At 64.4% G+C, this 56989-nt stretch carries 50 protein-coding genes and 1 tRNA gene (1 of these 51 cut by a window edge); 30 read left to right on the forward strand and 21 right to left on the reverse strand.

Features of this window, described 5'->3' with window-relative positions:
• The first annotated feature begins 56 nt into the window (after positions 1-56).
• Positions 57-133, forward strand: a tRNA-Met gene (locus tag F8R15_RS14060).
• A gap of 151 nt (positions 134-284) precedes the next feature.
• Here the strand turns inward: F8R15_RS14060 and F8R15_RS14065 are convergent.
• Together F8R15_RS14065 and F8R15_RS14070 are read right to left on the reverse strand one after the other, a co-directional pair.
• The gene (locus F8R15_RS14065) at positions 285-1304 is read right to left on the reverse strand and encodes an alpha/beta fold hydrolase (RefSeq protein WP_152845013.1); all 1020 of its coding nucleotides are present in this window, start codon (positions 1302-1304) and stop codon (positions 285-287) included.
• A 67-nt stretch (positions 1305-1371) separates the two neighbouring features.
• Positions 1372-2703 carry a cytosine permease gene (locus tag F8R15_RS14070; protein WP_078602194.1) on the reverse strand — a complete coding sequence of 444 codons (1332 nt, stop codon included), beginning with the start codon at positions 2701-2703 and terminating at the stop codon, positions 1372-1374.
• Positions 2704-3264: 561 nt separating this feature from the next.
• Here F8R15_RS14070 and F8R15_RS14075 point away from each other — a divergent pair.
• The 10 genes from F8R15_RS14075 to F8R15_RS14120 all read left to right on the forward strand — a co-directional run bounded on the left by F8R15_RS14075 (position 3265) and on the right by F8R15_RS14120 (position 14422).
• Positions 3265-4428: a transporter substrate-binding domain-containing protein gene (locus F8R15_RS14075; protein WP_152845014.1), complete on the forward strand. Its 1164-nt coding sequence runs from the start codon at positions 3265-3267 to the stop codon at positions 4426-4428.
• Complete coding sequence (locus tag F8R15_RS14080) at positions 4428-5036, forward strand: ANTAR domain-containing response regulator (protein ID WP_078522106.1); 609 nt, start codon at positions 4428-4430, stop codon at positions 5034-5036. Before F8R15_RS14075 ends, F8R15_RS14080 begins: the two co-directional genes overlap by 1 nt.
• Before the next feature lie 351 nt (positions 5037-5387).
• On the forward strand, positions 5388-6638 hold the full coding sequence (locus F8R15_RS14085) for a transporter substrate-binding protein (RefSeq protein WP_078602193.1): 1251 nt from the start codon (positions 5388-5390) through the stop codon (positions 6636-6638).
• A 57-nt stretch (positions 6639-6695) separates the two neighbouring features.
• On the forward strand, positions 6696-7589 hold the full coding sequence (gene urtB, locus F8R15_RS14090) for an urea ABC transporter permease subunit UrtB (RefSeq protein WP_078522104.1): 894 nt from the start codon (positions 6696-6698) through the stop codon (positions 7587-7589).
• Positions 7590-7592: 3 nt separating this feature from the next.
• On the forward strand, positions 7593-8765 hold the full coding sequence (urtC, locus tag F8R15_RS14095) for an urea ABC transporter permease subunit UrtC (protein ID WP_152845015.1): 1173 nt from the start codon (positions 7593-7595) through the stop codon (positions 8763-8765).
• Positions 8766-8776: 11 nt separating this feature from the next.
• Positions 8777-9523, forward strand: a complete 747-nt coding sequence (gene urtD, locus F8R15_RS14100) for an urea ABC transporter ATP-binding protein UrtD (RefSeq protein ID WP_078522102.1) — start codon at positions 8777-8779, stop codon at positions 9521-9523.
• On the forward strand, positions 9523-10215 hold the full coding sequence (gene urtE, locus F8R15_RS14105; protein WP_152845016.1) for an urea ABC transporter ATP-binding subunit UrtE: 693 nt from the start codon (positions 9523-9525) through the stop codon (positions 10213-10215). Before urtD ends, urtE begins: the two co-directional genes overlap by 1 nt.
• A gap of 71 nt (positions 10216-10286) precedes the next feature.
• Positions 10287-11330 (forward strand): aliphatic amidase, encoded by a 1044-nt coding sequence (locus tag F8R15_RS14110; RefSeq protein ID WP_078522100.1) that lies wholly within the window; start codon positions 10287-10289, stop codon positions 11328-11330.
• 58 nt (positions 11331-11388) lie between these two features.
• A complete protein-coding gene (locus F8R15_RS14115) occupies positions 11389-12186 on the forward strand; it encodes a CbbQ/NirQ/NorQ/GpvN family protein (RefSeq protein WP_152845017.1) in 798 nt (265 codons plus the stop codon).
• Entirely contained in the window at positions 12173-14422 is a 2250-nt protein-coding gene (locus F8R15_RS14120; RefSeq protein ID WP_253732637.1) for a nitric oxide reductase activation protein NorD, read from the forward strand. Before F8R15_RS14115 ends, F8R15_RS14120 begins: the two co-directional genes overlap by 14 nt.
• 79 nt (positions 14423-14501) lie before the next feature.
• Here F8R15_RS14120 and F8R15_RS14125 read toward each other — a convergent pair whose 3' ends face one another.
• The gene (locus F8R15_RS14125; RefSeq protein ID WP_152845018.1) at positions 14502-16424 is read right to left on the reverse strand and encodes a DEAD/DEAH box helicase; all 1923 of its coding nucleotides are present in this window, start codon (positions 16422-16424) and stop codon (positions 14502-14504) included.
• A gap of 142 nt (positions 16425-16566) precedes the next feature.
• The gene (locus F8R15_RS14130) at positions 16567-17595 is read right to left on the reverse strand and encodes a sodium:calcium antiporter (protein WP_152845019.1); all 1029 of its coding nucleotides are present in this window, start codon (positions 17593-17595) and stop codon (positions 16567-16569) included.
• Between the two features lie 156 nt (positions 17596-17751).
• On the opposite strand from F8R15_RS14130, the gene xylB reads away from it, so the two are divergent.
• Positions 17752-19188 (forward strand): xylulokinase, encoded by a 1437-nt coding sequence (gene xylB, locus F8R15_RS14135; RefSeq protein WP_152845020.1) that lies wholly within the window; start codon positions 17752-17754, stop codon positions 19186-19188.
• A 45-nt stretch (positions 19189-19233) separates the two neighbouring features.
• On the opposite strand, the gene F8R15_RS14140 is transcribed toward xylB, so the two are convergent.
• Complete coding sequence (locus F8R15_RS14140) at positions 19234-20157, reverse strand: aldose epimerase family protein (protein WP_152845021.1); 924 nt, start codon at positions 20155-20157, stop codon at positions 19234-19236.
• 314 nt (positions 20158-20471) lie between these two features.
• Between F8R15_RS14140 and glpD the strand changes: the two genes are divergently transcribed.
• Both glpD and glpK read left to right on the forward strand, forming a co-directional pair.
• Positions 20472-22031 carry a glycerol-3-phosphate dehydrogenase gene (gene glpD, locus F8R15_RS14145; protein WP_152845022.1) on the forward strand — a complete coding sequence of 520 codons (1560 nt, stop codon included), beginning with the start codon at positions 20472-20474 and terminating at the stop codon, positions 22029-22031.
• A gap of 21 nt (positions 22032-22052) precedes the next feature.
• Positions 22053-23543, forward strand: coding sequence for a glycerol kinase GlpK (gene glpK, locus F8R15_RS14150; RefSeq protein ID WP_152845023.1), 1491 nt, complete (start codon positions 22053-22055; stop codon positions 23541-23543).
• Here glpK and F8R15_RS14155 read toward each other — a convergent pair.
• Positions 23537-23965 (reverse strand): hypothetical protein, encoded by a 429-nt coding sequence (locus tag F8R15_RS14155; RefSeq protein WP_152845024.1) that lies wholly within the window; start codon positions 23963-23965, stop codon positions 23537-23539. The genes glpK and F8R15_RS14155 overlap by 7 nt on opposite strands.
• A gap of 196 nt (positions 23966-24161) precedes the next feature.
• Here F8R15_RS14155 and puuE point away from each other — a divergent pair, with 196 nt between their 5' ends.
• The 4 genes from puuE to F8R15_RS14175 all read left to right on the forward strand — a co-directional run bounded on the left by puuE (position 24162) and on the right by F8R15_RS14175 (position 28183).
• Entirely contained in the window at positions 24162-25577 is a 1416-nt protein-coding gene (puuE, locus tag F8R15_RS14160; RefSeq protein WP_152845025.1) for an allantoinase PuuE, read from the forward strand.
• On the forward strand, positions 25577-26410 hold the full coding sequence (locus F8R15_RS14165; protein ID WP_078540358.1) for a bifunctional allantoicase/(S)-ureidoglycine aminohydrolase: 834 nt from the start codon (positions 25577-25579) through the stop codon (positions 26408-26410). The genes puuE and F8R15_RS14165 overlap by 1 nt, the downstream gene beginning before the upstream one ends.
• 80 nt (positions 26411-26490) lie before the next feature.
• Complete coding sequence (locus tag F8R15_RS14170) at positions 26491-26979, forward strand: ureidoglycolate lyase (RefSeq protein WP_152845026.1); 489 nt, start codon at positions 26491-26493, stop codon at positions 26977-26979.
• A gap of 76 nt (positions 26980-27055) precedes the next feature.
• Complete coding sequence (locus F8R15_RS14175; RefSeq protein ID WP_152845027.1) at positions 27056-28183, forward strand: zinc-dependent alcohol dehydrogenase family protein; 1128 nt, start codon at positions 27056-27058, stop codon at positions 28181-28183.
• On the opposite strand, the gene F8R15_RS14180 is transcribed toward F8R15_RS14175, so the two are convergent.
• Positions 28180-29070 (reverse strand): LysR substrate-binding domain-containing protein, encoded by an 891-nt coding sequence (locus F8R15_RS14180; RefSeq protein WP_152845028.1) that lies wholly within the window; start codon positions 29068-29070, stop codon positions 28180-28182. The two genes, F8R15_RS14175 and F8R15_RS14180, sit on opposite strands and share 4 nt — an antisense overlap.
• Positions 29071-29204: 134 nt before the next feature.
• Between F8R15_RS14180 and F8R15_RS14185 the strand changes: the two genes are divergently transcribed.
• Complete coding sequence (locus F8R15_RS14185) at positions 29205-30425, forward strand: acyl-CoA dehydrogenase (RefSeq protein ID WP_152845029.1); 1221 nt, start codon at positions 29205-29207, stop codon at positions 30423-30425.
• Positions 30425-31540, forward strand: a complete 1116-nt coding sequence (locus F8R15_RS14190; RefSeq protein WP_152845030.1) for a CaiB/BaiF CoA-transferase family protein — start codon at positions 30425-30427, stop codon at positions 31538-31540. The genes F8R15_RS14185 and F8R15_RS14190 overlap by 1 nt, the downstream gene beginning before the upstream one ends.
• Positions 31541-31636: 96 nt before the next feature.
• Here the strand turns inward: F8R15_RS14190 and F8R15_RS21495 are convergent, their stop codons facing one another.
• The 9 genes from F8R15_RS21495 to F8R15_RS14230 all read right to left on the reverse strand — a co-directional run bounded on the left by F8R15_RS21495 (position 31637) and on the right by F8R15_RS14230 (position 43605).
• Positions 31637-32242, reverse strand: coding sequence for a DUF1007 family protein (locus F8R15_RS21495; protein WP_172976231.1), 606 nt, complete (start codon positions 32240-32242; stop codon positions 31637-31639).
• Positions 32239-33039, reverse strand: a complete 801-nt coding sequence (locus F8R15_RS21500; protein ID WP_172976232.1) for a hypothetical protein — start codon at positions 33037-33039, stop codon at positions 32239-32241. Before F8R15_RS21500 ends, F8R15_RS21495 begins: the two co-directional genes overlap by 4 nt.
• Positions 33029-33676 (reverse strand): HupE/UreJ family protein, encoded by a 648-nt coding sequence (locus tag F8R15_RS14200; protein ID WP_152845032.1) that lies wholly within the window; start codon positions 33674-33676, stop codon positions 33029-33031. The genes F8R15_RS21500 and F8R15_RS14200 overlap by 11 nt, the downstream gene beginning before the upstream one ends.
• A 116-nt stretch (positions 33677-33792) precedes the next feature.
• Complete coding sequence (locus F8R15_RS14205; protein ID WP_078540349.1) at positions 33793-35700, reverse strand: ferrous iron transporter B; 1908 nt, start codon at positions 35698-35700, stop codon at positions 33793-33795.
• On the reverse strand, positions 35697-35984 hold the full coding sequence (locus F8R15_RS14210) for a FeoA family protein (protein ID WP_078522079.1): 288 nt from the start codon (positions 35982-35984) through the stop codon (positions 35697-35699). The genes F8R15_RS14205 and F8R15_RS14210 overlap by 4 nt, the downstream gene beginning before the upstream one ends.
• A 244-nt stretch (positions 35985-36228) precedes the next feature.
• On the reverse strand, positions 36229-37581 hold the full coding sequence (locus F8R15_RS14215; protein ID WP_152845033.1) for an HlyD family type I secretion periplasmic adaptor subunit: 1353 nt from the start codon (positions 37579-37581) through the stop codon (positions 36229-36231).
• On the reverse strand, positions 37578-39656 hold the full coding sequence (locus F8R15_RS14220) for a type I secretion system permease/ATPase (protein WP_152845034.1): 2079 nt from the start codon (positions 39654-39656) through the stop codon (positions 37578-37580). Before F8R15_RS14220 ends, F8R15_RS14215 begins: the two co-directional genes overlap by 4 nt.
• Positions 39657-39692: 36 nt before the next feature.
• Positions 39693-41987, reverse strand: coding sequence for a hypothetical protein (locus tag F8R15_RS14225; RefSeq protein WP_152845035.1), 2295 nt, complete (start codon positions 41985-41987; stop codon positions 39693-39695).
• Positions 41988-42162: 175 nt separating this feature from the next.
• Positions 42163-43605: a hypothetical protein gene (locus tag F8R15_RS14230; RefSeq protein ID WP_152845036.1), complete on the reverse strand. Its 1443-nt coding sequence runs from the start codon at positions 43603-43605 to the stop codon at positions 42163-42165.
• Positions 43606-44285: 680 nt separating this feature from the next.
• Between F8R15_RS14230 and F8R15_RS21805 the strand changes: the two genes are divergently transcribed.
• Entirely contained in the window at positions 44286-44999 is a 714-nt protein-coding gene (locus F8R15_RS21805) for a response regulator transcription factor (protein WP_253732639.1), read from the forward strand.
• Positions 44992-45516, forward strand: a complete 525-nt coding sequence (locus F8R15_RS14240; RefSeq protein ID WP_368731053.1) for a hypothetical protein — start codon at positions 44992-44994, stop codon at positions 45514-45516. Before F8R15_RS21805 ends, F8R15_RS14240 begins: the two co-directional genes overlap by 8 nt.
• 38 nt (positions 45517-45554) lie before the next feature.
• On the opposite strand, the gene F8R15_RS14245 is transcribed toward F8R15_RS14240, so the two are convergent.
• The 3 genes from F8R15_RS14245 to F8R15_RS14255 form a co-directional block, all read right to left on the reverse strand.
• Entirely contained in the window at positions 45555-45941 is a 387-nt protein-coding gene (locus F8R15_RS14245) for a response regulator (protein ID WP_152845037.1), read from the reverse strand.
• An 8-nt stretch (positions 45942-45949) separates the two neighbouring features.
• Positions 45950-47830, reverse strand: a complete 1881-nt coding sequence (locus F8R15_RS14250) for a GAF domain-containing protein (RefSeq protein ID WP_152845038.1) — start codon at positions 47828-47830, stop codon at positions 45950-45952.
• 288 nt (positions 47831-48118) lie between these two features.
• Positions 48119-49183 (reverse strand): YeeE/YedE family protein, encoded by a 1065-nt coding sequence (locus tag F8R15_RS14255; RefSeq protein WP_152845039.1) that lies wholly within the window; start codon positions 49181-49183, stop codon positions 48119-48121.
• 123 nt (positions 49184-49306) lie between these two features.
• On the opposite strand from F8R15_RS14255, the gene F8R15_RS14260 reads away from it, so the two are divergent.
• From F8R15_RS14260 to F8R15_RS14275, 4 genes are all read left to right on the forward strand, one after another.
• Positions 49307-50539 carry an MFS transporter gene (locus F8R15_RS14260; RefSeq protein ID WP_078602167.1) on the forward strand — a complete coding sequence of 411 codons (1233 nt, stop codon included), beginning with the start codon at positions 49307-49309 and terminating at the stop codon, positions 50537-50539.
• A 68-nt stretch (positions 50540-50607) separates the two neighbouring features.
• Positions 50608-51252: a peptide-methionine (S)-S-oxide reductase MsrA gene (gene msrA, locus F8R15_RS14265; protein WP_152845040.1), complete on the forward strand. Its 645-nt coding sequence runs from the start codon at positions 50608-50610 to the stop codon at positions 51250-51252.
• A gap of 79 nt (positions 51253-51331) precedes the next feature.
• Entirely contained in the window at positions 51332-52201 is an 870-nt protein-coding gene (locus F8R15_RS14270; RefSeq protein WP_152845041.1) for a 50S ribosomal protein L11 methyltransferase, read from the forward strand.
• A 62-nt stretch (positions 52202-52263) separates the two neighbouring features.
• A complete protein-coding gene (locus F8R15_RS14275; protein ID WP_152845042.1) occupies positions 52264-52641 on the forward strand; it encodes a hypothetical protein in 378 nt (125 codons plus the stop codon).
• Positions 52642-52719: 78 nt separating this feature from the next.
• Here the strand turns inward: F8R15_RS14275 and F8R15_RS14280 are convergent, their stop codons facing one another.
• Positions 52720-52905 (reverse strand): DUF1127 domain-containing protein, encoded by a 186-nt coding sequence (locus F8R15_RS14280; protein ID WP_078522067.1) that lies wholly within the window; start codon positions 52903-52905, stop codon positions 52720-52722.
• A 216-nt stretch (positions 52906-53121) separates the two neighbouring features.
• Between F8R15_RS14280 and ruvC the strand changes: the two genes are divergently transcribed.
• The 4 genes from ruvC to F8R15_RS14300 all read left to right on the forward strand — a co-directional run bounded on the left by ruvC (position 53122) and on the right by F8R15_RS14300 (position 55840).
• The gene (gene ruvC / locus F8R15_RS14285; protein ID WP_078522066.1) at positions 53122-53655 is read left to right on the forward strand and encodes a crossover junction endodeoxyribonuclease RuvC; all 534 of its coding nucleotides are present in this window, start codon (positions 53122-53124) and stop codon (positions 53653-53655) included.
• The gene (gene ruvA / locus F8R15_RS14290; RefSeq protein ID WP_152845043.1) at positions 53652-54320 is read left to right on the forward strand and encodes a Holliday junction branch migration protein RuvA; all 669 of its coding nucleotides are present in this window, start codon (positions 53652-53654) and stop codon (positions 54318-54320) included. Before ruvC ends, ruvA begins: the two co-directional genes overlap by 4 nt.
• A gap of 85 nt (positions 54321-54405) precedes the next feature.
• Complete coding sequence (gene ruvB, locus F8R15_RS14295; protein WP_078522132.1) at positions 54406-55440, forward strand: Holliday junction branch migration DNA helicase RuvB; 1035 nt, start codon at positions 54406-54408, stop codon at positions 55438-55440.
• A complete protein-coding gene (locus tag F8R15_RS14300) occupies positions 55433-55840 on the forward strand; it encodes a group III truncated hemoglobin (RefSeq protein WP_152845044.1) in 408 nt (135 codons plus the stop codon). The genes ruvB and F8R15_RS14300 overlap by 8 nt, the downstream gene beginning before the upstream one ends.
• Positions 55841-55999: 159 nt before the next feature.
• Here the strand turns inward: F8R15_RS14300 and F8R15_RS14305 are convergent, their stop codons facing one another.
• Positions 56000-56989, reverse strand: partial view of a YcjF family protein gene (locus F8R15_RS14305; protein WP_216644131.1) — the 3' portion only. The gene runs 9 nt beyond the window's last position; the window shows 990 of its 999 coding nt (coding positions 10-999); its start codon lies off the right edge, out of view — the gene reads right to left on this strand; the stop codon is at positions 56000-56002.

The raw sequence follows: 56989 nt of genomic DNA on the forward strand, positions 1-56989 counted from the left end.
TAACGCGATCGCCTCGTCAGGCTCATAACCTGACATAAAGGCAAACGCTCAACGGACGCGGGATGGAGCAGCCCGGTAGCTCGTCAGGCTCATAACCTGAAGGTCGTAGGTTCAAATCCTACTCCCGCAACCAATGTCTTATGAAGAAATTACAGTCTGATCACGCCCAAAAAGGGCGGCTGATCGCGTGCGCAGATCGTCATCAGTGATGCACGGCAGGCGTTCCAATGAAAAAGGCGGCCATGGGGCCGCCCTTTCCGATATCCGCAAAGCTTCGGCTCGGTTCATGAGGCCAGAAGCTCTTTCAGCTTGTCGTCGATGAATTTGACGTCGTCGGGGTTGGTCCCGGGGCCGCCGGCGAAATGGCCCCAGATCGACGGCACCGGGACGAACTCGGCGTTAGGCATGTTGGCGACCTCGATCACGCTGTCTTCGGGCGGGAAATAGAGGTCGGTCTGGCCGGGCATGACATAGGCTTTCGCCTTGATCGCGCCGAGCGCGGCTTTGTAGTCGCCGTTATACAGCTCGTTCGCGCTGATATCGCCATTCTGCCAGGTCCAGGCCATCGTCAGCAGGTTGTTGGCGTCTTTCGGCAGGAAGAACCCTTCCCAGAACCCGATCAGGAAATCCTCGAGCGAGGCATAGCCGAGGGTCTTCAGGTCGAGCTCTTCCCGATAGAAGCTCTGTGAGAAGCCCCAGCCTGCATAGACACGGCCAACCGCGCGGAGACCTTTTTCGGGTTTCGAGGTGTAGCGCCCGTTTTCCCACGCGGCGTCGGCCCGCAGTGCCGCCTTCACCCCTTCGAGGAAGACGTAGTTGTGGCGCGAACACTTCGCCGACCCGCAGAACGGGGCGATCAGATCCATCATCTCGGGATACATCGCCCCCCAGTGGAAGGTCTGCAGCGCGCCCATCGACCAGCCTGTCACCATGCGGATCTTCTCGATGCCGAACTTCTCGGTCACCAGACGATGCTGCGCCTTGACGTTGTCATAGGCGGTCACGTTCGGGAAACGGTCTGCGTTATAGGGCTCCGGCGTGTTCGAGGGCGAGGTGGAGAGCCCGTTGCCGAACATGTTCGGGATGATGATGAAGTATTTCTCGGGGTCGAGCGCCATGCCGGGCCCGATCAGCCATTCATTGTCGTAATGCTGCCCGGAATACCACGTCGGGTAGACGATCACGTTGTCCTTGGCCGCGTTCAGCTTGCCGAAGGTCTTGTAGGCGAGACGGGCGTTGGGCACGGCGAGGCCGCATTGGAACTCGAAGGTGCCAAGCTCGAAGATTTCATAATCAAGGGTCATGGTTTTTCCTCATGTCAAAATGGAGCGACGCCCTATCTCAGGCGACGCTCCGGAAGATCGTTACGGATCAGGCAGTCGCGGTTTTCCCGCTCAGCGTGGAGATCAGATAGTAAGCAACGCCGCCGACAAGTCCGGCCGAGATGGCGGTCGACAGGTGGGGCAGGTACCACTCGACGACGAAGGCCACCGCGGAGCCACAGGCCCAGGCGATGAAGGCCGTCCAGCGCCAGTCGCGGTCGATCTCGGAGTTCTTGCGCACGAGGAACTGGTCCACGAGGATGATCGCGCCGATCGGCGGCACGAGGATGCCCAGCAGGGACAGCCACTCGATGAAGAAGGCCCAGACATTGGTGGCCGCGATGACGATGCCGATAGCGCCGAGGATCACCGCGAAAAGACGCATGTGGCTGCGCAGGATGCGCGACCAGCCGGTGGCGGCGTTATAGAGGCAGTGGGCACAGACCGAGCCGAGGTTCACGTAGAGGAACAGGAAGGCGAGGACGCTCAGCCAGGTCATCTGCATGTTGTTCATGTAGCCGAACATGTTGTCGGTGCCGAAGGGGTTGGCATCCGGAACGGCCAGGGCTGCGGTCATGATGCCGCCGACCAGCATCGCGGCGAGGTTGGCGAAGGGGAAGGCGCTGAAGGTCGCGACCCAGGAGCTTTTCGTGTCCTTGGCCCAGCGGTTGAAGTCGGCGCTCACGGTGCCCGCGTCGATGAAGAGCGCGATGACCACGGTCAGGCCGACGCCCATCGACATCGTCGCGACGCCATTATTGCCCGGGTAGGACATGATCGCGTCCCAGCTGGTCGTTGAAGCCGCATCGCCGACGACGAAAAGGCCCAGAATGACGAAAAGCGGCACCGAGATCATGCCGATCAGGTGCAGGCCTTTCACGCCGACGAAGGTGACGCCGATATAAAGCGCACCGGCGATGAGCGTCATGACGACGTAGTTCAGGTCATAGGTGGAGCTGACGAGCGCGCCGGTGATCCCGGTTTGCACCGCGTACCAGCCAAGTAGAAGCGTCGAGAGCAGACCGGAGGCGAAGACATAGCCCTTGCGACCAAAGACGATGCTGGCGAGCAGGGCGAAGTTCATCCCTTTCGTCGCGCCGAGCTGCCCGAGCAGGCCGACATAGACCAGCATGATCAGGTTGCCGATGATCATCGCGGTCAGCGCGGAGCTGAACCCCATGCCGAGCACGAGGATCGAGCCGGTCATCGCGCCGGTGATGATCATCGGGAAACCCATCCAGACCATCGTGACGGAGAACATGCTCCGCCGGGCTTTTGCCGGGACCGGTTCATGTTCGTATTCATCGCCGAGCGCGTGATCGATCTCTTCTTCGATATGTTCGAGCGCCTCTGGCTCGAGATGCTTTTCCGTCGTGGTCATGATGTACCTCGTTGTTGGACTGTTTCTGATGTTCTTGTTTTTGCAGGCATGCGAAGGCTGGGCGCTTGCCGTGGGCAAACGCTGACGAAAGTCTCGCCGGGGTGGAGTGGATAAGGGGTCGATCAGTTCGGCAGCTTGATCCTGCCGTCGTTTGTGACCGGTTATACTGATCTCAGAGTTATTGGGCGCGTGCGCCGATCGGGTTAGGGCTCTGTGGTCTCTCCATTTGGGGCGACAAATCGCCGGGCCGTAAACGCAAAAGCCCCTCACGAATCCATTCACATGGTTCGTAAGGGGCTTTCATTGCCAGATGCGGCGCTCTTCGTTGAACGCTACGTCAACACGATGGAGTGATTCGTTTCAATATGCAAATGTTTTGATGTAACGATGTAAGGCGCTGAAAATAATGCCGAAAAATGAATGAATCATGAGTTCAGATGCGTTTTGCAATGCGTCGCGCTTGCCGCTACGTCAGTCATTTGCTATTCGATTCGTATGTGACCGTTCCCCCCGGACTCCGCATTCGCGGGAGTTCTCGTTGAAAGATATGGAACCGTATTAATGGCTTTTGACAACGAGCCGGTCGCAGTTGGCCTCCTTTTTTCCCAAACCGGTGTGACGTCGGTGATCGAGCGCACACAGCGTCAGGCTGCGCTGCTGGCGATCGAAGAAATCAACAATGCAGGCGGTATCGATGGTCGTGAGCTTCTGATCGAAGACAGCGACCCGGCTTCCGATCCGTTGCGCTTCAAGAGCGAGGCGGAGCGCCTCATCGATGTCGGCGCAAAGACCATCTTCGGCTGCTACATGTCCTCCGCGCGCAAGGCCGTCTTGCCCGTGGTCGAGCAACGCCGCGCGCTGCTGTTCTACCCCACGCTTTACGAAGGGTTCGAGTTTTCGAGCAGCTGCGTCTATTCGGGCGCAGCCCCGAACCAGAACTCGCGCTGGTTGGCGGATTATCTCACCCAGACCTATGGCGACCGGTTTGTCTTCGTCGGGTCGAACTACGTTTTCCCCTATGAATCCAATCGGATCATGCGGGATCTGCTGATGCATCGCGGGGCGAAGGTCGTCGATGAAATCTACATCCCCCTGCGCCATAACGAGGAATATATCGAGCGGGCGATCTCGCGCATCAAGGCTGCGGGGCCTGCGGTCGTATTCTCCACGGTCGTGGGCGAAGGGTCGGTCCGCTTCTACCAGGCCTACGACCGCGCGGGCTTCGATCGCAGCAAACAGCCCATCGCCAGCCTGACCTCGGGCGAGCCCGAACTGCTGGCGGTCGGCAAGGATGCCTCGATCGGCAACGTGACGGCCGCGCCCTATTTCAGCGTGCTCGATACCGAGGCGAACCGTCGCTTCGTCACGGCTTATGCGCGCCGGTTCGGACCGGATCAGCCGATTTCGGCGGGGACGGAAGCCGCGTATTTCCAAGTCTATCTCTTCGCGGAAGCCGTGCGACGGTCCGGCTCGACCGATCGCGACAGCGTCTTGCGCACCTTGCCGAATTTCAGCTTCGAGGCGCCGCAGGGCCCCGTGCAGGTCGAAGGCGATACCCATCACACGAGCCTCTGGCCCCGGGTTGCCGTCGTCGGCGAAAGCGGGGCTTTCGAGATCGTGCGCGAAGCGCAGGCGCCGGTGCGACCCGACCCTTATCTCGTTGAATATGATGAAGACTTGCAGATGACGTCTCCGCAATTCGGAGCCGGAGGGGGCGGAAGCTGATGCCCCGGCTGCGTCTCAAGGATTTGCGCGACCTCTCGGTCATCGTCGTCCACCCGCCGGACGCAGATGGCAAGGCGCTCATGGATCAGCTCAAACGCATCGGCTGCCGCGCGGAACTGATGTGGCCCCCCGCCAAGGCGCTGCCGAGCGGGACGGATGTCGTTTTCGCAGGCGTCTTCTTCGAGAGCCAGAGCGCCCTGAGCAGCATGCTGCGGAAGTCCGAGAAACCCGGCCCGACGGTGATCGGCATCGTGAATTACGAGAACCCGGCGATGATCGAACTGGTGCTCGACATCAACGCATTCGCGGTGATTTCGAAGCCGGTCCGGACTTTCGGCATGCTGACAAATCTTGTCGTCGCACGCTCCAACTGGATGCAGGCGGCGGATTTCCACGACAAGATCGGCAAGCTCGAAAAGAAGATTTCCGGTCAGAAGAAAATCTCGAAGGCGAAGTCTATCCTCATGGAAATGCACAAGATTTCCGAGAGAGAAGCCTATGGCACCATTCGCGCGCAAGCGATGGGTAAGCGGATTTCCGTAGAGGAAATGGCGGTCGCGATCATCAACGCAAACGAATTGTTGTCATCAAGACCGGATGATGTATAGTCGAATCAGATCGATGGCCAATGATGTCCATCGGTTCGGCACAGAAAGCCCGCTGAAGACACTGTAGTGTCTTAGCGGGCTTTTTTGGTTTTCAGGATGGTGCAAAGGCCGCGCCATCGCTGCGGGCGTACCAGAGCGCACGCAACCCCGCCCTCGTGGCGGCGCTGAATGGCAACGATGCCAATCGCTCCGAACACCCGGAGCCCCCTTCGCCAAAATGATCCGGACCCCCGCGGTCCGGTCACGGCACCTCACACAATCGGTCACATACCAAACGCTCGTGCACGGGAGTCCTCCCTGCGCATCTACGGCCTGAAAAATCAAAATAAAACCTCGACACGGGAGACAGAAATGAAAACGAACCGGAGAAACTTCCTAAAACACACGACCGCTTTCGGCGCCGCAGCCGCCCTCGGCCCGTCGATGATCGCGAGCCCCGCCCGCGCCTCGGGTGAAATCGAGGTGGGTGTCCTGTTCTCGCTGACTGGCGGCCTTTCGATCATCGAGAAATCGCTCGCCGACGCCACGATGATGGCGATCGACGAGATCAACGCCGCGGGTGGCGTGAACGGGATGATGATCAAGCCGATCCTCGAAGACGGCGCATCCGACCCGAAGACCTATAACGAGAAGGCCTCGAAGCTGGTGATCCGCGATCGCCTGCAGACCGTGTTCGGCTCCTACACCTCGGCGAGCCGCAAGGCCGTCCTGCCGGTCTTCGAAAAGCGCAACAGCCTCTACTTCTACCCGACCTATTACGAAGGCTTCGAGTGCTCCAAGAACGTGGTCTACACGGGCGCGGTGCCGAACCAGCAGCTGTCGAACTTCATCCCGTGGATCACCAACACGCTCGGCAAGAAGAAGTTCTTCATCGTCGGCTCAAACTACATCTACCCGCGCGAGATGGCGAAGGTGTCGAAGATCCTCATCGAGCAGAATGGCGGCGAGTGGGTCGCGGACGAATATCTCGAGCTCGGCCATTCCGAATGGGGCGCGATGGTCTCCAAGATCAAGGAAAGCGGCTGCGACGTGGTTCTGTCGAATGTCGTGGGCGACTCGGTCGTGGCCTTCTACCGCGAGTTCAAGAACCAGGGCCTCACCCACGACAAACTGCCGATCTGCGCGACCGTCACCTCGGAAATCGAGATCGCCGCGATGGGTCCGGAATTCGCCGAAGGCAGCTACACTTCCTTCCCGTATTTCCAGGCAATCGACACCGATCGCAACCGCGATTTCATCGAGCGCTACCGCAAATATGTCAACGATCCCAAAGCTGTGACGCACCACGCGCTCGAGAGCAGCTACTTCCAGGTCTATCTGTGGAAACAGGCGGTCGAGAAGGCTGGCGACATCTCGGCGGATGCGGTGCGCGAAGGCATCAAGGGTCAGGTCTTCGAGGCCCCGAACGGCACCGTCACCGTCGATCCGGAAAACCTGCACACCTATCTCACGCCGCGCATCGCGCAGTGGGGCGCCGATGGTCAGGGCACGATCGTCAACGCCTATGACGCGCCGACCAAGCCGCTGCCCTACGTCGCTTACGGCGAGACGGCAGAGAACCTGTTCTGCACCGGCGCCGGTCTCGACACCACCAAGCTGTGACGCAAACCGGGCACCGGGCTGATGTCCGGTGCCCATCCGAGCGAGGCGGAATTCCCTATGTCTGACATCATCTTCATCGGCCTGTCCCTGTCTTCGATCCTGCTGCTGATCGCGCTTGGCCTGTCGATCACCTACGGCGCTATGGGCGTCATCAACATGGCGCATGGCGAGCTCGTCATGATCGGGGCCTATACGGCGGTGCTCGCCGGGCTCCATCTCGGGCTCAACCTGTTCTTCGCGCTGCCTCTGGCCTTCGTGACCTCCGGGCTCGTGGGGCTCGTGATCGAGCGATTGGTGATCCGAAGGCTCTACGGACGGATCATCGACACGCTGCTCGCGACATGGGGCGTGGCGATCCTTCTGCAACAGCTGATCCGCCTCGAATTCGGCCTGAGCTTCTTCGGTATCCATATCGACGGTCTCGGTCCGGGGTTGCAGAACATGACGGTTCCGGCCTTCCTCACCCAGCCGATCGACGTGGCGGGCATGACGATCCAGCCCTATCGCACCTTCATCATCGTCGTGACGCTGATGCTCGCGGGTCTGACCTGGTGGCTGATGTATCGTACCCCGATGGGCGTGCAGGTGCGCGCGATCATGCGCAATCCGCAGATCGCGGCCGCCTGCGGTATCGACGTGCGCCGCGTCTCGGCGCTGACCTTCGCCTATGGCTCGGGCCTTGCCGGGATCGCCGGTGTGCTGCTCGCAGGCTTCAAGACGGTCATGCCCGAGATGGGCGCGTCCGTCGTGGTCGATGGCTTCCTCGTCGTCGTGGTCGGAGGGGTCGGCAGCCTTCTCGGAACGATCCTCGCTGCGGGCATTCTCGGACAGATCAACGGCATCGTCGCCTTGGCGTCCAACGACATCATCGCCCGCGCCGTCGTCTTCGCGGTGGTCATCGCCCTGATCCTGTGGCGCCCGCGCGGCCTGTTCTCCTTCAAGTCGAGGTAAGCGATGTCCAGCGAAACGTCCTCCACACTTCCCAGCTCCACGAGCCGCCTTCAGCGTCATGCCGACTGGGCCGTCTATGCCCTCTTCATCGTGATGGTTCTCGGCGCGCCCCTGGTGATCGACGATGTGTTCTGGCTCAACCGCATCGCCAAATATCTCGTCTTCGGCATGCTCGGCATCGCGATCGCGCTGTCCTGGGGCTATGCCGGGATCCTCAATCTGGGGCAGGGGCTCTTTTTCGGCCTCGGCGCCTATATGACGGCGATGTCGCTCAAGCTGATGAGCGCCACCAGCCTGCAGCAGGGCTCGGACAAACCGGTGCCGGACTTCATGCTCTGGAACGCAGAGCCCGGGGCCGTCACCGATCTGTGCTGCATCAACAAGGGCTCGTTCCTCTGGATCCCGTTCCAGTCGCAATGGTTCGGCATGGCGATGTCGATCGTGATCCCGCTGATCGTCGCCTTCGTGCTGTCCTCGTCGATTTTCCGGCTGCGCGTCTCGGGCGTCTATGTCGCGATCATCACGCTGGCGCTCGTGCTCCTGGTGCGGCTGCTGCTCATCGACGCGCAGCCGATCACCAACGGGTTCAACGGGCTGACCGATCTGGGCTGGCTGACCATCGGCGGGTTCGAATTCGACCCCTATATGGTCGAGACCTATTACGTCGTCGCCGTCTCGCTCACGGTGGTCTTGCTGTTGGGCCGCTGGCTGGTCTCGACACGGGCCGGGCTGATCCTGCAGTCGACGCGCGATGACCCGACCCGGGCGCGCTATCTCGGCTACGACGTCGCGGCCTATCAGATCTTCTTCTTCACGATCTCCGCCGGGATCGCGGGCTTCGCGGGGCTCCTCTATGTGGTCGCCGCCGAATTCGCCTCGCCGAGCTTCATGGATATCGGCTTCTCGATCTCGATGGTCGTCTGGGCCGCGGTGGGCGGGCGCAACTCGCTGCTCGGCGCCTGTATCGGGGCGATCCTGATCAACACGGTCGAGGCCACGGTCAGCGAGACCGAAATCTTCAAGGAAGCGTGGAAGCTGATCATCGGGGGCATCTTCGTCCTCGTCGTTCTCTACCTGCCGAACGGGCTTGCGGGCATCGCGCGCGATCTTCTGGGGCGGTTCGAACGCCGCCGGAAGGGCACGCCCGCAGAGACGGCCCCGAAAGCCGCGGAATAGGAGGGACGGACATGAATGAAGCACTCACGATCGACGGGCTGACGGTGGATTTCGGCGGGTTCAAGGCCGTGGACGGGTTCACCACCGTGGTTCAGAAAGGCGAGTTGCGGGTCATCCTCGGCCCCAACGGCGCCGGGAAGACCACGCTGATGGATCTCGTCAGCGGCAAGACCGCCTCGACCCAAGGCAGCGTCCATCTCTTTGGCGAGAACATCACCAACCGCCCCGAGCACATCATCGCGCGGCACGGGATCGGGCGGAAATTCCAGATCCCGAGCGTCTTCCGCGATCTGACCGTTCGGCAGAACCTCGAAGTCGCGGCCTCGGGAGAGCCCGGCGTGTTCCGCAACCTTCGTCTGCACATGGTGGCGGAGGACCGGGCGCGGGTCGAGGACGTGATCGCGATGACGCGGCTCGAGCCGGTGCTCGATACGGTCGCGGGCGAGTTGTCCCACGGCCAGATGCAGTGGCTGGAACTGGGGATGCTGATCACGCAGCAGGCGAAGGTCATCCTTCTCGATGAACCCACCGCGGGCATGACCCATGCGGAGACCTTCCGCACCGCCGAAATCATCAATGAAATGAAGGGCAGCCACACGATCCTCGTGGTCGAGCATGACATGGCTTTCGTGCGCAAGATCGCCGAGCGGATCACGGTCATGCACATGGGCAAGCTGCTCGCGGAGGGCCCGATGGAAAAGATCGAGACCGATCCAAAGGTGCGCGAAGCCTATCTCGGTTCGGGAGGGATTCACTGATGCTTTCTCTGAGCAACCTCGACAGCTTCTACGGCCGCAGCCAGGCGTTGCACGACGTCTCGATGAGCGCGCCGAGCGGCACGATCCTCGCCGTTCTGGGCCGCAACGGCGTGGGCAAGACCACGCTTCTGCGCTCCATCCTCGGGCTGACCGACCGCCAGAGCGGCGGCGTCGTGCTCGACGGGCAGAACATCTCCGCCGACGCGACCTTCCGGCGCGCGCGGGCGGGAATCGCCTATGTGCCGCAGGGCCGGATGATCATCCCCGATTTCACGATCCGCGAGAACATCCTGATGGGCGGCTTCGCGGCCCAGGGCCCGCGCGCCATTCCCGAAATCGTCCCGAAGATCTTTCCCTATCTGATGGAAAATCTCGACCGGCCCGGGGGCGTGCTCTCGGGCGGTCAGCAACAGCAGCTTGCCATCGCCCGCGCGCTCGCAAGCGGCCCCAAGGTCCTCCTGATGGACGAGCCGACCGAGGGCATCCAGCCCAATATCGTCGAGCAGATCGAGGACATCATCATCCGCCTCAATGCCGAACTCGGACTGACGATCCTCCTTGTCGAGCAGAACGTGAAATTCGCGCGCCGTGCCGCGCAGAACTTCACGATGCTCGAGAACGGTCGCGTCGTGGCCGATGGCGCGATCGCGGATCTCACCGAGGAAACGGTCACCAAGCACATGGCGATCTGACCCCATAAACCCGCCTTCCCGGATCAACCGGAAAGGCATTCGACAACTCCACCAACAGCAGAGGTAACAACATGTATCATGGAGATATTTCGAGCAGCGCCGATACCGTGGGCGTCGCCGTCGTTAACTACAAGATGCCGCGTCTTCACACGAAGGCCGAGGTTCTCGAGAACTGCCACAAGATCGCCGACATGGTGAAAGGCATGAAGAAGGGCCTGCCGGGCATGGATCTGGTGATCTTCCCCGAATACTCGACCCACGGCATCATGTATGACGAGACCGAGATGTACGAGACCGCCTCGTCGGTCCCGGGCGAAGAGACCGAAATCTTCGCCGCCGCCTGCCGCGAGGCCAATGTCTGGGGCGTGTTCTCGCTGACCGGCGAGCGCCACGAAGAGCACCCGAAGAAAGCGCCCTACAACACGCTCATCTTGATGAACAACGAGGGCGAGATCGTTCAGAAATACCGCAAGATCATGCCTTGGGTTCCGATCGAGGGCTGGTATCCGGGCAACTGCACCTATGTCTCGGAAGGCCCTAAGGGCATGAAGATGAGCCTGATCATCTGTGATGACGGCAACTACCCCGAGATCTGGCGCGACTGCGCGATGAAGGGCGCCGAACTGATCATCCGCTGTCAGGGCTACATGTATCCGGCCAAGGACCAGCAGGTGATCATGGCCAAGGCGATGGCCTGGGCGAACAACTCCTATGTCGCGGTCGCCAATGCGGCAGGCTTCGACGGCGTCTATTCCTATTTCGGCCACTCGGCCATCGTCGGCTTCGACGGCCGTACGCTGGGCGAATGCGGCGAAGAGGAATACGGCATCCAGTACGGCCAGCTCTCGGTCTCGGCGATCCGCGATGCGCGCAAGAACATGCAGAGCCAGAACCACCTCTTCAAGCTCGTGCACCGTGGCTATACCGGCATGATCAACTCGGGTGACGACACCAACGGTCTCGCCGAGTGCCCCTATGACTTCTACACCAAATGGGCGGAAGATCCGGAAGGCACGCGCGAGATGGTCGAGGCGATGACCCGCTCGACCGTCGGCACCGAGGAATGTCCGATCGACGGTATCCCCAACGAAAAGTCCGACCCCACTCACCGGTGAGGCAGGCGAGCAGGGCCGGCGGAGACATCCGCCGGCCAATCAAACGCGAGGATCTTCTATGACGATCGATCAGTACCGGCTTGAGGAAGAGCCGACCTACCACCCAAGCGGCGACGAGGTGGTCTTCTACGAATCCGCCTATGCAGCGCGGTTGCCGGTGATGCTCAAGGGGCCGACCGGCTGTGGCAAGACCCGCTTTGTCGAGCATATGGCCTGGCGTCTGGGCAAGCCGCTCATCACGGTGTCCTGCCACGAGGACATGACCGCCTCGGATCTCGTCGGGCGCTTCCTGCTTGGCCCCGAGGGCACGCATTGGCAGGACGGGCCCCTCACGATGGCGGTGCGCCACGGCGCGATCTGCTATCTCGACGAGGTGGTCGAGGCGCGTCAGGACACGACGGTCGTGATCCATTCGCTGACCGATGATCGCCGGATTCTGCCGCTCGAGAAGAAGGGCGAACTGGTCCATGCGCATCCCGATTTCCAGCTCGTGATCTCTTACAACCCTGGCTACCAGAGCGTTCTCAAGGACCTCAAGGAATCCACGAAGCAGCGCTTCAGTGCGGTCGATTTCACCTATCCGATGGCCTCGGTCGAGGCTTCCATCGTGGCGTCCGAGGCGGATATCGCCGCCGACATCGCCGACAAGCTGGTGAAGATCGCCGAGAAGTCGCGGCATCTGCGCGGGCAGGGGCTCGAGGAAGGGGCGTCCACGCGGATGCTCATCCATGCCGGTCGCCTCATCAAGACGGGCATGACGCTGACCGACGCCTGCAAACATGCGATCATCGTTCCCATCACGGATGACCCGGATATGCGCGGTGCGCTCGACGCGGTCGTCGATGCCTGTGCCTGACAGCATGAATGTCGAAGCCACCCCTGACCTGCCGGGCGCGATCCGCAGCGCCTTCTCGGCGCCCGAGATAGCCGACTGGCTGCGGGCGCGCGAACGGCTTCGGGGCGCGGGATACGGGCGGACGGTTCCGCGCGCTTATGAGCGCAGTTCGCTGGCTCTTGCGCCGAAACTCGGGGCGGCACCGACGATCGCCTTTGCAAAGCTCGTGTCCCATGTCGCGATCCGGGTCTCACCCCGCGCGGCGGAGCGCGTCTGCACTGCGGCGGACACGGTCGCGCAGAGATACGAGCCGCAGGCGTTCACCGCGTGGGTCGCGCTGATGACGCGGATTACCACGCAAGCGCCGGAGTCCGTTTACCCCTTTCTCGAGAATATGGAGCGGCTTGTCGGGCGGCTCTCCGAACAGGCGCTCGAGGACTGGGTCGCGACCGGATTGCGTCTGGCGGGGCGCGATGCCGACAAGCGAAGCGCCTATTTATCCTTGCAGACCGCCGAGGCGCAGCGCGCGCTTGAACACGAAAGCGGAGAGCAAAGCTTCTACGATCATGAGCGCCGGTTGCGGGCCTATCTCACGGCGATTTCCGGCGCGACCCCGCCGCTGCGTGTCGCGCCCACGGGCATGGGAGAGAAAGCCGCGCGGCGGGTGTCCTTCGCGGGCAATGTCATTCTCGTGCCGCCCAGCTTGCCCGGCTATCGCGGCGAGACGGAGCCCCTGTTTCGCGCCGCGCTCGCCCATATCGGGGCGCATATCAACTTCACCAAAACCCGTTTCGAAATCGGGCAGCTCAAACCGCTTCAGATGGCGGTCGTGTCTCTGATCGAGGATGCACGGGTCGAGGAACTGGCGGCGCAGGAAATGCCCGGGTTGCGCAGGCTCTGGCAAGGCTGTCACGTCGCCCAACCCGGCGGACTACCGACCGCGCCCAGCCTGTTCGCACGGCTGGCGCGGGCGCTGATCGATCCCGATTTCGACGATCCCGACGGGTGGGTTCAGAAAGGCCGCCGGATGTTCATGGAGGCGCGCGAGCGCTGGGCCGATCCGGCGATCAGCCGCGAGATCGGCAATCTTCTGGGCAACGATCTCGGGCAGCTTCGCGTGCAGTTCAATGCGAAGGACTATGTGGTCCAGCCCGCCTATCGCGACGACAACCTCGGTCTGTGGGCGCTCGACGAGCCGCCCCCGGAGGAGGCGCAGACCCTAGAGGTTCAGGTCGACACCGTGCAGCTGCGTCGCTCCGAGCCGACCCCGGGCGCGGGCAAGCAATCGCAACAGCAGGAGCAGACCGAAAGCGACAGGGTCGAGAAAGTCGCCCCCGTCACCGAGGCGGCCGAAGAGGGGCGGGCGGTCGCCTCCTACCCCGAATACGATTACGAGATCGGTCGGGAGCGTGCGAACTGGACGGTGGTCAAGGAATACCCCGCGACGCCGGGCAATCGCCGCTTCTGGCTGGAGTTGCAGGATACGCAGGGGCCGCTTCTGTCGCGCATCACCGGTCTCGTGCGTTCGGCGCAGATCGGGCGCGCGCGCCGGGAGAAACGGCAGGCGGAGGGAGAAGTTCTCGATCTCGACGCCTGTATCGAGGCGGCGACGGCCCTGCGGGCAGGCGAGTTTCCCGATCATCGCCTCTACGAGCGGCAGGCCCCGCCGACGCGCGATCTCGCGGTCAGCCTGCTGCTCGATATCTCGCAATCGACGGCCGATCTCGTCCCCGGAACGCAGCACCGCATTCTGGACATGGAGCGCGATGCGACGGCGGTTCTTGCCCATGCGATGAACGAAATCGGCGACCCTTTCGCGATCAACGCCTTCTGCTCGGCCGGGCGCGAAGACGTGCGCGTCGTTGCAGTGAAGCGGTTCTCCGACGCGTTGGATGAAGAGACGGGCTCGGCGCTCTCGGGCCTGAAGCCGGGCTATTCGACGCGGCTCGGGGCCGCCCTGCGCCATGCCGGGAAGGACCTCGCGCAGGTGCCGCGGCATCGTCGCCTGCTGCTGTTGATCACCGACGGGGAGCCCTCGGATATCGACTCGCCCGATCCCGACTATCTTGTCTGCGACGCGCAGCGCGCCGTTCGCAGCCTGAGCGCGCTGGGGATCGATGTCTTCTGCGTGGGGCTCGGTCCGCGAAACAAGGAGCAGGAGGCTGCGATTTCCGGGCGCAACGGGTTCATCCAGATCGACGAGCTGAGCACACTGCCGGACAAGCTTTTGTCGCTCTATCTCCGGCTGACCCGGTAACGGGGCGCTAACCCCGGCGCTTCTGAGAGCATATGAAAAAAGGCCCGCATCGCTGCGGGCCTTTTGCAAAATCATACCATCACTTGCGCGGCTTCTTCGGGCCGCCGGGCTTGGGCTTCCCGCCTTTGCCCGGATGCGGCCCTTTGCCGGGGCCTGCATATTTCGCGCGGGGCTTTTTGCCCTTCGGGGCGGCGCCGCCTTCGGGCTTGGGCTTGCGCTTCTTCGGCGGGATGTCCGCGAGGGCTGCGAACACGGCCTCGTCGTCGGGGCTCCAACCGCTGGTCTTCGCACTCTCCTCCGGGGCGTCGTCGCGTGGAGCCTTGGGCGGCCCCTTGCGATGGGGCGCCTTGGCCGGACGCTCGCCGCGATCACCGCGATCCGGTTTGCCATGCGGCTTGTCGGCGCGGCGCTTTTTCGGGGGCGGTCCGAAATCAGGTTCACCGTTCAGGGCACGGGCCTTGATCTCGTCGGAGAGCTCGCCATCGGGACCAAGCGAGGCCGCAAATTTCGCGACGCTCTTCTCGGCGATCTCGACGAAGGTCTCGTCATCGCGCACGCGGATCGCACCGATCGACGATTTGTCGAGATCGGCATGGCGGCGCAGCAGTGGCAGCAGCCAGCGCGGCTCGGCCCGGTCATTGCGCCCGACCGACAGCGTGAACCAACGGCTCGGGCCGAATTCCTGACGCTCGGACTGCCCCTTGGTGTCCGGCGGCAGAAGGTCTTCGGGCGGGGCATTGCGCGATTGCTGCAGCCGCAGGAAGGCGGCGGCGACAGCCTCGGCCCCGTGCCGGTCGAGCAGCTTGCGCGCAAACGCCGCCTGATCCTCGCTGACCGGCTCGCGCCAATCGGGATCGGTCAGCAGGCGCTCTTCATCGCGCGCGATGATCGACTCGGCCGAGGGCGGCACGCTCCATTCGGCGTTGATCTTCGCGAATTTCAGCAGACGTTCGGCACGTTTGACCATGCGCGGCGGCACGATCAGCGCGGACATCCCCTTGCGCCCGGCGCGGCCCGTCCGGCCCGAACGGTGCAGCAGGCTCTCGGGGTTCTGCGGCAGATCGGCATGGATCACGAGGCTCAGGTTCGGCAGGTCGATCCCGCGCGCGGCCACATCGGTCGCCACGCAGACGCGCGCGCGCCCGTCACGCATCGCCTGCAGCGCGTGGCTGCGTTCGGCCTGTGACAGTTCACCCGACAGCGTCACGACCGAGAGGCCGCGATTGCCGAGACGCGCGCTGAGATGGTTCACCGCCGCGCGGGTGTTGGCGAAAACGATGGCGCTTTCGTCATGGTGATAGCGCAGCAGGTTAAAGATCGCATGATCGCTATCCGAGGCCGCAACCTTCAGCGCCTTGTAGGCGATATCGGAGTGTTGCTGCGCGGTGTTGATCGTCGAAATGCGCTGCGCGTCGTTCTGAAACTGCTCGGCCAGCTTCGCGATCATCGGCGAGACGGTGGCGGAGAACAGCAGCGTGCGGCGCTCTTCCGTGGCGGAGCCGAGGATGAATTCGAGGTCTTCGCGGAAGCCCAGATCGAGCATCTCGTCGGCCTCGTCGAGCACGACCGCGCGGATGTCGCTCAGATCGAGCGCGCCGCGGCGGATATGGTCGCTCAGACGACCGGGCGTGCCGACCACGATATGGGTGCCGCGTTCGAGGGCGCGGCGTTCCTGACGCGGGTCCATGCCGCCGACGCAGGAGCTGACGATGGCGCCGGTCTTGGCGTAGAGCCAGCGCAATTCCTGCATGACCTGAAAGGCGAGTTCCCGCGTGGGGGCCACGACGAGTGCAAGCGGCGTGCCAGCCGGGCCGAAGCTTTCGGCCTCGCCCAGGAGGGTCGGGGCGATCGCGAGACCGAAGCCGACCGTTTTACCCGAGCCGGTCTGGGCAGAGACCAGCAGGTCCTTGCCCTCCAGCGCGGGATCGGTCACCGCGTCCTGCACGGGAGTGAGAGTGTCGTAGCCGCGCTCGGCGAGCGCTGCGGAAAGGGAGGGGATCATCGGAAAGTCGTCCAAGCAATGACGTAAGGGACGGGCCGCTCTGCTCTGGCAGCCCGTGCGGAAGGCGCCTGCATAACGGTCCCTGCGGCAAATGTATATTGCCTATTTGGGGAATCCGCCCGCAATGGGCAATAATTCTTGGTCAGGCGAGGACTTGCAGCACCACCGCCGAGGCGTAGATCGCGACCAGCAGAAGGCTCTCGATCCCGATCCGGGCCGGCCCGTCCTTCTGGCGCAGGATCAACCCGCCGAGCAGCACGCCCGTCATCATCAGTCCCGTCGCCAGCCAGTAGAGGTCCGACATCGAGACCGCGTGATACAGCGAGCCGTCACGATATGCCCCATCGGAGAAGACGAGGAACAGCGTGTCGAAAGTGTTGCCGCCGATGATCCCGCCGATGGCCAGTTGCAACGCACCGCGACGGACAGCCGTCAGCGTCGTCACCAGTTCGGGCAGCGAGGTCACGACCGCCGTCAGCAGCGCGCCCACCAGCGAGGAGCTGAGACTGAAGCGGGTGACGAATTCCTGCCCGGCCTGCGAAATGACCCAACCGCTGAGGCCCATGATGACGACGAGGCCCATGAAGACGATGATCGGGCCGCGCGGCGAGCGGTTCGCCTCCTCTTCGTCTTCGGGTTCGTCACGGCGCGTCTCGCGGGTTTCGACCGGCTTCCACATCGGCGTCTCCGACACCTGGGTCGCGAGTTTCGTGCCGCCGAGATAGGCGAGAAACAGCACTACGGAGGCCGGGCTGATCCCCCAGATCGCGAAGTCGGGCGCGGCGGTCGCGGCGAGCGGGATCGACAGCAGCACGATTAGCATCACCGCCTGAAAAAGGTTCGCGGGCTCTGCTGCGGAGTGTTCGAGATTGGCGCGTCGGTGCAGCATGTCGGCCAGCGCCAAGAAGAAGGTCTGCGCGGCGATCCCGCCCACGGCGTTGGAGAAGGCGAAGCTCGCATCGCCCTGTGCGGCGACCGACACGGAAACGACGATCCCCGACAGCGAAGTCGCGGCCCCAAGCACGATCCCGCCCGCAAGTGCTTCGCCCATTCGCGTGCGATCCGCGATCACATCGGCCAGCCCGGTCGCCTTGATGGAAGAGATGACGACGATCAGCCCGGCGAGGGTGAAGACGCCGAGCAGAAGCGGGGTCGAAAGTGAGGCGATCATGAAGGCTCCGGGGTCGCTGTTCGAAAGGCAACCGCGCTGCGCGCTCACGGTTCCGTTAAGGGCGTGATGGCCGAGCGCCTCTGCAGAGGGCTGGGGAGTCGACATGCCCAACAGAGACGTTAGTGTCGGCGCCAATCAGCGCGCGGGAGGACAAGCATGTTTATCGGATTGGATCTGGGCACATCGGGGCTGAAGGGGCTCTTGATCGACGAGGCGCAGCGCGTGGTCGCCGAGGCGACGCATCCGCTCACCGTCTCGCGCCCGCAGGAGGGCTGGTCGGAACAGGATCCCGCCGAATGGATCGCGGCGATGGAGGCAGTGCTCGGCGCGCTCGCGCAGCACGATCTGTCGGCGGTGCGCGGGATCGGGCTGTCGGGGCATATGCATGGCGCGACGCTGCTCGACGCGCAGGACGAGGTGTTGCGGCCCTGCATCCTGTGGAACGACACCCGCGCCTATCGCGAGGCGGCGGCGCTCGATGCGGAGCCGCAATTCCGCGAGATCAGCGGCAATATCGTCTTCCCCGGCTTCACCGCGCCGAAGCTGGTCTGGCTCGCCAAGCACGAGCCGGAGCGGTTCGCGAAAGTGGCGAAGGTGCTGTTGCCGAAGGACTACCTGCGGCTCTGGCTGACTGGAGAGCATGTCTCGGAGATGTCCGACGCTGCCGGGACGAGCTGGCTCGATACCGGCGCGCGAGACTGGTCTGATGCGCTGCTTGCGGCCACCGGGATGCGGCGCGAGCAGATGCCGCGCCTCGTCGAGGGCTCGGACGTCTCCGGCACGCTGCGCCCGCAGATCGCGGCGCGCTTCGGTCTGCCGGACAGCGTCGTCGTCGCGGGCGGCGGGGGCGACAACGCGGCCTCGGGCGTGGGCGTCGGCGTCGTGGCGGCCGGACAGGCCTTTGTCTCGCTCGGCACCTCGGGCGTGCTGTTCGCCGCCGATGACGGCTATCGCCCCGATGCGGCGAGCGCGGTGCATAGCTTCTGTCACGCCCTGCCGCAGACATGGCACCAGATGGGCGTGGTGCTGGCCGCGACCGATGCGCTGAACTGGTATGCGCGGCTTCTGGAGAGCGACGCCAAGCAACTGACCGAGGGCCTCGGCCCGCTGCAGGCGCCGGGCAAGGCGCGGTTCCTGCCCTATCTCGGCGGAGAGCGTACGCCGCTCAACGATGCGGCGATCCGCGGCGCGTTCATCGGGCTTGAACACGCGACCGATCGCGCCGCGACCACGCGCGCCGTGCTGGAAGGGGTGAGCTTCGCGCTGCGCGATTGCCGCGACGCGCTGGCCGGCACCGGCACCCGGATCGAGACGCTGCTCGGCGTAGGTGGCGGCACGCGCTCGCGCTATTGGTGCGAGGCGATCGCAACCGCGCTCGACACGCCGGTGGCCCTGCCGGTGGCGGGCGATTATGGCGGCGCGTTCGGGGCGGCGAGGCTTGGGATGATGGCCGCGACGGGCGGCGGGCTGGACATCGCGGCCCCGCCCGAGATCGCCGCGACGATCGAGCCGGTCTCCGCGTTGCGCGAGGCGTTCGACGAAGGCTACGACCGCTACCGTCAGGCCGGTGCTGCGCTGCGGGGTTTGACCTGACCGATCCCGCGCCGCGCGGTAGCGACCGGCGCGGCGTCGCGGAGATCAGCTCGAGAATTGCAGACGGATCCGGTTCACATATTCCACGCCCGGTCGCAGGATCGTCGAGGGGAACTCAGGGTGATTGGGCGCATCGGGCCAGGCTTGCGGCTCCAGGCAGATCGCGTTGAAGCTGTCGCCGGACGGTGCGGTGTAGACCTGCAATCCGGGCTGGTTGCTCAGCATCGTCATGCTGCGTCCGGAGGCCGGATCGCTCAGCACCGCCACCTCGCGCATCCCGCCGGAGCCGACGCAGAAATTGTGATCGAAGCCCGCGCCATCGGGCCCCAGCGCCGGGGCCGGTTCGCGGAAATCGAAGCGTGTGCCAGCCACGTCGCGCGGCCCGCCTACGGGGAGTTTCTCGGCATCTACCTCGAGAACCTGTTTGGCATTGAGCTTCAGTCGGTGATCGGCGATCGAGCCGCCGCCCGCGAGATTGAAATACCCATGCGAGGTCAGAGACACCGGGCAAGCGCGATCACAGCATGCGCGGTAAGTGATGCTCAGAGTTTCTGGGTCCGATACCGCAAAGCTCACCTCCGCGACGAGATTTCCGGGGAAGCCCTGATCGCCATCCGGGCTTTCGAGCCGCAGTGTCGCCGCGTTGATCCAATGCGCGACAACGGTCCAGTCGCATTGGTCGAACCCCTTGCCACCGCCGTGAAGGCAGTTCCCGCCTTCGTTCGCATCTAGCTGGAACTGCTCGCCATCGAGCGTGAATTGCGCTCCGGCGATGCGGTTGGCATAGCGCCCGATCGTCGCCCCGTGGAAATCGCGTGTCTTCTGTTTCGGATCGGGGCCGATGAGAAGCTCGACCGGACCGTCGTCGCTTGGCAGCACAACGCTTGTCAGTCGCGCGCCCTTTGGATCGATGCGCACCAGCATCCCTGATGCAAGCCCGATCTCTAGTTCTGATTCGTGATCGAACATGCTGTGTCCTGTCCGTTTCTCGACGAGGCTAACCTAGCGTAACCCTCTCTTCACGTTATGACTTTAATCTCGATCAATACCTGAGGCGAGTTAGCTACATCGCCACTTTCAGCGCTTTGGGCGCGGGCCGCACATCCCGAGCCACATCATACCCAACGCAATTGTTCCTTAAAAGTTTCGTGATGAGCACGCGGAATCTTGTGTGCAGAGGTATTCATGCTCGATTTTGCGCGAAAATTCATTATATTTGACAATAACGAAAGTTAACGCGCCTTTTAGTGCACAAGCGACAGGCGCTAGCGGGAGTACGCAAAATGCCACAAGCAGTAGATCTCTTCGTGATCGGCGGCGGGGTGAACGGCTGCGGGATCGCGCGCGACGCGGCCGGACGGGGCCTGCGGGTGCGTCTGGCCGAGATGGGCGATCTTGCGCAGGCGACCTCTTCGGCCTCCACCAAGCTGTTCCACGGCGGGCTGCGCTACCTCGAATATCTCGAGATCAAACTGGTCCGCGAGGCGCTGTCCGAGCGCGAGGTGCTGATCCGCGCAATGCCGCATATCTCATGGCCGATGCGCTTCGTGCTGCCCTACAGCGCCGATATGCGTTTCGAGAGCGATACGCCCGTCTCGAAAATGCTCTCCACCGTGATGCCGTGGATGAAGGGCAAGCGCCCGTCTTGGATGATCCGCTCGGGGCTGTTCCTCTACGACCATCTGGGCGGGCAGGGGCTTCTGCCGGGCACCAAGCGTCTCGACCTGCGCAACGCCCCGGAGGGTGCGCCGCTGAAGGACAGCTTCACCCACGCGTTCGAATACTCCGATGGCTGGGTGCAGGATGCGCGGCTCGTCGTGCTCAACGCCCGCGACGCCGAGGCGCATGGCGCCGACATTCGCGTGCAGACCAAGGTGGTCGAGGCGCATCGCGACGGCGGTCACTGGGTGATCACCACCGAAGGGCCGAATGGGCGCGAAGAGCATATGGCCCGAGCCGTGGTCAATGCCGGTGGCCCGTGGGTCGAACAAATCCTGAAAGGCACGATGGGCAGCGCCAGCCGCGAGCACATCCGCCTCGTGCGCGGCAGCCATATCGTGACGCGCAAGCTCTACGATCACGACAAATGCTACTTCTTCCAAGGCGCGGACGGGCGGATCATCTTCGCGATCCCCTATGAACAGGACTTCACCTTGATCGGCACGACCGAGGCCGCCCATGAGGACTCGCCGCTCGCCGCCGAATGCACCGAGGCTGAGCGCGATTACCTGTGCGATTTCGCGTCCGAGTATTTCAAGGAAGAGGTCACGCCCGACGACGTCGTCTGGACCTATTCCGGCGTGCGCCCGCTCTACGAGGACGGGGCCAGTTCAGCCACGGCTGCGACGCGCGAATATGTGCTCTCGCTCGATGCACCCGCGGGCCAACCCGCGGCGCTGCATGTCTTTGGCGGCAAGATCACCACCTATCGCCGTTTGGCCGAGGATGCGCTCGCCAAGCTGCGCCCGCATCTGCCCGGCATGGGTGGCCCGTGGACGAAAGGCGCCCGCCTTCCGGGCGGCGATTTCGCCCCCGAAGAGGTCGGCGCCAAGATCGCCAAGCTCTCGCAGGATTACCCCTTCGTGGATCGCAAATGGGCCGAGCGGATGATCCGCCATTACGGCACCGAGTCCTGGGACATCTTCGGCGATGCCAAGGCGCTGGACGATCTGGGCCGCGATTTCGGCGGCACGCTGACTGAGGCCGAGCTGCGCTGGCTCGTCGAAAAGGAATGGGCGCGCAAGGTCGAGGACGTGATCTGGCGGCGCACCAAGCTGGGCTTGCGGCTCGATGCCGATCAGGTCAACTCTGTCGCCGCGTGGCTGGAGGAGCACGCAGGCTGACGCGCGAAACGGGAGGAAACCATGACCTATATTCTGGCAATCGACCAAGGCACCACGTCGTCGCGCGCGATCGTCTTTGACGATGCGCTGCGCCCCGTGGCGAGCGCGCAGCAGGAATTCACGCAGCACTTCCCGCATTCCGGCTGGGTCGAGCATGATGCCGAGGAGATCTGGGAGAGCGTGCTGGCGACCGTGCGCGGTGCGATCGAGAAGGCCGGGGTCGCGGCCTCCGACATCTCCGGCATAGGCATCACCAACCAGCGCGAGACGACGCTGGTCTGGGATCGCGAGAGCGGCAAGCCGATCCACAACGCCATCGTCTGGCAGGACCGCCGCACCGCCGAATTCTGCCGCGAGCTACGCGAGGACGGGTTCGAAGAGACCGTCACCGCGCGCACCGGGTTGATCGTAGACCCGTATTTCTCGGCGACGAAACTGCGCTGGCTTCTGGAAAATGTCGACGGCGCGCGCGAGAAGGCCGAGGCGGGCAAGCTCGCGTTCGGGACCATCGACAGCTGGTTGATCTGGAAACTGACGGGCGGCGCCTCGCATGTCACCGATGCGACCAATGCTGCGCGCACGATGCTCTACGATATCGCCAAGGGCCGCTGGTCGACGACCATCGCTGCCAAGCTCGGCGTGCCGATGGAGATGCTGCCCGAGGTCAAGGATTGCGCCGCCGAGTTCGGCGTCACGCACTCCGATCTCTTCGGTGCGGAAATCCCGATCTTCGGCGTCGCGGGCGATCAGCAGGCCGCCACGGTGGGGCAGGCCTGCTTCAAGCCGGGCATGCTGAAATCGACCTATGGGACCGGGTGCTTTGCGCTGCTCAATACCGGCGATCAGATGGTGCGCTCGGAGAACCGCCTGCTGACGACCATCGCCTACCAGCTCGATGGCAAGGTGACCTACGCGCTCGAAGGCTCGATCTTCGTCGCGGGGGCCGTGGTGCAATGGCTGCGCGACGGGCTGAAGATCATCGAAGCCGCCGATCAAACCCAGGCGCTGGCCGAGCGGTCCGACCCCGAGCAGGACGTCATCATCGTGCCCGCCTTCACCGGTCTCGGCGCGCCTTACTGGAACCCCGATTGCCGTGGTGCGGTCTTCGGCCTGACCCGCAGCTCCGGCCCCGCCGAGTTCGCCCGCGCGGCGCTGGAATCGGTGGGGTTCCAGACCCGCGACCTCTTGGAGGCAATGCAGGCGGACTGGTCCGACGACGCCCGCCCGACCCTGCGCGTCGATGGTGGCATGACGGCCTCCGATTGGGCGATGCAGTTCCTGTCGGACATCCTCGGGGCGCCTGTCGACCGGCCCGAAGTGCTGGAGACGACCGCGCTCGGCGCAGCATGGCTCGCGGGCTACAAGGCGGGGATTTATCCCGAGCCGGAAGAGTTCGCGAAGGGCTGGGCGCTCGATCGCAACTTCGCCCCCGCGATGGACGAGGCCAAACGCGAAGCCCGCTACGCCGAGTGGAAAAAGGCGGTCGCCGCGGCGATCTCGATCACTCAGTAGCAGCCCGAGTGATCTTCGCCCCAGCCGGCGATATAGATCGCAGACGGGGTGCGCCCGTAGCCGCAGACGAAGACATAGACGCCGAAGGGCTGCCCCGCGCGCACCATTTGCGTGAAGCTGCCCCGCGTATCGCCGCCCGCCTCGACCATCGCGGGGATACGCGCCCGCGTGGCGCGATCCGCGAAGACCGGATCAGACTCGTCGCGCGCATCCCTTAGCCCGAAGCGATGATAATTCGCCCGATCCTGCTGCAAGGCCGCGCCGAGAGAGCTCAGGGCCGCGCCCTTCGAATTCCGCATATCCTGCGGGCCGATAAAGGCGGAGTAGGCCGCAATCTGGGTCCAGTCCTGTGCGGCTGACAGGCCGGGAAATCCAATGAACGGCAGGGGGACGATGGCGATAAGACGAAGCAATTGGCGCATGGGAGGGCCTCCGGGCAGAGCGGAAAGGGCAGGGTACGCAATGTCTTGATGCCCGAAATCATGCCAAGGGCTCTCAAATCGCGCAACGATTCTGTGCCCCGCCTGCCAAGCCCTCTCCGACGCCGAGAGAGGGCTTTCCCTTTCGCGCGTTTTGCTCTTTCTTGTCCCGATCCGACCCGAAGACAGGAGCCACCTAATGACCCGCTACCCCCGCGACCTGCGCGGCTATGGCCGCACGACCCCCGATCCGCATTGGCCGGGCGAGGCGCGCGTGGCGATCTCGATGGTGCTGAACTTCGAAGAGGGCGGCGAGAACAACGTCCTGCATGGCGACGCGGCCTCCGAGGCGTTCCTGTCCGATATCGCGGGCGCCGCGCAATGGCCCGGTCAGCGGCACTGGAACATGGAGTCTATCTACGAATACGGCGCGCGCGCAGGCTTCTGGCGGCTGCACCGGCTGTTCACGGGGCTGAACGTGCCGCTGACGATCTATGGCGTCGCGACCGCGCTGGCCCGCGCCCCCGAACAGGTCGCCGCGATGAAAGAGGCGGGCTGGGAAATCGCCTCGCACGGCCTCAAATGGGTCGAGCACAAGGACATGGCGGAAGACGAAGAGCGCCGCCAGATCGTCGAGGCGATCCGCCTGCATACGGAAGTCGTCGGAGAGCGTCCGCGCGGCTGGTATACCGGGCGCTGCTCGCCCAACACGGTGCGGCTGACTGCCGAAGAAGGCGGTTTCGACTGGATTTCCGACACTTATGACGACGACCTGCCCTATTGGCTGGAGGTCGGCACCCGAGATCAGCTCGTGATCCCCTATACGTTGGAGGCCAACGATATGCGCTTCGCCACCGCGCCGGGCTATATCGAAGGCGAGCAGTTCTTCACCTATCTCAAGGATAGCTTCGATACGCTTTATTCCGAAGGGCTGGACGGCGCGCCGAAGATGTTCTCGGTCGGCCTGCATAACCGCCTGATCGGACGGCCTGGCAAGGTGGCGGGGCTGAAGCGCTTCCTCGATTACGCGCTTTCGCATGAGGGCGTCTGGTTTGCGACCCGGGGAGAGATCGCCGCGCATTGGGCTGCGACCCACCCGCATACCCGCCGCGAGCGCCCAAGCCAGATGAGCCGGGAGCGCTTCGTCGAAGCCTTCGGCGGCATCTACGAACATTCGCCCTGGATCGCGCAGCGTGCCTTCGATCTGGAGCTCGGCCCGGCGCATGATTGCCTCGAGGGCGTGGCCTCGGCACTGGCCCGTATGTTCCGCTCGGCGTCGGAGGCCGAACGCCTCGGCGTGCTGACCGCGCACCCCGATCTCGCGGGCAAACTCGCCCAGGCCAAGCGCCTCACCGCCGAGAGCACCTCCGAGCAGGCCAGCGCCGGGCTCGATGCGCTGACCGATGAAGAGCGCGCCACATTCGAAGGGCTCAACACCGCCTATACCGAAAAATTCGGTTTCCCCTTCATCATTGCGGTAAAAGACAATACGAAGGCGTCAATCCTCCACGCCTTCCGCCGCCGGCTTGACCAAGACCGCGAGACGGAATTCCGTGAGGCCTGCAAGCAGGTCGAGCGGATCGCGTGGCATCGCATGAACGCCATGGACCTTTGATGGAATACACCTATTACGCCCCGACGGGCGGTTTGCCCGATCAGAACCAGCGCGCCCGCGAGCGCGCGCAATTCAACACCTCCTACGCGGTGATCCCGCGCGGGGTGCTGTCCGACATCACCATCTCGCTGCTGCCCGGCTGGCAGAATACCCGCGCCTGGGTGCTCGCCCGTCCGCTCTCCGGCTTTGCCGAGACCTTCGCGGAGCTGGTCGTCGAAGTCGCGCCGGGCGGCGGCTCGGACAATCCCGAACCCGACCCCGAGGGCCAAAGCGTGATCTTCGTGCTCGCCGGTCACATCCGCCTCGTGATCGAGGGCGTCGGCCATGAGCTGGACGCGGGCGGCTACGCCTATCTCGCGCCGGGCGCGCAATGGTCGGTCGCCAACGATCAGGACACGCCCGGCACCTTCGTCTGGGTCCGCAAACGGTATGAGCGCGTGCCGGGCATCGACGCGCCGGAAAGCTTCGTCACCGCCGATCAGGACAAACCGCCGCTCGAGATGCCCAACACCTCGGGCTACTGGTCGACCTCGCGCTTCGTCGATCCGAACGACCTGCGCCACGACATGCACGTCAATATCGTGACCTTCATGCCGGGCGGCACCATCCCCTTCGCGGAAACCCATGTCATGGAGCACGGCATCTTCGTGCTGCAGGGCCGGGGCGTCTACCTGCTCAATCAGGACTGGATCGAGGTGGAAGAAGGCGATTTCATGTGGCTGCGCGCCTTCTGCCCGCAAGCCTGCTACGCCGCGGGCCGCCGCCCGTTCCGTTACCTGCTCTACAAGGACGTGAACCGCCACCCGAAGCTTGGCTCGCCCATCTCGGGCTGATCCCCTTTCGGCTTGGTTGAAATATCCCGGGGGTGAGGGGGCAGTGCCCCCTCTCTTCCGCCAGCACCCGGAGCCCCGCGATGCAAATCAAAGCCGAACCGCTGACGCCCGAGGCCTTCGCGCCCTTCGGCGACGTGCTCGACGCCGCAGGCGACCCCGACAAGATCATCAATGCCGGGATGTGCGGGCGCTATCACGACCGCGCGCAGCTCGATTTCGGGGCGGAGACGGGCGGTCGCGCCGGCATTTCGATCTTCAAGGCAGAACCGCGCGCGCTGCCTTATCTCTGCGATCTGCTGGAGCGGCACCCCGAAGGCTCGCAGGCCTTCATTCCGATGAGCGCGGACCCGTTTCTCGTGATCGTCGCCCCCGATGCGGACAGCAAACCCGGCTCGCCGCGCGCGTTTCTCTCCAATGGTGCGCAGGGGATCAACTTCCATCGCGGCACCTGGCACGGGGTGCTGACGCCGCTCGCAGCGCCCGGTCTCTTCGCCGTGGTCGACCGGATCGGCGAGAGCGCGAACCTCGAAGAGCATCCTCTGGACACCCCCTTCACCGTCATCGCCTGACCCTTCGTCAAAGGGGCATGGACACTTCCGCGGAACTTTCCCAAGCTGCGCCAAATCGTTTTGGGGAGGAGCAAGAATGAAAACGCGGATCGCACTTCTGCGCGAAATGGGCAGAGCGCGCCCTTATTCCGACAGCAAGCCGCTGGAGATCGTCGAGGCCGAGCTGGACGATCCCGGCCCGGGTGAGCTGCTCATCAAGATGTCGGCTGCGGGCCTGTGCCATTCGGACCTGTCCGTCATCAACGGCGACCGCCCGCGCGACATGCCCGTGGCGCTGGGCCATGAGGCGGCAGGCGTGGTCGAGGCTGTCGGCCCGTATGTCACCCGCTTCGCGCCCGGCGATCACGTCGTTCTCGTCTTCGCCCCCTCCTGCGGCCATTGCGTGCCCTGCGCCGAGGGGCGGCCTGCGCTTTGCGAGCCTGCAGCGGTCGCGGCGGGCAAGGGTAGCCTGATCACCGGATCGAAACGCATCTCGGTCGCGGGCGAGCATGTGAACCACCATATCGGCGTCTCGGCCTTCTCGGATTACGCAGTCGTCTCCGAGGCGTCCTGCGTGAAGATCGACGAGTCTATCCCGCTCGACCAGGCGGCCCTTCTGGGCTGCGCGGTGCTGACCGGCGTCGGCGCGGTGCTGAACTCGGGCGGGCTGAAGACCGGGCAAAGCTGCGCGATCATCGGGCTTGGCGGCGTCGGCCTCGCGGGGCTTCTGGGCGCGGTCGCGGCGGGCGCGCGCACCATCGTCGCCGTCGATCTTGCAGAGGATAAGCGCGACCTCGCGCTGAAGCTTGGTGCGACCCATGCCATCGACCCGACCGAGGAAGGGGCGGTACAAAAGCTGCGCGACCTCACTGGCGGCGGCGTCGATCTGGCCGTCGAGCTGGCCGGCGCGGCCCCGGCGCTGCAATTCGCCTACTCCATCACCCGGCGCGGCGGCACGACCGTCACGGCGGGCCTGCCCAATCCGCAGGCGGAGTTCAAAATCCCCGCCGTGTCGCTGACCGCGAATGAGCACGCGCTGAAGGGCTCTTACATGGGCTCCTGCGTGCCGGTCCGCGACATTCCGCGCTTCGCGCAGATGATGGTGCAGGGGCAACTGCCGATCCCGGACCTGATGACCCATCGCCTCAAGCTCGAAGACATCAACGAAGGGTTCGAGCGGCTCGCGGCGGGCGAGGCGATCCGGCAGGTCATCGTATTCGACTAAGCGCCGATCTCGGCGCGCAACCAATCGCGGAAGGCGCTGACATGCGGCGCCTCCCGCGCGCGCTCGGGCAGGATCAGCGCGTAATTCTCGCCCGTCGCAAACCGGCGCGGCGTCGCCTGCACCAGCCGCCCCGAGGCCAGCGTCCCTTCCGCGATGATCGCGGGCACCAGCCCCAGCCCCATCCCCGCGCTCGCCGCATCGAGGATCATGTCGAAATGATCGAACCGCGCGCCGCGCAGGATATGCCGCGCATCGCGCCCGCTCTCGCGAAACCAGTCGAGCCAGAGCGTCGGGCGCGTGGATTGCTGCAATAGCGGCAGGGCTAGTAGCGCGTCGTCCTCCAACGCCGCACGCCCCGCCATCAGGTTCGGCGCGGCCACGACGATCAATTCCTCCGCCACCAGATTTTCGACCTCCGCGCCTGCCGGTTCATGCCTTGAGCGCATGATCGCCAGATCGAAGGGCTCATGCTCGAACTCCACCGGCAGCAGCCGCGCGCTCAGATCGAGGCTCACCTCCGGCTGCGCGGCCTCGAACCCCGCCAGCCGCGGGATCAGCCACGAGCGCGCGAAGCTCGGCAGCACAGCCATGCGCAGCACCGCCCGCGCACCTCCGAAAGCCATCGCCCCCATCGCGGCGCGGTCGATCTGGCGCAGAATTTCCTCTGCCTGCGCCAGAAAAACCTGACCCGCAGGGGATAGAGACAGCCGCTTGCGCACCCGGTCGAACAGTGCCACGCCCAGCCGTTCTTCCAACGTCCCGAGGGAGCGCGACACCGCCGATTGCGTCAGGTTCAACTCCGCCGCCGCCCGTGTCGTCGTGCCCAAGCGCGCACAGGCGGCGAAGGCCTGCAGCTCGTTGATCGTCGGGGTATAGCTCTTGCGCATGGTCGCGAGGGTGCTCCGCTGTGGTTCGCTGGATCATGCGCAAAACTCATCATCTTCGCAAATTTAATCGTTTGCGCCGCGCGCCCCGATGCCTAGAGTCCGACGCAACCAAAGATAGCCTCCGAGGACCCGCCATGACCGACCGCCCCACGCTCAAAGCCAAGGACGCCCCCGATCTGGGCAAGTTCACCTGGGACGACGCGCTGCGTCTGGAAACCCAGCTGAGCGAAGATGAACGGATGCTGCGCGATGCGGCCCGTGCTTATGCGCAGGACAAGCTGCAGCCGCGCGTGATCGAGGCCTTCGAGAATGAGACCACCGACCCCGCGATCTTCCGCGAGATGGGCGAGATGGGCCTCTTGGGCGCGACCATCCCCGAGGAATATGGCGGGATCGGCGCGGGCTATGTCTCCTACGGCCTGATCGCGCGCGAAATCGAGCGCGTCGACAGCGGCTACCGCTCGATGATGTCGGTGCAATCCAGCCTCGTGATGTATCCGATCTACGCCTATGGCTCGGAGGAGCAGCGCCAGAAATATCTGCCGAAGCTGGCCTCGGGCGAGTGGATCGGCTGTTTCGGCCTGACCGAACCCGACGCGGGCTCGGACCCGGCGGGCATGAAGACCCGCGCCGAGAAGACCGACAGCGGCTACCGCCTCACCGGCTCGAAAATGTGGATCACCAACTCGCCGATCGCGGATGTCTTCGTCGTCTGGGCGAAGTCCGAAGCCCATGGCGGAAAGATTCGCGGCTTCGTGCTGGAGAAGGGCATGAAGGGGCTGAGCGCGCCGAAGGTCGGGCAGAAGCTGTCGCTGCGCGCCTCGATCACCGGCGAGATCGTCATGGACGGCGTCGAGGTCGGCGAAGACGCGCTGCTGCCGCATGTCGAGGGACTGAAAGGTCCGTTCGGCTGCCTCAACCGCGCGCGCTACGGCATCGCCTGGGGTGTGATGGGCTCGGCCGAGTTCTGCTGGCACGCCGCGCGCCAATACGGGCTCGACCGCAAACAGTTCAACAAGCCGCTGGCGCAGACGCAGCTCTTCCAGAAGAAGCTCGCCGATATGCAGACAGAGATCACGCTGGGCCTGCAAGCCGCGCTGCAGGTGGGCCGCTTGATGGACGCAGCCGACGCCGCGCCCGAGATGATCTCGCTCATCAAGCGCAACAATTGCGGCAAGGCGCTGGATATCGCGCGGATGGCCCGCGACATGCATGGCGGCAACGGGATTTCGGGCGAGTTTCAGGTAATCCGCCACATGGTCAACCTCGAGACGGTGAACACCTACGAGGGCACCCATGACGTCCACGCGCTGATCCTGGGCCGTGCGCAGACGGGCCTGCAGGCCTTCTTCTGATGGCCCCGCTGGAAGGTGTGAAAGTCGTCGAGCTGGCGCGCATTCTGGCCGGTCCCTGGGCCGGTCAGGTGCTCGCTGACCTCGGCGCGGACGTTATAAAGGTCGAGGCGCCCGAAGGCGACGATACGCGTCGTTGGGGCCCGCCCTTCATCGCCCGCGAAGGCGACGGGCCCGAGGGCCGCTCGGCCGCCTATTTCCACGCCACCAATCGCGGGAAGATTTCGGTCGTGGCCGATTTTCGCACCGAGGAGGGCCAGAAGATCGTGCGCGATCTGGTCAAGGACGCCGATGTGGTGATCGAGAACTTCAAGCTCGGCGGCCTCAAGAAATACGGGCTCGATTACGAGAGCCTTTCGGCGATCAATCCGCGTCTCGTCTATTGCTCGATCACCGGTTTCGGGCAGGACGGCCCCTATGCCAGCCGCGCGGGCTATGACTTCCTGATCCAGGGCATGGCGGGCTGGATGGACCTGACCGGCGACCCGCAAGGCCAGCCGCAAAAGGTGGGCGTCGCCTTCGCCGACATCTTCACCGGGCTTTACGCGGTGATCGGCATTCAGGCGGCGCTGGCCGCGCGGGCGCGCACCGGACGCGGGCAGATGGTCGATATGGCGCTTTTGGATTGCGCGGTGGGCGTGCTCGCCAATCAGGGGATGAACTTCCTCGCGACCGGCAATGCGCCGCAGCGTCTGGGCAATGCGCATCCCAACATCGCGCCCTATGAGGTTGTCAGTGCCAAGGATGGCGATCTGATCCTCGCTGTCGGCAATGACGGGCAGTTCCGGCGGCTTTGCGAAGTGCTGGGCCTCGACCTTGCAACCAACCCGGACTTCGCCACGAATGAGGCCCGCGTCGCCAATCGCGCAGCGATGCGCGAAACGCTCCTGCCCGCGCTCGCGCATTGGCAGCGCGCCGATCTGCTCGCCGCGCTCGAAAAGGCGACGGTCCCCGCGGGGCCGATCAACTCCGTCGATCAGGTCTTCGCCGACCCGCAGGTTGAGGCGCGGGGGATGCGGATCGAGGCCGAGGGCATCCCAGGTATCCGCACGCCGATCCGCTTTTCGGACACGCCGCTTGCCGATCCGAAACCCGCCCCGAAACTAAAGGTCGACTAGCCTCTTCCTCTTGGTGGAAATATCCCGGGGGGCGCGTCAGCGCGGGGGGCAGCGCCCCCTCCCGACTTCAGTTTTGCACGCGAGCGCGTGCGGGCGTCACCCGTTACAAGCCAGTGTCAGCGCAATCGGGATATTGTCCGGTCCGCCATGCACATCCGGTTGATTGATCGACACGTTCGGCACGCAAGTCGCGCCGTCGGCCAACCCCCGGATCACCACCGGGTTGGATTTCACCGGCACCAGTCCGGTCAGGTTCTCGGGGTCATACATCTCGATGCGCAGATCGTTCGGGTTCTCGGCTTGGGGCAGGGCGAGCGCGAAGGCCATCGTGACGGCCCCATCCTTCACCATCGCCTGAAAACCGTAGATCTGCGGGTCGGGCAGTTGCTCGGCCCCTTTCCAGAACCGGGTGTAGAAGAACGAGCCTTCCGAATTCTGCTTCGCCGCGTCTTGCAGCGGCGCAAGCTCGTCTCCGGTGAAAGCCCCGTCGCCATTCTTGTCGAAGGTCTGGATTAGCCAGTCCGAAACGGTCGGGTCGAAAGTCCAGCTTTCGCCGATATGGGTGACCTTGCCGCTCTCCATGCCGACGAGCAGGCGGATCAGGATTTCGTCTTCCGGGTGCGCTGCGGCCAATCCCGGCGCGAGTCCGATCAGGGCGGCGAGGGCGAAAACGGCACGGCGGAGGGCGGCGCGGCGGATCATGGCTGGAAATCCGGTTTCTTGGTACCCGGCGGGGCGGCGGGCGGTGGCGCGCCAAAGCTCGGGAAGGCATCGGCCTCGGGCACGGCGGCATCTGCGGCGGGCGCGTTCTCGGAGGCCGCGGTCGAGGGATCGGCATTCTTCGGCTTCAGCTTGCCACCCATCAGCGCGACCCCGCCATAAAGGAGCCCGATCGCGACCAGCCAGCTGCCGACGATCCTGCCCGCGATCTCGAACCAGCGCGCCTGCCAGCTGCGCAGTACCAGATAGACCGCGCCGATCAGCCAGACTCCCAACCCGATCCCGGCGAGGAAGACCCACGGTTTTCCGCCATAGCTCGGGTCGGACAGCTTCACCGAGAGCGCATACATCACCCCCAGAACAAAGCCCGCAGGCGCGATCAGCGCGGGCCGCGACCACCGCCCCAATGCGAGCGTCGCGCCGATGGCGATGGCCGAGATCGGCATGGTCAGGAAGTGATGCGTAATCGCGCCGGGAAGTTGTTGCAACGCGGCCATCAGCTCGATGCGGAAGGTGAAGCCGAGCGCGATCCCGACCGCCCAAAGGAGCGCCGCGATCAGCGCCGCGCGCCGCCCGACCAAGGCCAGCGCGATCCCGAAGCCAAACAGTGGGAACAGCCGCTCGAGCGCGACCGCGTCGCGGATCAGCCATGCGCCGGTCTCGCCGCGGTCTGCGGGCGGGATCACCGCCAGAACGATCAGGGCGGTCAGCCCGGCCAGCACCCAGAGGTGACGCAGCCAGCCGAGACCGGAACGGTTATGCGATGCATCAATGGCCAAAGAGGCGTAACCCACCTTGCAGGAACCCGAGCTGAGATTGCAGGTAACCCAGCGCCAGCGCAAGGAAGCCGAGCCCGACCACCGCTATGATCGCACCCAGCCCGCGCGAAAGCTGGCCGCCCCGGATCGGCTCCAGCACGAGGCCCACGCCGACGCCGATCACGTGGATCATCCCGGTCGCCAACACGAAGCCGATCGCAAAATCGGCCGGGTCGGCGGCCAGCGGCAGTTCCGCCCCATGCGCATAGCCGTGATAGAGCGCGAAGACCGAGATGATCGCCAGCGCGACCCATTCGTAGGGTTTCCACCCGGCGGCGATGGCGAGGCCGAGCACCACGATCGACAAGGCGATCCCGATCTCGATCCCCGGCAACGGCAGGCCGAGAATGCCGATCACGCCGCCCACGACCATGATAAGCGGAAAGGTCACCGGCAATTGCCAGACCTGCCGCCCGCCCATCTGCGCGCCCCAAAGACCCACGGCGAACATCGCGAGGAAATGGTCATAGCCCGAGAGCGGATGCTCGAACCCCGCGGTGAACCCGCCCGAGCCGGTCGCGGTGATATGGGCGGCGGCCACCTGCGGCAGCATCAAGGCGACAAGGCCCGCGAAGGCGGCGAGGCGGCGATGGATCATGCGATGGTTCTCTGTCCCGTGATTGTTGGGCGGCATCTTCCGGATCGGGACGCGAAACTCAAGGCGGCAAATAGCTCACCGCGTCTCACCATCGATTGAAGGGGCCGGGCGCGCGCTCAGCCCGCGCCGAGCAGGGCGGAGATCTGATAGGTCGCGAAGGCCGCGAGATAGGCCAGCGCGAACATGTAGACCACGGCGACCCACATCCATTTCGCCGAGCCTGCCTCGCGCCGGATCACCGCCAGCGTGGAGATGCATTGCGGCGCGAAGATATACCATGCGAGGAGCGCCAGCGCGGTGCCGAGGCTCCACTGATCGGAAAGCGTGTGGATCAGCCCGTTCTCGCCGCCTACCGCGTAGACCGTCGCGAGCCCGGCCACGGCGACTTCGCGCGCGGCCATGCCCGGCACCAGCGCCACGGCGATATGCCAGTCGAAGCCCAACGGATGCAGGATCGGGGCGACGAAATGGCCGATGATCGCGGCGAAGGAATAGTTGATTGCGGGCTCTGTCGCGCCTTCTGGGGCCATCGGGAAGGTCGACAGGAACCAGATCACGACCATCGCCCAGAAGATCACCGTGCCCGCGCGGCGCAGGAAGACCCGCGCACGCTGGTAAAGCCCCAGCGCGATATTGCGCAGGATCGGCGTTTTGTAGTCGGGCAGGTCGAGCATCAGCGGGGCCGACCGCTCTTCGCGGGCGAAAAGGTAGCGCGCGACGAAAGCCACCGCGAGGACCGAGAAGACGCCCGCCGCATAAAGGCCGAACATCACCAGTCCTTGCAGGCTCAGCCCGCCGAGGACTTTCGTGTTCGGGATGAAGGCCGCGATGATCAGCGTATAGACGGGAATGCGCGCCGAGCAGGTCATCAGGGGCGCCACGAGGATCGTCGTCAGCCGGTCGCGTTTATTGTCGATCACCCGCGCGGCCATGATGCCGGGGATCGCGCAGGCGAAGCTCGATAGAAGCGGGATGAAAGCGCGCCCGTTCAGCCCCGCGCGGCCCATGATCCGGTCCATCAGGAAGGCGGCTCGCGCCATGTAGCCGAAATCTTCCAGCAGCAGGATGAAGAGGAAGGTGAACAGGATCTGCGGCAGGAAGATGATGACCGAGCCGATGCCCGCGATCAGCCCGTCCGCGATGAAGCTCTGGATCAGCCCGTCCGGCAGCAGCTGCGTCACCGCCGCGCCAACGGAGGTAAACGCCCAGTCGATCGCGTCCATGAACGGCGCGGCCCAGGAGAAGACTGCCTGGAACATCACGAAGAGAATTGCGAGCAGGATGATCGGCCCGGCGATCGGGTGCAGCACGACGCGGTCGATCTTGGCGGACACCGTGTCCGGCTCTGGCGGCTGGATCACATGGGTCTTCACCAGCCGTTCGGCCTCGCGCATCGAGACCCGCATGTCATGGGTGCTCGGCACGGCCCAGCTCGAGGGTTGCGGTGCGTCGAGACCGGCTTCCAGCATCGGATCCACGGCGGACCACAGTTCGTCCAGCCCGCCTCGGCGCACGGCGGTCGCCGGGATCACCGGGATGCCCAGTTCCTCGCTCAGCGCGACATGGTCGATCTGCAACCCGCGATGGCGCGCGATATCGATCATGTTGAGGATCATCACGATCGGCAGGCCGATTTTCTTCAGTTCCGAGACCAGACGCAGCGCGCCGCGCAGGTTGGTCGCATCGCCCACCGCGAGGATCATGTCGGGGACACGCTCGCCCGGGCGCTGGCCCAGCAGGACGTCGCGGGTCACTTCCTCATCGGGGGAGCGGGCGCGCAAGGAATGGGTACCGGGCAGGTCGATCAGGGCGAACTTGCGGCCCGCAGGCGTGGTGGCCACGCCGACTTTGCGCTCCACGGTCACGCCGGAATAGTTGCCGACCTTCTGGGTCGCGCCGGTCATCGCGTTGAACAGTGCCGTCTTGCCGCAATTGGGCGCACCGACAAGCGCCGCCTCGATCGGCTGGGCGTCGGGGTCGGTCTGGGCTGCTTTGGGCTGGTTTATGGCAGGTGCCGACGTCATTCCGCGAGGATGGCCATCGCCTCGGCACGCCGCAGAGCGACGGTGGTGTCGTTCACGCGCACCGCAATCGGATCGCGTCCGAACGGACCTTCGTGAAGGATGTGGACCGAAGCGCCCTCGATGAAGCCAAGCTCCAGCAGGCGCAGCTCCAACTCGTCCGCGTCATAGCCGTCATTCCCGGCGAGCGGGCAGACCGATACCAGAGTGCCCCGGAACCCACGACGGCACTGGCCAAGCGGCAGCGCGCATTTGCAGGTTTCGTTCTCGATAGGGCTGGCCTTCATGAGGGCACCTCCGTGATGGGTCGCGAGTTGGTCTTCGCTTCCTACAGATTGGAGATAGTCTGGAAATTGATCTCTGACAAATGAAGTCTGGTATTTTCCCGCCTTCGTGATCGATTATTTTAGTCAGGAATTTAGAAGGACTCTAAATTGTAGGATAAGTACCTGAAAAGATTGTTTTCACATGGAAAGGCGCCGCCCCCTCCGGAGCGACGCCTTCAGCCCGGTTTTCCGCCGGATCGACCCCTCAATGCTCGCGGAAAGCGCGGTTCATCGAATCCACCACCGGTTTCGCGATGTATTGGGCGAAGGTTCGCGACGCGGTCTGGATCATCACTTCGACCGGCATCCCGGGCATCGGCGCGAAGCCCGGCACCCGGCGCAGTTCCGAGGCGGGCAGGCGGATGCGCGCGATATAGACCTCGCGCGGATGCTCTCCCGAGCGCTCCACGATCGCGTCGGCGGAGATGTAATAGACCTCTCCGATCAGGATGGGCGTCGTACGCTGGTTGAGCGCCGAAAGCCGCACCGAGGCCTCCTGTCCGACCTTGATCGCGTCGATATCGGTACGTGCGATCATCGTCTCGATGATGAGCGGCGCTTCCGAGGGCAGGATCTCGGCGATCACCTTGCCCGCTTCGATGACCCCGCCCGCACCCGAATAGTTCAGACGCACCACGGTGCCGGAAACGGGGCTGTCGATCACGACGCGCTTCAGGATGGAGGTGGCCTTGCGCTCTTGTTCGCGCACGGAATCCAGCTCCGCCTGCACGGTCTCCAGCTCGTCGAGCGCGGCCTGCTTGTGGGTTTCGATCGTCTGCGTGGTCTGCGCCTGATATTTCGCGCGCATCTCCTCGCTCTCGCCGATCTCCGCCTTGAGGCGTCCGATCTGCCCTTCCGCATCTGCCAGAGCGCGCAGCAGGGCGTTCAGTTCGGTCCGCCGGATCAGGCCGCTCTCGTAGAGTTTCGCCTTGCTCTCATGGTCCTGGGCCAGCAGGTCGCGCTGAGCCTCGGTGGCGGTCAGCTGCGCGCGATAGCCTTCCGCGCGGCTTTCCATGGCGGCGATGTTGCGGGCCAGAAGGTCCAGCTCGCTTTGTACCTTCGCCCGTGTCACCTCGAAGGCGAGGCGCTGCGAGTCCATCATCGCGGCGATCTCCGCATCGCGCCGGGCCTCTTGAAGCCAATCCGGGAAGACCAATTCGCGCCAGCCGTCATATTCGGCCTGAATTCGAGCCTCCATCGAAGTCAGTCGCGCACGGCGCAGAAACAGTGCGCGTTCGTTGGCCAGAGCCGAGGTTTCGTCGAGACGCAGGAGCGGTTGCCCCGCCATGACGAAATCGCCCTCGGAGACGTTGATCTCCTTGATGATCCCGCCTTCGAGGTGCTGGATCATCTTGTTGCGGCCCGTGGCCACGAACGAGCCCGGCGCCATCACGGCGGCGGCGAGCGGTGCGCTGAAGGCCCAGACACCGAAGCCTCCGAAGGCCATCGCGAAGATCGTCAGGCCGACGATGACGAGCGTCTTGATGTTGCGCGGGACCTCGGTCGACCAGTCGCGGGTCTCGGCAGATTGAATCGGGTTGGTCAGAAGGAGTGTCATGCCGGCGCTCCTTGCATGGGTGCGTTGGCGGTCGTGGTGGGTTGGGCCGCTGCGCGCTGTTGCTGGACCTGTTGAGTCTTGGCCTGCTTGCGCCGCTCCAGTTCGGCCAGCATCTGATCGCGCCAGCCGAACATCGCTATATTGCCGTCATTGAGCAGCATGATCTTGTCGACCGCGCTGAGCAGCGAGGGTTTCTGCGTGACCACGACCACCGTGATCCCGTTCGCCTTCGCATGGCCGAGCGCGCGCACGAGAGCCGCATCGCCTTGGGTGTCGAGGTTCGAGTTCGGCTCGTCCAGCACCACGAATTTCGGATCGCCGAAGAAGGCGCGGGCCAGACCGATCCGCTGCTTCTGCCCGCCCGAGAGCGGCGAGCCGTCGGAGGCCACGACCGTCTCGTAGCCCTGCGGCAGCGAGGCGATCATCTCATGCACATCGGCGAGCGCGGCGGCGCGGTGGATCGCGGCGTCGCTCGCATCCTCGCGCATCCGGGCGATGTTTTGCTTGATCGTGCCCGGGAAGAGCTGCACGTCCTGCGGCAGATAGCCGATGCATTCCCCGAATTGCCGCGGGTCCCAGTTGCGGATGTCCATCAGATCCAGCCGCACTGCCCCCGAGGTCGGCAGAACCGATCCCACCAGCATCTTGCCGAGCGTCGTCTTGCCCGCACCCGAATTGCCGATGATCGCCAGCTGATCGCCCGGCGCGAGCGAGAAGGTCAGCGCGTTCAGCACGACATGCTTGGTGCCCTGCGGAACATAGAGGAGACGCTCGATATCGAGCCGCCCCTCGACCTTGGGCAGGCGCAGCTTGTCGTTACGGGTCTTGGCCGAGGCCAGAAGCTGGCCGACCCGGTCATAGGCGCCGCGTGCCAGCAGGAACGAGTTCCAGCCCTCGATCGCCCCTTCGATCGGCGCGAGCGCGCGGCCCGCCACGATCGAGGCGGCGATCACCATGCCACCGGTGATCTGCCCGTCGAGCGCGAGATAGGCGCCCCAGCCGAGCATTCCGATCTGGGTGAACAGGCGGAACATCCGCGAGGCGGAGGCGGTGAAGACGTTGCGGTCCTGCGCCTCGGTCTGTGCGCGCAGCGAGGCGGCGGTATCGCGGCCCCAGATCGACACGGCCTCGGGGATCATCGCCATCGCGTTGATGATCTGGCTGTTGCGCGACATCGACTCGAGATGAAGGTTCGCCTTGGTCTGCGCGATATTGGCGCGGCGGAAGCCCTCCGAGGTGATCTTCTGGTTGATCCAGGCGAAGACCATCAGGATCAGCGCGGTGATCACCACGATCGTCCCGAGATGCGGGTGGATCAGGAAGACTGCGAGCACGAAGATCGGTGTGAAGGGCACGTCCAGAAAGGACAGAAGCGTGCCAGATACGAGGAAGCTCCGCAGCGCGTTGAGATCGCCCAGAACCTGATATTCGCGCCCGTTGGAATGCAGCGAGGCCTGCGCCGCCGCCGACAGGACCGGCGCGCCGAGACGGGCTGCTACATCCACCGCCGAGCGCATCAGCACCAGCCGGCGCACCGCGTCGAGCAGCGTCTGCACCACGATCGCCCCGACGATCACGATGGTCAGCATCACCAGCGTATCGGTCGAGCGCGAGGTGAAGACCCGGTCGGAAATCTGGAACAGGTAGATCGGCACCGCGAGGATAAGGATGTTCGTGGCGCAGGTCATCAGAGCGACGAAGGCAATGTTCGCGCGCAGGCGCTTCTTCATGTCATGCAGTGTTCGGGTGAAATCCACCGGACCGAGGCGCTTGTGAAAGGTTGGAGTGGAGGGTGGCGCCGGTGGGGAGCCGGAGGCATTTTGCGCGGGGACACGACCCGCCTCCTTTTGGGTGTCAGCACCACCCTCCGTCCGGGCGGCGACTGTTTCGACAGTCCCCTCCGCGCCGGTCTCTTCGGCTTGCGTCTCCGCCTCGGGACCGTCTCCCGTGGTGGCGTCCGCCTGCCGTTTGTCTGTCGGATCGACCTCTGGCCGGTCCTCGTTCTGAGCCATCGCGTCATGACCATCTTGGCGGTGCGCCTGCCCCCCGGCGGCGTCGTCAGTCCTGTCTTTCATCGAAGTTCCCCTAGTATGTGTAGTTCCGCGCCCTCGTCAGGCCAGAACCGTGTGCAATGCATCGAGCGACCCGCTTCCCCCGTGGGACCCCGGATGCACCTGGAATTCCTCATCGTCGTAATTCGGCGTGTTCTCGATCATCCCGTCCGCGAGGAAGGCGACTGCCTCCGAGGCGAGCGCCCCTTCGCTGGAACTCGTCGGACCCAGAGGATCACCGCTGCCGTCATCCATCATGCCCGCCTGCCAGATCACCGCGTCGGAATAGACGCCATCGGCGGCCATGATCGTGCTGTCGACACCCGCGACGGTCAGCGAGGCGACATTGCCAAGCGTGTTGCCGCCAGCCTCGACGCCGAACTCGCCCGGCCCGTCGATCGAAATCAGGTCGGCGTCATCGAGAATGTTGATCTGGGTGAAGTTGTCCCGGATGACGAGGTCGCCCTCGATATAGAGCACCCGCAGCGCCATCTGGCCGCCGAGAAGCTCATCGCCCAGAAGCCCTTCGACCGCGTCGAAGGCCGCGCCCGGAGGCATCGAACCGTCTTCGCCCGCGTTAGGACCGAGGCCGCCGTAAATCTTGGCAAGCTGGTCGAGGACGCTCTGATATTGCGCGTCCATCTCCATGTACTGGTCGATGCCCACCTTGGTCAGATGCGCCTCGTTCCACAGAAGGTTATCCTCGCTCGACACATGGCCCGCGCCGCCATGCCCGACGCCGCCCGATCCGCTCATCACCAGATCGTCGTCGAGCAGCACGTTGATCTGCTCGAGCTGCGCGATCTCGTACATGTTGCCGCCGATCATGATCAGATCGAACTGCGAACCGATTTCCAGCAGCAGCTGCAGATTGACGGTCGAGTTGTCGCCCATCACGATCTCGGCGGAATAGGAGCCGAATTCGAAGCTCACCAGATCCCCGTCGGAGACCGCGTTTACCTGCGTCGTATGGTTGTCGATGATCAGGTCGCCGCGAATTGCCGTCATCGCGATCAGGCTGCTGCCAGCCGGCATAACGAGATTGAGGAAGTTCGCGGGATTGGCTTCTTGGGTGTAGACCGCGACGTTGTGAGCCTGCGAGGAGAGCGGGTCATAGCCCTCCGCGTTTCCGAGGCCGTTCCCGCCAGCGCTGTTTCCGGTGCCGTGATGGCCCAGTCCGAGCTTCATATCCACGTCGCGCAGCACGTTGACCTGCGAGATCACCGAGAGCGAGGTCATCGACCCGCCCACTGCGATGACCGGCGCATCGAGCCAGTCATGCACCGCCTGCGACTGGTTCAGCAGAAGGTTGTTGCCGGTGCTCAGGCTCTGCACGATTTCCAGCGCCAAGCCAGCCGGATCAACGGGCATGTCGGGGCTTTGGACCAGCCCGGCCGCACCGTCTTCGCCGCCGATCCCGTCGATCTCGACCTCGACCACACCTTCGCCAAACGGTGCGTCCTCATCCTCAGACGGATCGCGCGCTTCCAGCCGCAGCGTCAGCGTCTCGGGCATCTCGTCCATGAGCTGTCCGTCGAACACCACTTGGCCGGAGAAGGCGGGCGGAAGGGGGGAGGAGGCTTCCGCTTCACCGTCTTCGAGGCTTTCGTTTTCCAGCTCGGTCATGCTTTCAGGATCGGAAGCGCCCGCTCCTGCTTCGTCTTCCACATCGGTGTCGGTGGGCGCGGCGAAGATCGTCTCGCTGCGGAACATCGCAGCCGTTGCGCCGCCGGGCACGGCCTCGGGATCGAGCGCGTCGATCTGGGCCATCAGTGTCTCTGTCTGCGCTTCGATGGTCGTGCCCACAGGCGCGGTGTTCACCGTCAGCGCATCGGCATAATCGGCCAGCGCCATCAGCTTCGACGCGGAGGCCTCCGGGCCGTATTCGTCCATCAGCTCCGCCGGCATCATGAAGGGCTTGTCGTAGAGCACGTCATGATCGTTCAGCGTGTTGATCTGCGAGGTGATGTGGAGCACCGAGGAGGGCGGGGCCATTCCGAGAAACACCTGAAACGGCACCGGAACTGGCGGAAAATCATAGGGCGGGATCGCGAACTGGCCGGGCGGCAACCCGGGCGGTGCGATGTCGCGCAACTGATAATCGTCGACGAAGGGCAGCCAGGGCGCGCCGGGCGGCGGCGCCAGTGGCAGTCTCAGCTGCAGCGACGGATCGAAATCTCCGAGCAGGTAATTTGAATCGACGTTTACAGTGACGGAGAGCAGAACCCCCGGTGCAGGCGTGGAGGCCTGCAGCGCGCGGAAAGCGTCGTATTCCTGTCGGGCGACATAGGTCTCGGTCGTCTGATTGAAGGCACCGATGAAATGGGCGATGATTTCGGTCTGCCGGTCAAGCATCTTACTTCCCCCCTTCATGACGCTGGAGACCCGCGCTTGGATGCGGGTCGTCAGACTGTCGGTTCATCGCATCGGGCGGGCGAATGCCGCCGAGGTCAGGTCCGGGCGTGATGCGATGTGAAACGCCGGGAACGAGATGCGGCGCGCCTCCGGGAGAGGCGCGCCGCGCAGGAGCTTATGCCCCGGTGGTGTCGTCGTCGCCGATATAGGTCGAGGACAGCGAGCCACCGACCACGGTGGTATCCACGGCGTTGCCGAGGATGTTGGCACCCATCACGATCGACTGGTTGAACGCGGTGGTGTCGATGGCCGCGCTCGCATCGGCGTAGGACTGGCCGGTGACGATACCATCATCGCCATTGCCCGAGCCCCAGTTGCCGAGGCTGCCGCCATTGCCGCCGCCGCCTGCGGTGACATCGCCACCGCCGTTACCGCCGCCAGCATAGCCGCCCGTTGCCCAGGAACCGCCGCCCGAGGCGTGCGAACCGGTCGAGGACCAGCCGTAGCCGTCGCCGCCAGCACCGCCGTTGCCGCCTTCACCGGCGCCGAGGCCCATACCATGGCCGACGCCCATCGAGCCTGCGGTCGCGCCGCCGAACTCCATCGCACCGGCATCGCCGCCCGTCGCCAGTTCCGGCGAAATGATCGGAAGGATGTCCAGGCTGCCCGTGTCGCCGCCGCCAGCGATCGCACCGGCGCCGCCGTCTTGCGCTGCGGCACCCGAGGCGCCCACACCCAGCCCGACGCCGAGACCGAAGCCTGCGCCGCCGTCACCGCCGTCATCGCCTTCACCCTCGGTGTCCGAGGCCGCGATCGACACGCCGCCGCCCGACAGGGCGATACCGCCACCGGCAAGTGCAGCGCCACCGGTCGAGCCGACATCTTCGGCACCGTCGCCGCCTTCGGAGGCCGCGTCGATCCCGTCATCCGCCTCTGCCGAATTGTCCTTGATCGTAGCGTCGACCGCGAAACTCGAGTGGTTGGAAACGCTCGGATTGCTCAGCGTATCGTTGTCGTTCAGGCTGTTCGACTGAGCGTTGATGAGCATGTTGTCGTTACCCGTGCCGTTGAGCACGTCGGTAAAGTTCATGTCATCGCCGGGATCATAGGCGTAGTTCATGTTGCCATCGGCCATCAGAACATCGCCGATTTTCGACGAGCCGCTCAGATCGAAATCGGCAAAGTCGTCATCGGACGGCTCGTAGCCGTCGAGGTTCAGACCGACCTGAACATCGACCGCAGTCAGGTTGGCGTTGAGGTTCGCATTGGCGTTGAGGTTGCCATTGCCGTTCATATTCGTGTTGTCGCTGGAGCTATGAGCGCCAGCCCCTGCATGCGAACCGCTATGCGAGCCGGAATCGCTGTTCGAGCCGGAGCCCGCATGCGCACCGGCACCGGCACCCGACATCGCGCCCGAACCCGCAAGGCTGCCAGCGCCCGATCCCGCCAGCGAACCGGAGTCGCTGCTGTTCTCGGTGGTCGAGTGCTGGTACTGGCCCTGGCCCTGGCCCTGACCCTGCATTTCGGCCTGCGCCTGGCCCTGAGCTTCGGTCTGGCCCTGATTTTGACCCTGCACCTGGATGCTCGGATCGAACCAGTTATGCTTAAAGCTTCCCATTTTCTTACTCCCAGTTGATCGGTCCGGGATCCGTCACTCTGTCTAAAACGGATATGGTCGGACCTTCGTGATTAAGGGCTTTCGCCCCGGTGAATGTCCGCTTCCCCAACCGCTCGGCACCCCGATCCCGATCCCCGAATCGAGCGATTCGCAGGTGGGTCACCCTTTCCGGGCGGAGTGTGGAAACAGACGAGTCACAGCCCCCAGCTGCGACACCAACATCCTGCGCCCCGTGATCCTGAGGACCTAGCTAGCAAATGGGTCTAGCCGGTCGGGGCATCTTATTAACCGCCTGAAACGCATCCATTTTCCAAATTTCCGCGCGCAGCCACCTGCGGAATCCCGGAGGATTGCGGTGATTTTCACAAAGCCGTTGCAAATGCAGAAATTGGGACAAGGTCTAGTGGCGAAGCTAATGCGCGCTACCACTGGCGCGCGCCAGTAAGTGCCGCAGCGCAGAAATCCCACCACTCGCCCGCCGATTCGAGTAAGATTACGTTACGTAAGAGAATCCTTACCATCGGGTAAACACTTCGGGTAACGCTGATCTCACTGGTCCGTGATATGGTTGATGCGGGCGGTATGACGTGGGGTTAACCGTCCGCATATTGAGTTCAGGGTAGGAGGAGGGGGCCGCCATGAATGCGTTGTATAAGAGTGAACCCGCGGGGAAACGTGTAATGCCGTCTTGCCGCAAACAGGATGCTGCGATCTGTTTTCTGGGCGCGTCGCAGATTTTTTCCGATACCGTATTGAGAACCGTCGATGCCGAGGTGGCACCGGCGACATGTCTGCGTCTGGATGATTTCGAAACGTTGCTCGAGGCGTTGCGGTCCGACGGTTGGATCGAGGATCACGGCGCGCTCTGTTCGCTTATCGTGGACGAGGATCACGCCGATGGTCTCGTCGCGCTGGCGGAACGCCGGGAGCCGCTTCTGTCGCGCGTGAAGCTGATCGTCGCGATCGAAGACGAGGCCTATGCGCAGGATCTGATGACGCGCCATAGCGCTGCGATCCTGTCCCATCACATCAGTCTGCTGCCGATGAACGTCAATCTGACGACGTGGCTCTTGATCCTGCGGATGATCGTCTCGGGGGGGCATTATATCCCGCCCGCGCTTCTGCGCTGCCGTCCGGCAGATCCACCGATCTCTGCGCTGAACGGATCGGCTGCAGCCAACGCGTCGCATGCGATCGACGTATCGGGTCTGACGCCGCGCGAAGCCGAGGTGCTCGAGATGCTCGCCTCGGGGCAGCCCAACAAGATCATCGCGGGGCAGCTGAACCTGTCCGAACATACGGTGAAGCTGCATATTCACCGCATCATCGGCAAGCTCGGCGTGACCAACCGCACCGAGGCGGCGATCTGGTATCACCGAAATCGAAGTGCCTAAGGACCCGCCCACGCCAACGGAGATGCGCCCGCCGAATTTCGATCAATTCCTGATGCAGATCGGGCGCATCAACTACGCGTGGACCAACACCGAGAGCCTGCTGATCCATCTGATCGCGGGCCTCGCCGGGACCGACAAGGGCGTCGCTACGATCATCCATCTGACGCTGAACACGACGCGGGCGCGGCTCGATCTGGTGGATCGGTTGGCCAAGCGTGACGAATGCCCCTGTGCGCCGAAGGCCTGCGAACGGGTGCTGGCGGTGTCCGCGCGGATGAAGAAGGTCTCGGGGCTGCGCAATCATTTCAACCACTGCCTCTACGCCTTCGACGAGGGCGGCGGGCCGGTGCGCGCAATCCAGATGCGGATTGCGGATCGCAAGACCAGTCTGAGGATTGGAGAAGAAAGCGTTCTGGACAGCGCGACGCTTGCCGAGTTGGAAGCTGCGCTTGCCGAAATGCAGGCGATCAATGCCGAGATCTGGGCGATCGCCAAGGACTATGGAATGCCGCTGTAAAGCGGGCAGAGGGCGGTTGAAGATACGCCGCGCCGAGCTCAGTTGCGCATCTGGCGTCCCAGCGCCTCAGCCAGTTCCCAGGGATTCGTCGGCTTCGAGAAAACCGGGATTTCCGGCATGATCGATTGCAGGGCGAGCGGCAGCGGCTCGGCCGTGTTCACCACCAAGGGCACTTCGCGTTTCCACAGCTCGACGATCAGGGCTTCTGCCGATCCGTCCAGCAGGTTCATGTCGAGGATCGCGCCATCGACATTCATCGAGCCGTCGGAAAGCGCAGCACGCGCGCGCGCCAAGGTTGCGAAGGGGCCGGCAACCTGACCGCCCGCCTCCTCGACCGAGAAGGCGATGTCATAGGCGATGAATAATTCGTCTTCGACCACGAGGACATTGCTGCCCTCGAGGCAAGTCATACTGCTCTGTAACATGGGCTACACTACCCTTTTATCAGGTCCATTGGCACGGTCATGCGAGCTTGGAACCCGTCGGGAACCCATTCGGTTCCATAGGTTCCCCGCAATTGGCCCTGAATGGTCAGGTCGATGAGCTTGGATCCGAAGCCGCTGTTGCTCGGTTGCACCAGTTCTTCAGGATAGCCGCTTTCTCGCCAGTCGAGTTCGAGCTGCCCGGACGTGTTGCGCCAGGTCAGTTCCAGCAGTCCCGCATCATGCGAAAGCGCCCCATATTTCACGGCGTTAGTCGCCAATTCGTGGATCACCAGCGCGAGGTTGGTCGACCCCGCGTGGTTCAGTGCGACAGGAGGGCCGCTGAGGATCAGGCGCGGATCGTCGAGATTGGTGTAAGGCGAAAGCACGCCCAGCAACAATTCGCGCAACTCGACCATGCCGCGGAAATCGCGCTCGGGCGTGGCGGTCGGATTGATCAGCTCATGGGCGCGGGCCAGCGCACCGATCCGCTCGCGCAGGCCCCGCGCCATTTCGTCCGGCGTCTTCGCATGGCGCGCGGTCATGCCGACCAGTCCCGACATCATCGCGAAGGCGTTCTTGACCCGGTGGTTGAGTTCGCGCGTCAGCGTGTCGCGCGCTTTCGCGATCTGCCGCTCCTCGGTCACGTCGCGGAGATAGGCGAGGATCGCGCCGTGCTCGGGGTAAAGGCGTGCCTCCAGAATGCGGCCGTCTCGCCCGTCCTGATCGGTGACCGTCGGGACACCTGTGCGGCGGGCCTCTTCCAGAGCTTTTTCGAAATTGCTTCCGATCAGATGGGGCGCGGTCTCCCAAAGCGACCGCCCGACCGCCTGTGCTTCCGCCTCGGCTCCGACCGCGTCGCGGATGCGGGCGCGCATGACCGAATTGGCGAACCGGATTTTGTCTTCGCTATCGAGTTCGACAATCGCGTCGAAGGTGATTTCGTGAAAATGCGCGAGCCGCCGGTCGACGTCGGCCGCATGTTCGCGCGCCGCGTTCAGATCGGAAATGTCGAGCGCGGTGGCCACGGCCACGGGCGGCTCGCTTTCGACCCGCTGCGCCGAGACCAGCAGATTGCGTTCCGGCCCGTCATGGCGCACGCAGCGCAGTTCCATATGGCTGATCGTCTCTTCATTGCGCGCCGCGCGCACGATCGGAAACTCGCTCAGGCTGAGCTTGCGCCCTTCTGGGGTGTACGCGTCGAAGGCGAGCTGCTTGGTCACGTCGCCGTCCGTCACGCCGAACATCTCGATCGCGGTGGCATTCAGATCGATAAGCCGACCGGTGCCCAGCTCGGCCACACCGACGCCGATCGGCATCTGGTCGAGAACGGCGCGGAACCGGTTTTCCTCACGATGGGCGACGTTGATCTGGCGCCGAAGACGGATTTCCGCCTCGACCCCGGCGGCGATGTCGGACAGCGCCTCGTATTCTTCTTCGGTCCACTGCCGCGCTTCGCGGTCGATCAGGCAGAACGCCCCCAGCGGCTGCCCGTCGATCGTGCGCAGCGGCACCCCGAGATAGGCGGTCACGCCCAGATCGCGCACGGCACCATTGTCGCGCAGCACCGTGTCCTCGCGCGCATCGGGCACGTTCAGCGGCGCATCGGATTCGACGACATAGCGGCAGAAGGAATGGCTGAGCGGTGTCTCCGAGGGGGCACGGGCGTCCAGCCCGGTTTGCGCCACGAAGACCTGTCGGTTCTCATCGACCATGGAAACCAACGAGACAGGCACTCCGGTCACCCGCGTGGCGAGCCGTGTCGCGCGCTCGAAGATTTCCGCAGGCGCACTCTCCAAAAGACCGGTCTCGCGCAATGCCCGAAGGCGCGCCGGATCGGCGAGTTTGGACCGTTCTTCACCGGTCAGCGGAGGGGGCATAGAGGTATTCATGCGCAGGCTCTCATAATTCCACCTATGCCCCGAAGAAACCCATTTCGCCCAGTGTCATATGACACGGTTGCGATCACGATTTCCGCCAAACACGATTTTCTTCAGCGTTTTTCGTGATGCGGTTGCGGTGTCGACGAATCGCAGAGCCAAGAGGTCGCGACCACCCGCATTCCGAAGGCGTCTTATGCTGAATTCGTAACGCGTTCTAATGGGTGACGTTAGGTAAGGATTCGCGCAGGTTTCAGCGAACCGGCAGGAACTGGCCTAGGCACGCGACGGAGAGCGTACTTAGCAAGCGGTGGCGGGTGTCATCGTGCGCTGGTCGAGCAGGAAGTCGGTCACCATCGCGCCGATCCACATGCAGAACAGCGCCAGCCACGCGGTGCCTGCCAGAACGGAGGTGCCCGTCACGCCGTTGCCGATGGCGCAGCCGCCGGCGAGCATCGCGCCGAAGCCCATGAAGATCGCCCCGATCATCGAGCGCCGCATCACCGGCATCGAGTCGAAGCCCTGCCAGGCGAACTGGCGCGAGAAGAGCGAGCTCAGGAAAGCGCCCAGAACCACGCCGGGCACGAGGCCCACGTCGAATTCCAGCACCGAGTTGCGGTCGAGGAAGAACATCAGCGTATTGGCCGAGGGGCCCGAGAAGGTGACGGAATTCACCGGCACCGGGTCGAAAGCGACCTGGCTCAGCATGAAGGTCAGCACCCAGCCCACCGCGACCGCGAAGCCGACGCCGGAGGCGAAGATCCACGTCTTCACGCCGATCTCATTGCGCTTGGCCAGATACATGCCCGCGATGGCGAAGACGATGCCGACAGCCAGCCCGGTCCAGTCGGGAAGGTGCAGCGCGTCGAGGATATTCACGTTCTGCGCGCCGGTGATCCAGAGGCTCGCCAGCCGGTCACGCAGTGGCGCGAGGATGCCCTTGAGGCTCATCGTGGCGGTCACCGCGAAGATCAGCCCCGAGACGACCGAACGCAGGTTGCCCGTCGCCGCCAGCACGAGAAGCCGTCCCGAACAGCCGCGCGACAGCACCATGCCGACACCGAAGATCAGCCCGCCGATGATCGCGCCCGACCACGAGCCGGGCACCGACATCATCCGGCTGTCGCCCTGCCGGAACAGATCGAGCAGTTGCGCGCTCTGCACCCAGACCAGCGCGGTCGAAAAGGTCAGAAACCACACCGCGACCTTGCCGCCCAGCTTGCCGCGCGCGAATTCCACCGTGGCAGCCCGCAGGCAGAAGTTGGATTTCTGCGCGGCCACGCCGAAGATAAGCCCGGTGATCACCCCGAAAAGCGCCGCCGTGGGGCCTTCGCCGATCCGCTCGATGAGTGCGATGATGTCCATGATACGATCTCCCGTTCGCGCACGGTTTCTGCCAGAAACCGCAGAAACGCACATTGATCTGAGTCAGGTTGCACCTTTTGCAGACTTGCCGCAGGCGCTGCCGTCGCGTCTAAGGAAGGCATGATGAAGTTCCGATCCGTCCCTCTCGACGAGGCCCACGAGCTGCCGCGCTGGCGCAGACCCGAGGCGCTGCTCTACGTCATGGCCACCGCCATGCCGATCTCCTTCGCCACCTGGTCGGCGCTCCTGAACAACTTCGTCATCGACGTGGTGAATTTCGACGGCGTCGATATCGGCTGGCTGCAGAGCTTCCGCGAAGTGCCGGGCTTCCTCGCGATCGGGGTGATCGTCGTGCTCTGGGTGATGCGCGAGCAGACGCTGGCCATCCTGTCGTTGCTGCTTCTGGGCGGAGCGACGGCGGTGACCGCGCTGTTTCCCAGCTTCGCCGGGCTGATCATCGTGACGCTCCTGTCCTCGATCGGGTTTCACTATTTCCAGACGGTGAACCAGTCGCTGCAATTGCAGTGGATCGACAAGGCCAAGGCGCCGCAGACCTTGGGCAAGATCGTGGCCATCGGCTCGGGTGCCTCGTTGGCGGCCTATGCGGTGCTGGTGCTGACCTGGAAGACGTTCAACCTCAGCTATGAATTCGTCTACGCTACCGCCGGGATCGCGACGATGGTGATGATGGCGGCCGCCGCGCTGATCTATCCGCAGTTCCACACCCGCGAGCCGCAATCGAAGAAGTTCGTGCTGCGTCGTCGCTACTGGCTCTATTACGCGATCACCTTCATGGCGGGCGCGCGGCGGCAGATCTTCGTGGTCTTCGCCGCCTTCATGATGGTCGAACGCTTCGGGCTGCGCGTGGACGAGATCACCGCGCTCTTCCTGATCAATTTCGCGGTCAACATGGCCGCCGCGCCTGCAATGGGCCGGTTCGTGCATCGCTTCGGCGAGCGCCGGGCGCTGATCTTCGAATATGTCGGGCTGACGCTGCTGTTCCTCGCCTATGGCGGCATCTACTGGTTCGGCTGGGGCATCTGGCTGGCCTGCGCGCTCTATGTGGTCGATCACCTGCTGTTCGCGCTGGCCTTCGCGCAGAAGACTTATTTCCAGAAAATCTGCGACCCCGAGGATATCGCGCCCACCGCCGCCGTCGCCTTCACGATCAACCATATCGCGGCTGTCTTCCTGCCAGTGACGCTGGGCTATCTGTGGATGGTCTCGCCCGGCGCGGTCTTCGGGCTGGCGGCCTCGATGGCGGTGATCTCGCTGGGGCTCGCGCTGCTGGTGCCGCGTCACCCTTCGAAAGGCTACGAGACGGTGCTGCAAGGCCTCGGTCCGGTTCCGGCGTGATGCCTGCTTGAACTGGAAATTCCGCCGCTCCGCGCCTATCTGAGAGGGGCGCGAAAGGGAGATTTACCATGCTGTTCGGAAAACCCGCCACCATTCCCACCAAAGCCGACGCCCTGCCGGGGCGTGACGAAGCGATGCCTCTGGCAGAGCCGCATTTCCTCTGGGGCCGTGACCTGCGCTCGCCCGTGCCCGAGGGCATGGAAGAGGCGATGTTCGGCATGGGCTGCTTCTGGGGTGTCGAGCGCATGTTCTGGAACACCGACGGCGTCTGGCTGACCATGGTCGGCTATGCGGGCGGCCCCACGCCCAACCCGACCTATCGCGAGGTCTGCACCGGCATGACCGGCCATAACGAGGTCGTCCGCGTGATCTACGACCCCGCCGAGGTCAGCTACGAAGACCTGCTGCGCGTCTTCTGGGAGGGCCACGACCCGACCCAAGGGATGCGTCAGGGCAATGACCGCGGCACGCAGTATCGTTCGGGCGTCTATACCTACTCGGAGGCGCAGAAAGAGGCGGCAAAAGCCTCGCGCGACGCCTATGCCGAGCGTCTGCAGGCGGCGGGCTACGGCGCGATCACCACCGAGATCATCGACGCGCCGCCCTTCTATTATGCCGAGGATTACCACCAGCAATATCTGGAGAAGAACCCCGGCGGCTATTGCGGCATCGGCGGCACCGGCGTGAGCTGCCCGATCGGGCTGAGCGCGTGATCGGATGCGTGTGCGCGCCGCTTGACGGCTCGCGCCCGCGGCCCTAAGCCCGGGCGCAACCATCCCGAGGAGCGCGCCCATGACCACCTTCACCGCCTTTACCACGCTGGCCGATCGCGAGGCCGCCGAGGCGCTGTCCGAACGTCTCGAAGAGCTCGATCCCGGCCCCTACGGTACCGGCGTGTTCGAGATCGAGGACGGGTCGGGCCGCTACGAGGTTTCGGGCTATTTTCTCGAGGCCCCCGACGACGTGGCGCTGGACCTGCTGGCGATCTCGCACGGGGCGCAGCCCTTCGTCGTCTCGGAAATCCCGGAAACCGATTGGGTCGCCCATGTGCGGCGCGAACTGGCCCCGGTGCGCGCGGGCCGCTTCTTCCTCTATGGCAGCCATGACGAGGACAAGATCCCCGCCGATGCGATCGCGCTGCGGATCGATGCGGCGATGGCCTTCGGGACGGGCCATCACGGCACGACCTCGGGCTGCCTGACCGCGCTCGACGATCTGGCGAAGGAAGGTCATACCTTCCACAACGTCGCCGATATCGGCTGCGGCACCGCCGTTCTGGCGATGGCGGCGGCGAAGCTCTGGCCCGAGCCGGTGCTGGCCTCCGATATCGATCCGGTCGCGGTGGAGACGGCGGCGGCGAATGTCGCGGTGAACGATCTTGAGGGCCGCGTGATCTGCATCGAGGCCGCGGGCTTCGGCGATCCGCGCCTGAAAGAGGCCGCGCCCTTCGATCTGATCTTCGCCAATATCCTCAAAGGCCCGCTCGTCGCGCTCGCCCCCGAAATGGGCCGCAACTGCGCCGAATCGGGCTTCGTGATCCTGAGCGGGATCCTCAACGAACAGGCCGATGAAGTGGTCGCCGCCTATCAGGCGCAGGGCTTTGTTTCCCATTCGCGTAAGGAATTCGGCGAATGGACGACATTGGCCATGCAGCGCACCTAATCCGCCACAAATCCGCTCTGATTGCCGTAAGGATTGCTTTACCCTGACGTGAGAAATTGCCTTTGGGGGCATCGCAGTTAACGGGGTTTGCCATGCGCGATCCACAAATCGAGTCTTTTGAAAAGCGCCTGCATCGGATCGACCAGATCCATCAAGCAGGCGGCGCATTCGAGGCGTCCGGTGCATTGGGGCGCAGCTATTTTGATTCCATGCGCCCGAAGTCGCGCCGCAGTTTTCCGCTGCGCGGTGTGGCGCTGATCTTTGCCGGTGTTCTGCTGGTGAAGGGCGCGATGCTCGCGCAGGTGGGCCAGGAGAGCTACGAGGCGCGCGTCGCAAGCCTCGCGGGTGGGTCGCAATTCGAACGGGTTGGGGCCTGGATCATGCATGCCGACCCGATCACCCGCAAAATCGCCGGGCTGCTCGCGCCGTATATCGGCTGAGCGCCAAAGCCATTAAGCCATAAAGAAAGGGCTGCGCCGTTGCCGGGGCAGCCCTTTTCGCATGACCTGTCGGTCGCGTTAGCGCAGGCGCGCCACGTCGAGCCGGGTCAGGCCGATATCGTCCAGCGCGCGGTCGCTGAGCTTCATCAGAGCCTTGCGGGTGACGCGTGCGTCGTTCCAGTCGTGCAGGGCGGCGATCAGCGAGGTAAAGACGCTCGGTCGGGCGCTGCGGCTCATGCGGGTGTTGATATCCATCGAAGCCATGGGGAGGATCCTTCAGTTCACAAACTGCTCAAGTTTCGGGCATTACATCTTCTGAAGCGCAGATAAGACTGGCAGGGTGCGAAAACAATCTCAGTTTTGGCAGCCCCGCCATGCAGGAATCGCATGTGATATGAGGCCGGTTTTTGCATCCCCTCTGGCCGATGTTCCCTTTTCGTGCTAGTTCTTGCGAAACAACACGAGAACAAGGCAGGGCAAATGCGGGTGATCGGGATCGATCCGGGGTTACGCAATCTCGGATGGGGCGTGATCGAGATGGACGGATCGCGACTCAGGCACGTCGCGAACGGGATTCTCCACTCCGAAGGTAAGGATTTGGCAAAGCGCCTGCTGGTGCTGCACGAAGGGCTGAGCGCGGTCATCGCGACCCACATGCCTGAAGCGGCCGCGGTGGAGCAGACCTTCGTCAACAAGGACGCGGTGGCGACGCTGAAACTTGGGCAGGCGCGCGGCATTGCGCTTCTGGCTCCGGCGCAGGCCGGGCTCGAGGTCGGCGAATACGCTCCGAACGCAATCAAGAAAACGGTCGTCGGTGTCGGCCATGCCGACAAGACGCAGGTGCAGCATATGGTGCGCCATCAACTGCCCGGCGTGCAGTTCGAAGGCGCCGATGCAGCCGATGCGCTCGCCATTGCGATCTGCCACGCCTTCCATTTGCAATCGGCGGCTCGGATGAACGCGGCGCAACTCTCCCGCGATGCCTTGGGCACAACCCAGCGGAGGCGCGCATGATCGGTCGCATCGCAGGGGTCATCATTCACCGCGCGCTCGACCATGTCATGATCGACGTGCGCGGCGTGGGCTATGTCGTCCATGTCAGCCAGCGCACCGCGCAATCACTGCCGCCCGTGGGCGAAGCCTGCGCGCTCTATACCGATCTGCTGGTGCGCGAGGACCTGCTGCAGCTTTTCGGCTTCCCGACGCTCTTGGAGAAGGAATGGCACCGGCTGCTGACTTCGGTGCAGGGGATCGGCGCGAAAGCCTCGCTCGCGATCCTCGGCACGCTCGGCGCGGAGGGGCTGGGCCGCGCGATCGCGCTGGGCGACTGGTCGGCGGTGAAATCCGCCCCCGGCGTCGGCCCGAAACTCGCGCAGCGCGTCGTGCTTGAGCTGAAGGAGAAAGCGCCGACCGTCATGGCGATGGGGGCGGAGTTCACCGTTGATGCCACCCCCGAGGTGATCGAGGACACGCCGGCCAAGAAGCCCGCAAAGAAAGCAGCCCCGGCCGCGACGCCGAAGGTAAACTTCACCGCCGAGGCGATCTCCGCGCTCACCAATCTCGGCTATGCGCCCTCGGACGCGGCCGGTGCCGTGGCGCAGGCCAATGACGACCCGGAGGTCACCGACACGGCCAAGCTGATCCGCGCGGCGCTAAGGCTCCTGGCCCCAAAGGATTGACCTCTTCCTCTTGGGATAAATATCCCGGGGTGCGGGGCAGAGCCCCGCTTGCTCCCCTCCGCCAAAGGCGCGACAGTAAATGACGATGAGCGAACCTGATCCCACTCTGCGGCCCGACCGCCTGCCCGAAGACGCCGACCGCGCCCTGCGACCACAGGCGCTGGAGGAATTTACGGGCCAGGCCGAAGCCCGCGCCAATCTGCGCGTCTTCATCGAAAGCGCCAAGATGCGCAGCCAGGCGATGGATCACACGCTGTTTCATGGCCCGCCCGGTCTGGGCAAGACGACGCTCGCGCAGATCATGGCGCGCGAGTTGGGCGTGAATTTCAAGATGACCTCGGGGCCGGTTCTGGCCAAGGCGGGCGATCTCGCCGCGATCCTGACCAATCTTGAAGCGCGCGACGTGCTCTTCATCGACGAAATCCACCGGATGAACCCGGCGGTGGAGGAAGTGCTCTACCCCGCGATGGAGGATTTCGAGCTCGATCTGGTGATCGGCGAGGGCCCTGCCGCGCGCACTGTGCGGATCGAGTTGCAGCCCTTCACGCTGGTCGGCGCCACGACGCGGCTCGGACTGCTCACGACGCCGCTGCGCGACCGCTTCGGCATCCCGACGCGGCTGCAGTTCTACACCGAGGACGAGCTGGACCTGATCGTGACGCGCGGGTCGCGGCTTCTGGGTATCCCGTCCGACCCCGCGGGCACCCGCGAGATCGCCAAGCGCGCGCGTGGCACCCCGCGCATCGCGGGACGTCTGCTCCGCCGCGTCGTCGATTTCGCGCTGGTCGAAGGCGACGGGCGGCTGACTCGCGAGATCGCGGACCGCGCGCTGACGCGGCTTGGCGTCGACAATCTCGGTCTCGACGGGGCGGACCGGCGCTACATGATGCTGATGGCCGATCATTACGGCGGCGGGCCGGTGGGGGTGGAGACGCTCTCGGCCGCGCTGTCAGAAAGTCGCGACGCGATCGAAGAAGTCATCGAACCCTACCTGTTGCAACAGGGCCTGATCAGCCGCACCCCGCGTGGTCGGATGCTGGGCGCGCGGGCGTGGCGGCATCTGGGGCTCGAGGCACCGAAACCCGCCACCCCGCAGACGGACCTCTTTGGCGATGGCTGACCCCTTGGCACGTTTCGAGATCACCGAGGCGGAGATCGACCGCGTCGTGGCGCGCTTCTACGAGCGCGTGCGCAGCCACGCGATGCTCGGTCCGGTCTTTGCGGTGCATGTCACCGACTGGCCCACCCATGAGGACAAGGTCGCGCGGTTCTGGAAGAACGCGATCCTGCGCAAACCGGGCTATGACGGCTCGCCCATGCAGGTCCACCGCGCGGCGGGCAATGTACGCCCGGGCATGTTTTCGACCTGGCTTGCCGAATTCGACAAGGTGCTGAACGCCGAACTTACGCCCGAACAGGCGGCGGGTTGGTCGGCGCTTGCACATCGGATCGGCATGAGCCTGCGGCAAGGCGTGGTCGAACGCGAGACCTTCGCGGGCGGTATTCCAAAGCTGAAATGACCCGCGCGCGTAGGCGCGCAAAACTAGAGGTGGAGGGCGCGCTGCCCCCGCCATGACGGCCCTTCGCTTGCGCTTCGGGCGTTCGGCGGGGCGTCCTTCCACTGGAAGGCCGCTTATCCCGCCTCACTCCCCGGGATACTTCAGCCAAGAGGAAGAGGATCAGTCCTCTTTCTTCCCGAACACGCCGGTCAGCGACCGTCCGATCAGGTTGGTCACGCGGGGCTTTTGCAGTTTGCGGAAGGGCATCGGGCGGCAGACCTCCAGCGCGGCAATGCCCACACGGGCGGTCAGCGCGCCATTGATCACGCCTTCCCCGAAGCGGCGCGAGAGCTTCGACACCAGATGGCCGCCGGTGACCGTCTCGATCAGATCGTCGCCCGCCGCCACAGCTCCGGTCGCGACGAGATGGGTCATCACCGTGCGCGCCAGCCGGATCGAGCCGAGCGTGCCCGAGCGCCCGCCATAGATTTCCGCGATGCGCCGGATCATCCGCAGGTTCGCGGTGAGCGCGGTGAAGACGTCGGCCAGCGCCAATGGAACGATAGCAGTGACGGTGGCCACGGTGCGCGCGGCGGCCTCGATTTCCAGCCGGGCGGCCGCGTCGAGTGGTCCCATCAGCTCGGCTTCCGCCAGCCCCATCAGCGTGTCGGTGTCGAGCACCTCGCCCGTTTGCTCGGCCAGCCGCTTGCGCGCCCAATCCATCTCGGGCCGCGCGGCATAGAGGCCCGAGACATGGGCCGTCACCTTGCGCGCGCGGCTCAGATCGTCTTCGCTTAGCGCTTCCGAGACTTCCTTATGGACCTTGTCGAGCCGCGCCAGCCGCGAGAAGGCGGCGATCTCGCGCCCGGTGATCAGCAGCGCGCCAAGCGCGAAGGCCGCGACCAGCGCGGTGCCGATCCAGCCGAGGATCGGATGGGTGGCGAACAGCCCGTCGATGAAACGCCAGAGCGCGACGGAGATCAGGAAGCCCACCAGCGCCACGCTCGCGCGCCAGAAGAACCGCACGATGGGCGAGGCGCGACGTGCCCCCAGCCGCGTCGCGATCTGCATGGCGCGGCCTTCGAGCCGCTCCTCGGTCGCATGCGGCATATCCTCGATCGGCGCGGCCTCGGCGGGCGAGGGCGCGTCCTCGATCTCGATCATCACCGG

The organism is Thioclava sp. JE_KL1 (assembly GCF_009296265.1).
In the GTDB taxonomy this organism is placed as follows: Bacteria; Pseudomonadota; Alphaproteobacteria; order Rhodobacterales; family Rhodobacteraceae; genus Thioclava.

Coding starts and splice junctions, on each gene's coding strand:
- F8R15_RS14125 (WP_152845018.1), bottom strand. CDS start 16,424: ATGATCCCCTCCCTTTCCGCAGCGCTCGCCGAGCGCGGCTACGACACT.
- F8R15_RS14215 (WP_152845033.1), bottom strand. CDS start 37,581: ATGACACTCCTTCTGACCAACCCGATTCAATCTGCCGAGACCCGCGAC.
- F8R15_RS14170 (WP_152845026.1), top strand. CDS start 26,491: ATGCAAATCAAAGCCGAACCGCTGACGCCCGAGGCCTTCGCGCCCTTC.
- F8R15_RS21805 (WP_253732639.1), top strand. CDS start 44,286: ATGCCGTCTTGCCGCAAACAGGATGCTGCGATCTGTTTTCTGGGCGCG.
- F8R15_RS14165 (WP_078540358.1), top strand. CDS start 25,577: ATGGAATACACCTATTACGCCCCGACGGGCGGTTTGCCCGATCAGAAC.
- ruvB (WP_078522132.1), top strand. CDS start 54,406: ATGAGCGAACCTGATCCCACTCTGCGGCCCGACCGCCTGCCCGAAGAC.
- glpK (WP_152845023.1), top strand. CDS start 22,053: ATGACCTATATTCTGGCAATCGACCAAGGCACCACGTCGTCGCGCGCG.
- F8R15_RS14180 (WP_152845028.1), bottom strand. CDS start 29,070: ATGCGCAAGAGCTATACCCCGACGATCAACGAGCTGCAGGCCTTCGCC.
- F8R15_RS14115 (WP_152845017.1), top strand. CDS start 11,389: ATGACGATCGATCAGTACCGGCTTGAGGAAGAGCCGACCTACCACCCA.
- urtD (WP_078522102.1), top strand. CDS start 8,777: ATGAATGAAGCACTCACGATCGACGGGCTGACGGTGGATTTCGGCGGG.
- xylB (WP_152845020.1), top strand. CDS start 17,752: ATGTTTATCGGATTGGATCTGGGCACATCGGGGCTGAAGGGGCTCTTG.
- puuE (WP_152845025.1), top strand. CDS start 24,162: ATGACCCGCTACCCCCGCGACCTGCGCGGCTATGGCCGCACGACCCCC.
- urtB (WP_078522104.1), top strand. CDS start 6,696: ATGTCTGACATCATCTTCATCGGCCTGTCCCTGTCTTCGATCCTGCTG.
- ruvA (WP_152845043.1), top strand. CDS start 53,652: ATGATCGGTCGCATCGCAGGGGTCATCATTCACCGCGCGCTCGACCAT.
- ruvC (WP_078522066.1), top strand. CDS start 53,122: ATGCGGGTGATCGGGATCGATCCGGGGTTACGCAATCTCGGATGGGGC.
- msrA (WP_152845040.1), top strand. CDS start 50,608: ATGCTGTTCGGAAAACCCGCCACCATTCCCACCAAAGCCGACGCCCTG.
- F8R15_RS14175 (WP_152845027.1), top strand. CDS start 27,056: ATGAAAACGCGGATCGCACTTCTGCGCGAAATGGGCAGAGCGCGCCCT.
- F8R15_RS14280 (WP_078522067.1), bottom strand. CDS start 52,905: ATGGCTTCGATGGATATCAACACCCGCATGAGCCGCAGCGCCCGACCG.
- F8R15_RS14085 (WP_078602193.1), top strand. CDS start 5,388: ATGAAAACGAACCGGAGAAACTTCCTAAAACACACGACCGCTTTCGGC.
- F8R15_RS14130 (WP_152845019.1), bottom strand. CDS start 17,595: ATGATCGCCTCACTTTCGACCCCGCTTCTGCTCGGCGTCTTCACCCTC.
- F8R15_RS14205 (WP_078540349.1), bottom strand. CDS start 35,700: ATGACGTCGGCACCTGCCATAAACCAGCCCAAAGCAGCCCAGACCGAC.
- F8R15_RS14300 (WP_152845044.1), top strand. CDS start 55,433: ATGGCTGACCCCTTGGCACGTTTCGAGATCACCGAGGCGGAGATCGAC.
- F8R15_RS14110 (WP_078522100.1), top strand. CDS start 10,287: ATGTATCATGGAGATATTTCGAGCAGCGCCGATACCGTGGGCGTCGCC.
- F8R15_RS14260 (WP_078602167.1), top strand. CDS start 49,307: ATGAAGTTCCGATCCGTCCCTCTCGACGAGGCCCACGAGCTGCCGCGC.
- F8R15_RS14270 (WP_152845041.1), top strand. CDS start 51,332: ATGACCACCTTCACCGCCTTTACCACGCTGGCCGATCGCGAGGCCGCC.
- F8R15_RS14155 (WP_152845024.1), bottom strand. CDS start 23,965: ATGCGCCAATTGCTTCGTCTTATCGCCATCGTCCCCCTGCCGTTCATT.
- F8R15_RS14190 (WP_152845030.1), top strand. CDS start 30,425: ATGGCCCCGCTGGAAGGTGTGAAAGTCGTCGAGCTGGCGCGCATTCTG.
- F8R15_RS21495 (WP_172976231.1), bottom strand. CDS start 32,242: ATGATCCGCCGCGCCGCCCTCCGCCGTGCCGTTTTCGCCCTCGCCGCC.
- F8R15_RS14225 (WP_152845035.1), bottom strand. CDS start 41,987: ATGCTTGACCGGCAGACCGAAATCATCGCCCATTTCATCGGTGCCTTC.
- F8R15_RS14250 (WP_152845038.1), bottom strand. CDS start 47,830: ATGAATACCTCTATGCCCCCTCCGCTGACCGGTGAAGAACGGTCCAAA.
- F8R15_RS14255 (WP_152845039.1), bottom strand. CDS start 49,183: ATGGACATCATCGCACTCATCGAGCGGATCGGCGAAGGCCCCACGGCG.
- F8R15_RS14120 (WP_253732637.1), top strand. CDS start 12,173: ATGCCTGTGCCTGACAGCATGAATGTCGAAGCCACCCCTGACCTGCCG.
- urtC (WP_152845015.1), top strand. CDS start 7,593: ATGTCCAGCGAAACGTCCTCCACACTTCCCAGCTCCACGAGCCGCCTT.
- F8R15_RS14065 (WP_152845013.1), bottom strand. CDS start 1,304: ATGACCCTTGATTATGAAATCTTCGAGCTTGGCACCTTCGAGTTCCAA.
- F8R15_RS14230 (WP_152845036.1), bottom strand. CDS start 43,605: ATGGGAAGCTTTAAGCATAACTGGTTCGATCCGAGCATCCAGGTGCAG.
- F8R15_RS14140 (WP_152845021.1), bottom strand. CDS start 20,157: ATGTTCGATCACGAATCAGAACTAGAGATCGGGCTTGCATCAGGGATG.
- urtE (WP_152845016.1), top strand. CDS start 9,523: ATGCTTTCTCTGAGCAACCTCGACAGCTTCTACGGCCGCAGCCAGGCG.
- F8R15_RS14070 (WP_078602194.1), bottom strand. CDS start 2,703: ATGACCACGACGGAAAAGCATCTCGAGCCAGAGGCGCTCGAACATATC.
- F8R15_RS14245 (WP_152845037.1), bottom strand. CDS start 45,941: ATGTTACAGAGCAGTATGACTTGCCTCGAGGGCAGCAATGTCCTCGTG.
- F8R15_RS14075 (WP_152845014.1), top strand. CDS start 3,265: ATGGCTTTTGACAACGAGCCGGTCGCAGTTGGCCTCCTTTTTTCCCAA.
- F8R15_RS14080 (WP_078522106.1), top strand. CDS start 4,428: ATGCCCCGGCTGCGTCTCAAGGATTTGCGCGACCTCTCGGTCATCGTC.
- F8R15_RS14200 (WP_152845032.1), bottom strand. CDS start 33,676: ATGATCCATCGCCGCCTCGCCGCCTTCGCGGGCCTTGTCGCCTTGATG.
- F8R15_RS14185 (WP_152845029.1), top strand. CDS start 29,205: ATGACCGACCGCCCCACGCTCAAAGCCAAGGACGCCCCCGATCTGGGC.
- glpD (WP_152845022.1), top strand. CDS start 20,472: ATGCCACAAGCAGTAGATCTCTTCGTGATCGGCGGCGGGGTGAACGGC.
- F8R15_RS14220 (WP_152845034.1), bottom strand. CDS start 39,656: ATGAAAGACAGGACTGACGACGCCGCCGGGGGGCAGGCGCACCGCCAA.
- F8R15_RS14210 (WP_078522079.1), bottom strand. CDS start 35,984: ATGAAGGCCAGCCCTATCGAGAACGAAACCTGCAAATGCGCGCTGCCG.